This is a genomic window from Streptomyces sp. NPDC020996 (assembly GCF_040641355.1).
Taxonomy (GTDB): Bacteria; Actinomycetota; Actinomycetes; order Streptomycetales; family Streptomycetaceae; genus Streptomyces.
The window spans coordinates 56230-105877 of the sequence record NZ_JBFADM010000013.1; the positions used below are offsets into that span (position 1 = coordinate 56230).

50 protein-coding genes and 1 pseudogene are annotated in these 49648 nt (G+C 73.3%); 17 read left to right on the forward strand and 34 right to left on the reverse strand.

Annotated features, from left to right (window positions below; all coding sequences use genetic code 11):
* Positions 1 to 109 precede the first annotated feature (109 nt).
* Complete coding sequence (locus AB0G63_RS12395; protein WP_360748664.1) at positions 110 to 817, forward strand: DUF2238 domain-containing protein; 708 nt, start codon at positions 110 to 112, stop codon at positions 815 to 817.
* On the opposite strand, the gene AB0G63_RS12400 is transcribed toward AB0G63_RS12395, so the two are convergent.
* On the reverse strand, positions 738 to 1241 hold the full coding sequence (locus AB0G63_RS12400) for a DUF6328 family protein (protein ID WP_360748402.1): 504 nt from the start codon (positions 1239 to 1241) through the stop codon (positions 738 to 740). The genes AB0G63_RS12395 and AB0G63_RS12400 overlap by 80 nt on opposite strands.
* Positions 1242 to 1396: 155 nt before the next feature.
* On the opposite strand from AB0G63_RS12400, the gene AB0G63_RS12405 reads away from it, so the two are divergent.
* Positions 1397 to 1747 (forward strand): hypothetical protein, encoded by a 351-nt coding sequence (locus tag AB0G63_RS12405; protein WP_360748405.1) that lies wholly within the window; start codon positions 1397 to 1399, stop codon positions 1745 to 1747.
* A gap of 50 nt (positions 1748 to 1797) precedes the next feature.
* On the opposite strand, the gene AB0G63_RS12410 is transcribed toward AB0G63_RS12405, so the two are convergent.
* On the reverse strand, positions 1798 to 2781 hold the full coding sequence (locus AB0G63_RS12410) for an aldo/keto reductase (protein WP_360748408.1): 984 nt from the start codon (positions 2779 to 2781) through the stop codon (positions 1798 to 1800).
* Positions 2782 to 2893: 112 nt separating this feature from the next.
* On the opposite strand from AB0G63_RS12410, the gene AB0G63_RS12415 reads away from it, so the two are divergent.
* On the forward strand, positions 2894 to 3739 hold the full coding sequence (locus AB0G63_RS12415) for an alpha/beta hydrolase (protein WP_360748411.1): 846 nt from the start codon (positions 2894 to 2896) through the stop codon (positions 3737 to 3739).
* Here AB0G63_RS12415 and AB0G63_RS12420 read toward each other — a convergent pair.
* The 6 genes from AB0G63_RS12420 to AB0G63_RS12445 all read right to left on the reverse strand — a co-directional run bounded on the left by AB0G63_RS12420 (position 3708) and on the right by AB0G63_RS12445 (position 9200).
* Entirely contained in the window at positions 3708 to 4313 is a 606-nt protein-coding gene (locus AB0G63_RS12420) for a TetR family transcriptional regulator (protein WP_360748414.1), read from the reverse strand. The two genes, AB0G63_RS12415 and AB0G63_RS12420, sit on opposite strands and share 32 nt — an antisense overlap.
* On the reverse strand, positions 4310 to 5782 hold the full coding sequence (locus AB0G63_RS12425; RefSeq protein ID WP_360748417.1) for an MFS transporter: 1473 nt from the start codon (positions 5780 to 5782) through the stop codon (positions 4310 to 4312). Before AB0G63_RS12425 ends, AB0G63_RS12420 begins: the two co-directional genes overlap by 4 nt.
* 79 nt (positions 5783 to 5861) lie before the next feature.
* Positions 5862 to 7085 carry an FAD-dependent monooxygenase gene (locus tag AB0G63_RS12430; protein ID WP_360748420.1) on the reverse strand — a complete coding sequence of 408 codons (1224 nt, stop codon included), beginning with the start codon at positions 7083 to 7085 and terminating at the stop codon, positions 5862 to 5864.
* Between the two features lie 228 nt (positions 7086 to 7313).
* Positions 7314 to 7670 (reverse strand): helix-turn-helix transcriptional regulator, encoded by a 357-nt coding sequence (locus AB0G63_RS12435; protein WP_360748422.1) that lies wholly within the window; start codon positions 7668 to 7670, stop codon positions 7314 to 7316.
* A gap of 517 nt (positions 7671 to 8187) precedes the next feature.
* Positions 8188 to 8520, reverse strand: coding sequence for an AzlD domain-containing protein (locus tag AB0G63_RS12440; protein WP_360748425.1), 333 nt, complete (start codon positions 8518 to 8520; stop codon positions 8188 to 8190).
* Entirely contained in the window at positions 8517 to 9200 is a 684-nt protein-coding gene (locus tag AB0G63_RS12445; RefSeq protein WP_360748428.1) for an AzlC family ABC transporter permease, read from the reverse strand. Before AB0G63_RS12445 ends, AB0G63_RS12440 begins: the two co-directional genes overlap by 4 nt.
* A 67-nt stretch (positions 9201 to 9267) precedes the next feature.
* Between AB0G63_RS12445 and AB0G63_RS12450 the strand changes: the two genes are divergently transcribed.
* A complete protein-coding gene (locus AB0G63_RS12450) occupies positions 9268 to 9837 on the forward strand; it encodes an XRE family transcriptional regulator (protein ID WP_360748431.1) in 570 nt (189 codons plus the stop codon).
* A gap of 93 nt (positions 9838 to 9930) precedes the next feature.
* Here AB0G63_RS12450 and fabG read toward each other — a convergent pair whose 3' ends face one another.
* The 9 genes from fabG to AB0G63_RS12495 all read right to left on the reverse strand — a co-directional run bounded on the left by fabG (position 9931) and on the right by AB0G63_RS12495 (position 19524).
* Positions 9931 to 10650, reverse strand: a complete 720-nt coding sequence (gene fabG / locus AB0G63_RS12455; RefSeq protein WP_360748434.1) for a 3-oxoacyl-[acyl-carrier-protein] reductase — start codon at positions 10648 to 10650, stop codon at positions 9931 to 9933.
* A gap of 49 nt (positions 10651 to 10699) precedes the next feature.
* Positions 10700 to 11782, reverse strand: a complete 1083-nt coding sequence (locus tag AB0G63_RS12460) for a branched-chain amino acid aminotransferase (RefSeq protein WP_360748437.1) — start codon at positions 11780 to 11782, stop codon at positions 10700 to 10702.
* A 39-nt stretch (positions 11783 to 11821) separates the two neighbouring features.
* Positions 11822 to 13417, reverse strand: coding sequence for an acyl-CoA carboxylase subunit beta (locus AB0G63_RS12465; RefSeq protein WP_360748440.1), 1596 nt, complete (start codon positions 13415 to 13417; stop codon positions 11822 to 11824).
* A 134-nt stretch (positions 13418 to 13551) separates the two neighbouring features.
* Positions 13552 to 14430 (reverse strand): fumarylacetoacetate hydrolase family protein, encoded by an 879-nt coding sequence (locus AB0G63_RS12470; protein WP_360748443.1) that lies wholly within the window; start codon positions 14428 to 14430, stop codon positions 13552 to 13554.
* A gap of 1 nt (position 14431) precedes the next feature.
* Positions 14432 to 14854 carry a thioesterase family protein gene (locus AB0G63_RS12475; RefSeq protein WP_360748446.1) on the reverse strand — a complete coding sequence of 141 codons (423 nt, stop codon included), beginning with the start codon at positions 14852 to 14854 and terminating at the stop codon, positions 14432 to 14434.
* A 5-nt stretch (positions 14855 to 14859) separates the two neighbouring features.
* A complete protein-coding gene (locus AB0G63_RS12480) occupies positions 14860 to 16701 on the reverse strand; it encodes an acyl-CoA dehydrogenase (protein WP_360748449.1) in 1842 nt (613 codons plus the stop codon).
* Between the two features lie 61 nt (positions 16702 to 16762).
* A complete protein-coding gene (locus AB0G63_RS12485) occupies positions 16763 to 17986 on the reverse strand; it encodes a beta-ketoacyl-ACP synthase II (RefSeq protein ID WP_360748452.1) in 1224 nt (407 codons plus the stop codon).
* Positions 17983 to 18225 (reverse strand): acyl carrier protein, encoded by a 243-nt coding sequence (locus AB0G63_RS12490; protein ID WP_360748455.1) that lies wholly within the window; start codon positions 18223 to 18225, stop codon positions 17983 to 17985. The genes AB0G63_RS12485 and AB0G63_RS12490 overlap by 4 nt, the downstream gene beginning before the upstream one ends.
* A 279-nt stretch (positions 18226 to 18504) precedes the next feature.
* Positions 18505 to 19524 (reverse strand): beta-ketoacyl-ACP synthase III, encoded by a 1020-nt coding sequence (locus tag AB0G63_RS12495; RefSeq protein ID WP_360748458.1) that lies wholly within the window; start codon positions 19522 to 19524, stop codon positions 18505 to 18507.
* A gap of 161 nt (positions 19525 to 19685) precedes the next feature.
* On the opposite strand from AB0G63_RS12495, the gene AB0G63_RS12500 reads away from it, so the two are divergent.
* Positions 19686 to 21065 carry an FAD-linked oxidase C-terminal domain-containing protein gene (locus AB0G63_RS12500; protein ID WP_360748461.1) on the forward strand — a complete coding sequence of 460 codons (1380 nt, stop codon included), beginning with the start codon at positions 19686 to 19688 and terminating at the stop codon, positions 21063 to 21065.
* Positions 21066 to 21406: 341 nt separating this feature from the next.
* Here AB0G63_RS12500 and AB0G63_RS12505 read toward each other — a convergent pair whose 3' ends face one another.
* Together AB0G63_RS12505 and AB0G63_RS12510 are read right to left on the reverse strand one after the other, a co-directional pair.
* A complete protein-coding gene (locus tag AB0G63_RS12505; protein WP_360748464.1) occupies positions 21407 to 22105 on the reverse strand; it encodes a ribonuclease H in 699 nt (232 codons plus the stop codon).
* Between the two features lie 52 nt (positions 22106 to 22157).
* Positions 22158 to 22955 carry a VOC family protein gene (locus AB0G63_RS12510; protein ID WP_360748467.1) on the reverse strand — a complete coding sequence of 266 codons (798 nt, stop codon included), beginning with the start codon at positions 22953 to 22955 and terminating at the stop codon, positions 22158 to 22160.
* Between the two features lie 164 nt (positions 22956 to 23119).
* On the opposite strand from AB0G63_RS12510, the gene AB0G63_RS12515 reads away from it, so the two are divergent.
* Positions 23120 to 24127, forward strand: a complete 1008-nt coding sequence (locus AB0G63_RS12515; RefSeq protein ID WP_360748667.1) for a zinc-binding alcohol dehydrogenase family protein — start codon at positions 23120 to 23122, stop codon at positions 24125 to 24127.
* Between the two features lie 90 nt (positions 24128 to 24217).
* Here the strand turns inward: AB0G63_RS12515 and AB0G63_RS12520 are convergent, their stop codons facing one another.
* Positions 24218 to 24700: a VOC family protein gene (locus AB0G63_RS12520; RefSeq protein ID WP_360748470.1), complete on the reverse strand. Its 483-nt coding sequence runs from the start codon at positions 24698 to 24700 to the stop codon at positions 24218 to 24220.
* 170 nt (positions 24701 to 24870) lie between these two features.
* Between AB0G63_RS12520 and AB0G63_RS12525 the strand changes: the two genes are divergently transcribed.
* The 3 genes from AB0G63_RS12525 (at position 24871) to AB0G63_RS12535 (ending at position 27556) form a co-directional block, all read left to right on the forward strand.
* Positions 24871 to 26076: an epoxide hydrolase family protein gene (locus AB0G63_RS12525; RefSeq protein WP_360748473.1), complete on the forward strand. Its 1206-nt coding sequence runs from the start codon at positions 24871 to 24873 to the stop codon at positions 26074 to 26076.
* A gap of 221 nt (positions 26077 to 26297) precedes the next feature.
* Entirely contained in the window at positions 26298 to 26951 is a 654-nt protein-coding gene (locus tag AB0G63_RS12530) for an ATP-dependent Clp protease proteolytic subunit (protein WP_360748476.1), read from the forward strand.
* Positions 26952 to 26953: 2 nt separating this feature from the next.
* Positions 26954 to 27556, forward strand: a complete 603-nt coding sequence (locus tag AB0G63_RS12535) for an ATP-dependent Clp protease proteolytic subunit (protein ID WP_360748479.1) — start codon at positions 26954 to 26956, stop codon at positions 27554 to 27556.
* Positions 27557 to 27568: 12 nt separating this feature from the next.
* Here the strand turns inward: AB0G63_RS12535 and AB0G63_RS12540 are convergent, their stop codons facing one another.
* Positions 27569 to 28027: a helix-turn-helix transcriptional regulator gene (locus AB0G63_RS12540; RefSeq protein WP_360748482.1), complete on the reverse strand. Its 459-nt coding sequence runs from the start codon at positions 28025 to 28027 to the stop codon at positions 27569 to 27571.
* Between the two features lie 278 nt (positions 28028 to 28305).
* Between AB0G63_RS12540 and AB0G63_RS12545 the strand changes: the two genes are divergently transcribed.
* Positions 28306 to 29193 carry an RNA polymerase sigma factor SigF gene (locus AB0G63_RS12545; RefSeq protein ID WP_360748485.1) on the forward strand — a complete coding sequence of 296 codons (888 nt, stop codon included), beginning with the start codon at positions 28306 to 28308 and terminating at the stop codon, positions 29191 to 29193.
* Positions 29194 to 29236: 43 nt separating this feature from the next.
* Here the strand turns inward: AB0G63_RS12545 and AB0G63_RS12550 are convergent, their stop codons facing one another.
* Positions 29237 to 29692 carry an ATP-binding protein gene (locus tag AB0G63_RS12550; protein ID WP_360748488.1) on the reverse strand — a complete coding sequence of 152 codons (456 nt, stop codon included), beginning with the start codon at positions 29690 to 29692 and terminating at the stop codon, positions 29237 to 29239.
* Positions 29693 to 29999: 307 nt separating this feature from the next.
* On the opposite strand from AB0G63_RS12550, the gene AB0G63_RS12555 reads away from it, so the two are divergent.
* Positions 30000 to 30434 carry a nuclear transport factor 2 family protein gene (locus AB0G63_RS12555; protein WP_360748491.1) on the forward strand — a complete coding sequence of 145 codons (435 nt, stop codon included), beginning with the start codon at positions 30000 to 30002 and terminating at the stop codon, positions 30432 to 30434.
* A 399-nt stretch (positions 30435 to 30833) separates the two neighbouring features.
* Here the strand turns inward: AB0G63_RS12555 and AB0G63_RS12560 are convergent, their stop codons facing one another.
* A complete protein-coding gene (locus tag AB0G63_RS12560) occupies positions 30834 to 31244 on the reverse strand; it encodes a hypothetical protein (protein ID WP_360748494.1) in 411 nt (136 codons plus the stop codon).
* Positions 31245 to 31631: 387 nt separating this feature from the next.
* Between AB0G63_RS12560 and AB0G63_RS12565 the strand changes: the two genes are divergently transcribed.
* Entirely contained in the window at positions 31632 to 32015 is a 384-nt protein-coding gene (locus AB0G63_RS12565) for a nuclear transport factor 2 family protein (RefSeq protein ID WP_360748497.1), read from the forward strand.
* 229 nt (positions 32016 to 32244) lie between these two features.
* Here the strand turns inward: AB0G63_RS12565 and mgrA are convergent, their stop codons facing one another.
* On the reverse strand, positions 32245 to 33237 hold the full coding sequence (gene mgrA, locus AB0G63_RS12570) for an L-glyceraldehyde 3-phosphate reductase (RefSeq protein WP_360748500.1): 993 nt from the start codon (positions 33235 to 33237) through the stop codon (positions 32245 to 32247).
* 210 nt (positions 33238 to 33447) lie between these two features.
* Between mgrA and AB0G63_RS12575 the strand changes: the two genes are divergently transcribed.
* A complete protein-coding gene (locus AB0G63_RS12575; RefSeq protein WP_360748503.1) occupies positions 33448 to 34332 on the forward strand; it encodes a LysR substrate-binding domain-containing protein in 885 nt (294 codons plus the stop codon).
* Positions 34333 to 34357: 25 nt separating this feature from the next.
* Positions 34358 to 34873 (forward strand): DinB family protein, encoded by a 516-nt coding sequence (locus tag AB0G63_RS12580; protein WP_360748506.1) that lies wholly within the window; start codon positions 34358 to 34360, stop codon positions 34871 to 34873.
* On the opposite strand, the gene AB0G63_RS12585 is transcribed toward AB0G63_RS12580, so the two are convergent.
* The 9 genes from AB0G63_RS12585 to AB0G63_RS12625 form a co-directional block, all read right to left on the reverse strand.
* Positions 34837 to 35934, reverse strand: a complete 1098-nt coding sequence (locus AB0G63_RS12585) for an adenosine deaminase (RefSeq protein WP_360748509.1) — start codon at positions 35932 to 35934, stop codon at positions 34837 to 34839. The two genes, AB0G63_RS12580 and AB0G63_RS12585, sit on opposite strands and share 37 nt — an antisense overlap.
* A gap of 35 nt (positions 35935 to 35969) precedes the next feature.
* On the reverse strand, positions 35970 to 36374 hold the full coding sequence (locus AB0G63_RS12590; protein WP_360748511.1) for a VOC family protein: 405 nt from the start codon (positions 36372 to 36374) through the stop codon (positions 35970 to 35972).
* Positions 36375 to 36633: 259 nt separating this feature from the next.
* A complete protein-coding gene (locus AB0G63_RS12595) occupies positions 36634 to 37548 on the reverse strand; it encodes an aldo/keto reductase (protein ID WP_360748514.1) in 915 nt (304 codons plus the stop codon).
* 189 nt (positions 37549 to 37737) lie between these two features.
* Positions 37738 to 39060, reverse strand: coding sequence for an aldehyde dehydrogenase family protein (locus AB0G63_RS12600; protein WP_360748517.1), 1323 nt, complete (start codon positions 39058 to 39060; stop codon positions 37738 to 37740).
* A gap of 152 nt (positions 39061 to 39212) precedes the next feature.
* On the reverse strand, positions 39213 to 39563 hold the full coding sequence (locus AB0G63_RS12605) for a YciI family protein (protein ID WP_360748520.1): 351 nt from the start codon (positions 39561 to 39563) through the stop codon (positions 39213 to 39215).
* Positions 39564 to 40045: 482 nt separating this feature from the next.
* Positions 40046 to 40210: a hypothetical protein gene (locus AB0G63_RS12610; RefSeq protein ID WP_324787249.1), complete on the reverse strand. Its 165-nt coding sequence runs from the start codon at positions 40208 to 40210 to the stop codon at positions 40046 to 40048.
* 117 nt (positions 40211 to 40327) lie between these two features.
* The gene (locus AB0G63_RS12615) at positions 40328 to 41113 is read right to left on the reverse strand and encodes a SigB/SigF/SigG family RNA polymerase sigma factor (protein WP_360748523.1); all 786 of its coding nucleotides are present in this window, start codon (positions 41111 to 41113) and stop codon (positions 40328 to 40330) included.
* A gap of 3 nt (positions 41114 to 41116) precedes the next feature.
* Positions 41117 to 43300, reverse strand: a complete 2184-nt coding sequence (locus AB0G63_RS12620) for an MMPL family transporter (RefSeq protein ID WP_360748526.1) — start codon at positions 43298 to 43300, stop codon at positions 41117 to 41119.
* A gap of 185 nt (positions 43301 to 43485) precedes the next feature.
* A complete protein-coding gene (locus tag AB0G63_RS12625; RefSeq protein WP_360748529.1) occupies positions 43486 to 43992 on the reverse strand; it encodes a helix-turn-helix domain-containing protein in 507 nt (168 codons plus the stop codon).
* A 117-nt stretch (positions 43993 to 44109) separates the two neighbouring features.
* Here AB0G63_RS12625 and AB0G63_RS12630 point away from each other — a divergent pair, with 117 nt between their 5' ends.
* From AB0G63_RS12630 to AB0G63_RS12640, 3 genes and pseudogenes are all read left to right on the forward strand, one after another.
* Entirely contained in the window at positions 44110 to 45639 is a 1530-nt protein-coding gene (locus AB0G63_RS12630) for an SDR family oxidoreductase (RefSeq protein WP_360748669.1), read from the forward strand.
* Between the two features lie 76 nt (positions 45640 to 45715).
* A complete protein-coding gene (locus AB0G63_RS12635; RefSeq protein WP_360748532.1) occupies positions 45716 to 47089 on the forward strand; it encodes a deoxyribodipyrimidine photo-lyase in 1374 nt (457 codons plus the stop codon).
* A 185-nt stretch (positions 47090 to 47274) separates the two neighbouring features.
* A pseudogene (locus AB0G63_RS12640) lies at positions 47275 to 47517 on the forward strand (mycothiol maleylpyruvate isomerase); the annotation flags it as partial.
* 435 nt (positions 47518 to 47952) lie between these two features.
* Here AB0G63_RS12640 and AB0G63_RS12645 read toward each other — a convergent pair.
* On the reverse strand, positions 47953 to 49203 hold the full coding sequence (locus AB0G63_RS12645) for an NAD(P)/FAD-dependent oxidoreductase (protein WP_360748535.1): 1251 nt from the start codon (positions 49201 to 49203) through the stop codon (positions 47953 to 47955).
* Positions 49204 to 49648 lie beyond the last annotated feature (445 nt).

A 49648-nucleotide genomic window follows, 5' to 3' on the forward strand; every position in this document is an offset into this window, starting at 1 on the left:
GTTCGCAGGGGGCAGCGACGCAGGCGCGCTGAGTAGCCGTACTCATGCCTCGTCGCGGCCCGCGCGGCCACGATGGGGGCTCAACGAGGAGGAGCCCCCCATGACCACCATGACCGCCGCACGTCCCGCCCCGCCCCGGCGGCGGCTGCCCGCGCTGCTCGCCGCCGTCGTCGTCGCGGGCTTGGCCGTCTCCGCCTGGGCCCCGCACGACCGCACCACCTGGTTCCTGGAGACGGTGTGGGTGCTGATCGGGCTGCCGCTGGCGGTGCTGACCCGGCGGCGCTTCCCGCTGACGGACCTGCTGTGCTGCCTGCTGGCCGCGCACGCGCTCGTCCTGGCCGTGGGCGGGCACTACACCTACGCCCAGGTGCCCGCCGGCGACTGGGTGCGGGACACCTTCGGGCTGGACCGCAATCCCTACGACCGCTTCGGGCACCTCATGCAGGGCTTCGTGCCGGCGGTGCTGGTGCGGGAGCTGCTCAGCCGCACCTCGCCGCTGCGCGGCAGCCGCTGGCTGGCGCCGCTGACCGTGTGCGCCTGCCTCGCCTTCAGCGCGGTGTTCGAGATGCTGGAGTGGCTGGCCGCCGTGGTCGGCGGCCAGGCGGCGGACGCCTTCCTCGCCACGCAGGGCGATGTGTGGGACACCCAGTGGGACATGTTCTGCGCGCTGGTCGGCGCGACCCTGTCGGTGCTGCTGCTCGGCCGCCTGCACGACCGGCAGCTGGCGGCGCCGGGCCTCACCTCGTCGTATGGCGGTGCCGGGTCCACAGCGGCACCCCGAACCAGCACAGCAGGTACCACGCGACGACGCCGGTGACGATCCAGGACACGGCCCCGTTGTGGGTCGCCACCCGCAGGATGAGCACGAGCGAGCTGGTCATGGTGGCCAGCAGCAGCACCAGGCCGACGAACGTCATCCGGGAGGCCCACTCCACCGCCTGCGGTTTGATCCGCCGCCCGGACACCAGGCGGTGCAGCGACACCGGCCCGATCAGCGCCCCGGTGGTGGCGGCGCCGAGGACGACGGTGACGATGTAGATGGTCTTGTCGGTCTGTTCCAGCTGACCGTACTTCGGTGTGAACACGACGGTCAGCAGGAAACCGAACAGGATCTGCACCCCGGTCTGGGCGACCCTGACCTCCTGGATGAGCTCGGTCCACTTCCGGTCGGCCCGCTCCTCCTCGGTCTCGTGCCGTCCCCAGTCGTTCACCGGGTCCGCACCGTGTTCCCTGTCCGCCAACGTTCCTCCCGGCTCTCCCGGCCGATGTCGCCTCTCCGGGCCGTGTTCCCGGTTCGGCCGGGTTGACCGGTCCGGACGGCGGGCTGTTTGGCCGGTCACCGGACGGCTACACGAAGCGCATGGCTCACGACGACCAGCCGAGGAGTGCGTCGACGATGTCCGCTACCGAGCTCACCCTCACCCTCAGCGGCGGCAGCGCCGCCGACGCGCGGGCCGTGGTACGGGCCCTGGAACCCGCCTTCGGTTCGGCGCGGGAACTGCCCGCCGACGAACGGGCCACGATCCACACGGCGACGTTCGAACACGATGCCGCCGGCCCGTCGCGGGACGGCGGAGCGGGCGGCGGCGCCGGTCGTCTGTCCGGGGCGGTGACGGTCACCGTGCAGGGCGCCCCCGAGGCGGTGGCGAAGGCGCGCGAGGCGTTGAACCACGCCTTCACCGCGCAGGACCAGGGGTCGGTCTCCGGCGACCAGGAGCAGGAGTGGCAGCTGCTCCTGGAGCCGTGAGCGTGCCGGAGCCGTGAGCGTGCCGGAGCCGTGAGCGTGCCCGCGCGGTCCTACCAGCGGTGTTCGACCTGGTCCTTGATCCGGCGGTCGTAGAGGTCGCGGATCGCGTCGAGGGTCTCGGCGCCGAGCTCGGGCAGGGCGGCGGCGGCCGCGTTGGCGCGGGCCTGCTCCGGTGAGCGGGCGCCGGGGATCACGGTGGTCACGCCGGGCTGCTGGACGATCCAGCGCAGGGCGAGCTGGGCCGGGGTGTGTCCCTCGGGCGCGAGGGCGGCGAACTCGGCGGCCGCCTCGACGCCGGTGTCGTAGTCGACGCCGGAGAACGTCTCGCCGACGTCGAAGGACTCGCCGTGGCGGTTGTAGGTGCGGTGGTCGTCCGCGGCGAAGACGGTGTCCTTGGTGTACTTGCCCGACAGCAGGCCGGAGGCCAGCGGCACGCGCGCGATGATGCCGACGCCCGCCTCCCGCGCCGCGGGCAGCACCTCGCGCAGCGGCTTCATGCGGAACGGGTTGAGGATGATCTGCACGCTCGCCACGTTCGGGCGGGCGATCGCGGTCAGCGCCTCCGCGCAGGTCTCCACGCTGACGCCGTAGGCGGCGACGCGCTCCTCCTCGACCAGGGTGTCGAGGGCGTCGAAGACCTCGTCGGTGGAGTAGACGGGGGTGGGCGGGCAGTGCAGTTGCACGAGGTCGATGCGGTCGACGCCGAGGTTGCGCCGGGAACGGTCGTTCCAGGCGCGGAAGTTGTCCAGTACGTAGTTCTCCGGGAGCTGCTCGACGCGGCGGCCCATCTTGGTGGCCACCAGCACGCGCAGGTCCGGCCTGCCGCGCAGGAAGGCGGCGATGGTCTGCTCGCTGCGCCCGTCGCCGTACACGTCGGCGGTGTCGAAGAAGGTCACCCCCGACTCGGCCGCCGCCTCCAGCACCGCGTGGGCGTCCTTGTCGTCGACCTCGCCCCAGTCGGCGCCCAGCTGCCATGTCCCGAGCCCGACGACGGACGCGTGCCGGCCGGACCTGTCGAATACGCGCTCTTCCATGCCGCCAGTCTGTCATCCGCCGCACCCGCCCCCGGAACCGGCCGCTCGGGTTCCGCGCACCGCCCGCGAAGAGCGGTTGCCCCAGCCCGGCGCCGCTGCGAGGGTCGCGCGCATGCCTGCCTTCACCGCGTACGACGGGACCGAACTCGCCCACCACGTCAACGGCGAGGGGCCGCCGGTGGTCTGCCTGCCGGGCGGGCCGATGCAGGCGTCCGCCTACCTGGGCGGCCTCGGCGGTCTGTCCGCGCACCGGCGGCCGGTCCTCCTCGATCTGCGCGGCACCGGCGAGTCCGCGGCTCCGGAGGACCCCGCGACCTACCGCTGCGACCGTCTGGTGGATGACGTGGAGGCCCTGCGGGAGCACCTCGGGCTCGACCGCCTCGATTTGCTCGGGCACTCCGCGGGCACCAACCTCGCGGTGCTGTACGCGGTCCGCCAACCGAAGCGGGTCCGCCGGCTCGCCCTGATCGCGCCGAGCCTCACGGCCGTCGGGGTCCCCGTCGCCGGGGACGTCCGGCGCGCGACGGCCCGACTGCGCCGGGACGAGCCGTGGTTCCCCACCGCGTTCGCGGCGCTGCGGGACATCACCGACGGGCGGGCGACGGCCGCGAGCTGGGATGCCATCGCGCCGTTCCTGTACGGCCGTTGGGACGAGGCGGCCCGCGCCCACCAGGCCGCCGGCGCCGGACGGCGCAACACGGAGGCGGCCGCCGCGTTCGCCGCCGAGGGGGCCTTCGACCCGGACGCCACCCGCGCGGCCCTCGCCGGCCTCGACGCCCCGGTGTTCGTGCTCTCCGGCGAGTACGACCTGAACTCGCCGCCCGCCGCAGTGGCCGGCATGGCCGCGCTGTTCCCGCGCGCCGAGCACGTCCGGCAGCCGGGGGCCGGGCACTTCCCGTGGCTCGACGACCCCGAGTGGTTCACGGTCAGGACGGCTGAGTTCCCGCGCCGGGCGTGAGGTGGGCCTGGAGTGCGGGCGCGTAGCGGTCCACGACGTCGTCCACCGGCGCCCCGCGCGCGTGGGCGCCGCGGGCGATGCCGTACATCACGCCCAGGCCGAGGAGCATGCCGACGGCGAGTTCCGCGCGCAGGCCCGCGTCGGGGCCGGTGAGGCGGGCGGCGAGGCGCTCGGTGACCTGGGTGCGGAAGTTGGCGCGCAGGATGTCGCCCTGTTCGCCGTGCAGCGGGGCGAACACGATCCGCAGCAGCGGGTCGGCGCCCTGCTGTGACTGGCTGGCCAGGACCTGGTGGACCATGTGCCGGCCGAGCACGTCCAGCGGCGCGTCGAGCAGCGCGTCGGCGTCCGCCTCGAAGGACATCACCCGGGCGAACAGGGCGTCCTTGTTGCCGAAGTACTTCAGGACCAACGGCGGGCTGACTCCGGCCCGTTCGGCCACGGCCTTGAGGGTGATGTCGGCGTGGGCGTGCCGGGCCAGCAGGTGGCGGGCGGCCTTGAGGATGGCCGCCTTCGTCGCCTCGGCGTCCCGTCGGGCGGATGCGGGCAGGGGGGATGGAGTGCTCACGGCACTCATGTTCCCTCCAGCGCCTCGTCGCGGGTGTCCCGGACGCCGCTGCGGGCCCGGCGGGTGTCCTCGGGCCCGCCGTCGCGGGGGATGGACAGGGCCGCGGCGCACGCTGCCAGCGCGACGGCGCCGGCGATCGCGAAGGCGATCAGGTACCCGTGCAGGGTCGGCACGGGGGCACCGCCGACCGGGCTGGTGTGGTGCACCAGCACCGCGGCGACCGCGGCGCTGGAGGTGGCCTGGCCGATGGTGCGCATCAGCACGTTGACGCCGTTGGCGGAGGCGGTCTGCCCGGCCGGGACGGCGTGCAGGATCAGGGTGGGCAGGGCGGAGTAGGCGAGGGTGGTGCCGGTCGCCACCACGGTCGCCCCCAGGATGATCATCCACAGGTCACGGCTGTCGGCGATCCGTACGGCGTAGCCGCAGGCGATGACCGCCGCGCCGAGGGCGAGCGTGACGCGCGGGCCGCGGACCGCGGAGATCCGGGCCGACAGCGGCGAGAACAGGAGCATGGTGACCCCGCCCGGCAGCAGGCACAGGCCGGTGGCCACGATCGACAGGCCGAGCCCGTACCCGGTGGCCTTCGGCGCCTGCACCAGCTGGGCCGTCACCAGGGAGTTGGCGTAGAACGCGAACCCGGTGAGCAGGGCCGCCACGTGTGACAGGCCCACCCGTGGCCGGGTGACCAGCCGCAGGTCGACCAGCGGCCGTTCGGTGCGCAGCTGCTGCACCCACCACAGCGCCAGGACGGCGGCGGCGACGGCGAACAGGCCGAGGACCCGTGCGCTGCTCCAGCCCCACTGCCCGCCCTGGGACACCCCCAGCAGCAGGCACACCAGTCCGGCCGCCAGCCCCAGCGCGCCCAGGACGTCGAACCGGCCGGGCCGGCGCACCGGGGATTCGCGGACCGCCCACCACACGGCCGTCACGCCCAGCGCGCCGAGGGCGGCGGTCAGCCAGAACATGGTGTGCCAGTCGGCGTACTGGACCACCAGCGCGGCCAGCGGCAGGCCCAGGGCGGCGCCGATGCCGACGGTGGAGCTCATCAGCGCCACCGCGGAGCCGCGTCGTTCGGGCGGCAGTTCGTCGCGCAGGATGCTGATCGACAGCGGCACCACGGAGGCGGCGGCGCCCTGCAGGGCGCGGGCCGTGATGAGCACGGCGATGTCGGAGGACAGGGCGCACATCACCGCGCCGGCCGTCATCAGCGTCAGCGCCGCCATCAGCACCCGGCGCTTGCCGTACATGTCCCCCGCCCGGCCGAGCACCGGCGTGAGGACGGCGCCCGACAGGAGCGTGGCGGTGACCGTCCAGGAGACCGCGCCCGCCGACGCCCCGGTCAGCCGCGGCAGGTCGGGCAGCAACGGGACGACCACGGTCTGCATGACCGCCATGAGGATGCCGCCGAACGCCAGCGCGGGGATGGTGAACCGCTTCCGCAGGCCGTCCGGGCGCGGTATCGGGGCGGGTTGCTCCATGAGGACTCCAGCGGGCGGAAAACGAGAAAACAGGTGAATGACCATTCACCATAGCGGGTGAATGGTCATTCACCCAGCCCTATCCGCGGGAGGCCAGCGTCCGCGCGTGCACGGTGCGCGCGATCCTCGGGCCCAGCCAGCGCTTGAGGCGGCGCAGCGCCTCCGACTGACCGACGGCGTGGTCGATCCGGTAGTACAGCTGCGGCGGGACGTACGGCAGCAGCGGCGAGTGGCGCTGGCCGAGCAGCGCGAACATCCGCTCCGGGGGCAGGTGGATGTAGCGCTGCAGGTTCTCGTACCACTGGGCGCTGTAGCGGGCCGCGCTCTGCACGGGCAGGAGGGCCTTCTTGCGTTCGCGCTCGTAGCGGGCGAGGGCGTACGGCAGCGGGGCGGGCTCGCGCAGTGCGCCGGCCAGCGCGATGGCGTCCTCCAGGGCGAGGGTGGTGCCGGCGCCGATGGAGTAGTGCGTGGTGTGCGCGGCGTCGCCGACGAGCACGAGGTTGCCGCGGTGCCAGGTGCGGTTGGTGAGGGTGCGGAAGGTGAGCCACTGGGCGCCGGAGCCGGCCCCGGCGGAGGTGCGGCCGATGAGCGGGTGGCCGTCCAGGATGCCGGCGAACAGCTTCTCCAGCAGCGTCAGCCGCTCCGCCTCGCTCCCCCGGTCGAGACCGAGTCCGGTGCGGGTCTCGGGCGCGCACTCGATGACGCAGGTGCTGCGGTCGGCGCCGTAGGGATAGCCGTAGCACCAGATCCAGCCGTGGCCGGTCTCCACGAAGGCGAAGGTGAAGGAGTCGAAGACCTTGGTGGTGCCGAGCCAGATGTAGGTGTTGCGCCCGTTCTTGATCCGCGTGCCGAAGCACCCGGCGTGCCGGGTGCGCAGGGCGCTGCCGACGCCGTCGCCCGCGACGACGAGGTCGGCGTCCGGCAGGCCGCCCGGGGCGATCTCGCGCTCGAACTCCAGGCGCACGCCGAGGGAGCGGGCCCGGTCGGCGAGGATCTCCAGGAAGCGGTGGCGGCCGATGCCATGGCCCTCGTCGCCGGGGCGGCGGGTCGTCAGGTCGCCCACGTGGGCGACCCCTTGGTTCCAGCGGACCGAGTTCTCGCGCACGGCGCGCGCCGACTCGGGGTCGTGCTCGTGGAGCCGGTCGAGCAGTTCCCGCCAGTAGGTCACGCCCCAGCCGTAGGTCGAGCCCTCCGGATCGCGTTCGTGGACGGTGATGTCGTGGGACGGGTCCTGCCGCTTCAGCAGGATCGAGAGATACAGGCCCGCGGGCCCGCCTCCGACACAGGCGACCTTCACACACACCCCTTCAAATTACCCAAAACGGACAATTGACGACGCAGGGTAGCAGGGTGGGCATGGCTACTCGGGGGTTCACCCCGCAGGCCGCGGGCACCTGCGGGGACGACCGGCTGGACGGAGCAAGGCCGGGACCGGCCGCGGCGCGAGCGCGGGACACCCTACGCGCGCCGCCCGAATCGCGTGGCGGGCGAGGACGTACCAGCCCTCACGCGTACGCGCGCGGCGAATTGGTCACCGTGACGCGTCACGGCCTCCCCCGGCGATCTCCCAGGCGAAGCCGGCGATTCCGGCCTGGAGCCGTGACTCCACACCTAACTTGGACAGTATCTGGGCGACATGGGCCTTGGTCGTGCGTTCGGTAATGCCGAGCCGGGTCGCGATGCTCCTGTTCGACGCCCCTTTCCCCAGGAGCCGGAAGACATCGAGTTCACGCTCGGACAACAGCGGCACGCGTGCCATTGCGTCCCGGACGCCGTCGTCCCAGACATCGTCGTGGAGCAGGGTCAGCCGTGGCTCGGTGACGATGGACTGCTGATCGTCGGCCAGGCGGGCACGGGGTCTCGGACTCTCCGTCTTCGTGATGTTCATGCCGGTCTGTCAGCGCTCCTTGGGCGTGTGTCCGTGGGGGTGCCGCGGATGCGGCGTCGACGTGTGCCACGATCCGGTCCACGGTGGTGCGCGCTGAGACTGCTGCGAAACCCCTTCGGCCGCCGGCGCGAACCGACCGGATCGAACGCCGCTCAGGATCGCTCCGGACAGTCGGCTACATCGTCCTGCACGCATCTCAGTAGATCCTTTACGGACATCCGAGGGAGAGTGTTCCGAGAATGGGGCAGCCATCCTGAACTACTACGTACTACAGGTACGAGGCGCACACGGGCTGGACAATTTCCGCGCTGTTGTCCACTTCTCGCAGAGGGTACTCGACCGCTTTCGGAGCGAACAACAGTGCGTCCACACTGCGAGAAGGCCATGGGATGAGAACGCGTCAAACTCGGCGCGCAGGTTTGTTCTGATCTTTCTTTCGAATCGGCCGGCTCAAAGGGAACGCCCGCCGGGGAACCCGGCGGGCGTGAGGGTGGGCGTCGTGGAGGATTCGGTCGGGTCAGGGAATTCCAGCCAGTCGCAGCAGCGCGGCGGTGCCCGCCGCCGTCAGCACGACGACGAGGAACGGCGCCTTGCGCAGGGCGAGCACTCCACCCACCAGGACCCCGATAGGCCGCGCGGCACCGGCGAAGGCGTGCCCCTCGGTCAGCGCCGAAGTGGCCGTCAGCGCGGCGAGCAGGACCACCGCCGAGACCTCCAGCACCTTTTCGGCCCGCTTCGGGAAGGTGACCTTGGCGCGCAGGGCCGGGCCCGACAGGCGCAGCAGGAAGGTTCCGGCGGCCAGGCCCAGCATTGCCGCCAGTGTCGGCAGCACCGGGACGGACCCGCTCATCGCACGGCTCCTTCCCGGGACCTGGCGGTGCACAGCGGCAGCGCGGCCAGGGCGATCAGCACCGGCAGTCCGACCGGTACGAACGCGGTGACGGCCAGCGCCAGCGCGGCACCGGCCAGCGCGGTCCGCCGGACCGCCCGCTCCTTCATCGCGGGCAGGATCAGCGCCAGGATGACCGCGGGGAACATGGCGTCCAGGCCCAGCGCCCCGGTGTCCCTGACGACCGTGCCGAGCAACGCCCCCAGCGCGGCGCCGGCGGGCCAGCAGACGAGAATGCCCAGGCCGCAGGCCCAGTACGCGGCCCGCTTGCGGTGCATTCCCTCCTGGGAGAGGGCGAAGACGACCGTCTCGTCGTTCATCAGATGGGTGCCGAGCAGTCCGCGCCAGCCGCGCCCGAGCACGTCGGGCACCGCGAGCCCGAAGGGCAGGTGACGGGCGTTGACCAGGAGCCCGGCGAGCAGCGCGGCGATCGGACTGCCGCCGGCGGCGACGATCCCGATGAACAGGAACTCGGAGGACGCGGCCAGGACGAGCGCGCCCATCAGCACCGGGAACCACCAGGCGAATCCGGACGTGGTCGCGACGGCGCCGTAGGAGACGCCGATGACCCCGACGGCCAGGCAGACCAGCGCGATGTCGCGTAGCGGCCCGGAGCCGAGGGTTTTCCATAACGAACGCATGGCTTTTATACTGAACACACCTGTACATGTTCGTCAAGGCGAACGACTGGCCACTGGAGCGAACGCCATGCCCGACGCCGATCCCGCGCTCAAGCCCCCGCTCGACGTGATCGCAGCATCGCTGCGCGCCGAACGCTCCCGGACGCAGCTGTCGTTGACGGAGGTGGCCCGCCGGGCCGGAATCGCCAAGTCCACCCTGTCCCAGCTCGAGTCCGGCACCGGAAACCCCAGCCTGGAGACGCTGTGGGCACTCTGCGTGGTGCTGGAGATCCCCTTCTCCCGGCTCCTGGCCATGCCCCGTCCGCACGTGCAGGTGATCCGCGCCGGGGAGGGGCCGGCCGTCGGAGCCGCCGAGAGCCACTACCGAGCCACCCTCCTCGCCTCCTGCCCGCCCGGGGCCCGGCGCGACGTCTACAGCATCGACGCCGAGCCCGGCCCGCAGCGCTCCTCCGCCCCGCACCTGCCCGGCGTGGTGGAGCACGTCGTGATCAGCGCGGGCCGGGCCCTGGTGGGGACCGCCGAGGAGCCGGTGGAACTGCACCCGGGCGACTACATCTGCTACCCGGCCGACGTTCCCCACGTCTTCCAGGCGCTGGAGCCCGCCACCCGCGCCGTGCTCGTCTCGGAGCACCGCTGAGCGCGAAGCCCGCGCGCACGCGACGCGCCTCGTCTCCGCGCACCACCGAGCACCGACCCCCGCACACACGACGCGCCCGGCTCCGGTGCCGCCTCAGTGGCCCATGCCCAGCCCGCCGTCCACCGGCAGGACGGCTCCGGTGATGTAGGCGGCGTCCTCGGACGCGAGGAACCGCACCGCCGCCGCCACCTCGTCCGCCTGCGCGCCGCGCCCCAGCGGCACCCTGCCCAGCATGGCCGAGCGCTGCCGGTCGTGGAGAGCGGCGGTCATGTCCGTCTCGACGAATCCCGGCGCCACCACGTTGCAGGTGATCCCCCGCGGACCGAGTTCGCGGGCCACGGACCGGGCGAAGCCGACCAGGCCCGCCTTGGAGGCGGCGTAGTTGGCCTGCCCGGCCGCGCCGAGCAGGCCGACCGTCGAGGAGATCACCACGATCCGCCCCCACCGCGCGTCGACCATCTCCTCGACGGCCCGCTTGACCACCCGGAAGACGCCCGTCAGGTTCGTGTCCAGCACGTCCGTGAAGTCCTTCTCCGCCATCCGCAGCACCAGCCGGTCGCGGGTGATGCCGGCGTTCGCCACCAGCACCTCCACCGGGCCGTGCGCCGCCTCCACCTCCTTGTACGCCCGCTCCACCTGCTCGGCGTCGGTGACGTCGCAGGTGACGGCCAGACAGCCGAGGCGGACCGCCGTGCGGGGCGGCTCGCCCGACCGGAGGGTCAGCGCGACCCTGTCACCCGCCTGCGCGAAGGCACGGGCGACGGCCAGGCCGATCCCACGGTTGCCTCCCGTCACAAGGACCGAACGACTCATGATTCCCCCACACCCCTCACTGTGTGACCCGGACCGGCCGGCCCGTCCGTCAGGCGATCTTGTGGACCCAGTTGAACGGGTCCGGCCTCGTTCCGGCCTGAATACCCGTCAGCTCGTCGCGCAGCCGCGCGGTGACCGGACCGGGCTCCCCGCCCCCGATCGTCCAGTCGCCGTCCGCGCTCCTGACGAACCCCACCGGCGTGATCATCGATGAGGTGCCGCAGGAGAACACCTCGGTGAGCGCGCCCGACTCCGCGTCGGCCCGCCACTGCTCCACGCTGATCCGCCCCTCCTCGGCCGGGAAGCCGAGTTCGGCCGCCAGCGCCAGCACCGAGTCCCGGGTGACGCCCGCCAGCAGCGTCCCCGACAGCTCCGGCGTGACCAGCCGCGTGCCATGGACGAAGAACAGATTGCTGGTGCCCATCTCGTCCACCCAGCGGCGTTCCACGGCGTCCAGCCACACCACCTGGTCGCAGCCCTTCTCCCGGGCCTGCTCCTGGGCCACCAGCGTGCCCGCGTAGTTGCCGCCGCACTTGGCCTCGCCGGTGCCGCCGGGAGCCGCCCGGGTGTAGTCCCGCGACAGCCACACCGTCAGCGGCTTGGCATCGGCCCGGAAGTAGGACGCCGCGGGCGAGGCGATCACCATGAACCGGAAGGCGGCGGACGGCCCGTAGAAACCGATCGTGTGCTGCGTGGCGATCATGAAAGGCCGCAGGTACAGGCTGTGCCCGGGCCGGTCCGGGACCCAGTCCCGGTCGGCGCCGACCAGCAGCTCCAGCGCCTCCACGAACGTCTCCTCGGGGAGTTGCGGCATCGCCATCCGCGCACAGGAGCGGTTGAAACGGGCCGCGTTGGCGTACGGGCGGAAGGTCACCACCGTGCCGTCGGGGCGCCGGTAGGCCTTCATGCCCTCGAACACCTCCTGGCCGTAGTGGAAGACCTGGGCCGACGGATCCAGCGTCAGCGGCCCGTACGGATGCAGTCGGGCGTCGTGCCAGCCACGCTCCCGGTCCCAGTCGATGCTGATCATGTGGTCGGTGAACACCTCGCCGAAGGCGGGCGCCTCCAGCAGCGCCGCCCGCTGCGCGGCGGGCAGGCGGACGGCCGGTTCGGTGGTGAACGCAAGGGTCATGGATACGCTCCGGAACAGAGGGCTGGGTGGGCTTGCGGGTCACATGGGGTTGTTGGCGTGCTTGCGCGAGGGTTGCTCCGCGTGCTTGGTCCGCAGCGCCCGGAAGGCGCGGATCAGCACCGCCCGGGTCTCGGCGGGGTCGATCACGTCGTCGACCAGGCCACGCTCGGCCGCGTAGTACGGGTGCATCAGCTCCGACCGGTACTCCTTGACCTTGCGGGTCCGTTCGGCCTCCGGGTCGGCGGCCTCCGCGATCTGCTTGCGGAAGATGACGTTCGAGGCGCCTTCCGCGCCCATCACCGCGATCTCGTTGGTCGGCCAGGCGTAGGACAGGTCGGTGCCGATCGAGCGGGAGTCCATCACGATGTACGCCCCGCCGTACGCCTTGCGCAGGATGAGCTGGACGCGCGGCACGGTGGCCTCGCAGTAGGCGTACAGCAGTTTCGCTCCGTGCCGGATCACCCCGCCGTGTTCCTGGTCCACTCCAGGCAGGAATCCCGGCACGTCCACCAGCGACAGCAGGGGGATGTTGAAGGCGTCGCACATCCGCACGAAGCGGGCGGCCTTCTCGCTGGCCTTGATGTCCAGCACCCCGGCCAGGGCGACCGGCTGGTTCGCCACGATGCCGATCACCTCGCCGCCGAGCCGGGCCAGCCCGCACAGCACGTTGGGCGCCCACCACTCGTGGACCTCCAGGAAGTCGGCGTGGTCGACGATCTCCTCGATCACCCGCCGCATGTCGTACGGCAGCCTGCCCTCGGCCGGAACCAGCCCGAGCAGCGCCTCGCCGCACCGGTCGGCCGGGTCGGTGCAGGGCACGCCGGGCGGGTTCTGCCGGTTGTTGGACGGCAGCAGGGACAGCAGGTACCGCACCTCGCTCAGGCAGGTCCGCTCGTCCTCGTACACGAAGTGCGCCACTCCCGACTGCCTCGCGTGTGCGTCGGCCCCGCCGAGCCGCTCCTGGGTGACATCCTCTCCGGTGACCGCCTTCACCACGTCCGGTCCGGTGACGAACATCTGCGAGATGCCGCGCACCATGAAGACGAAGTCGGTCAGTGCGGGAGAGTACGCCGCACCGCCCGCGCACGGCCCGAGAATCACCGAGATCTGCGGGATCACCCCCGAGGCCCGCACATGGCGCCGGAAGATCCCGCCGTAGCCGGCGAGGGCCGAGACACCCTCCTGGATGCGGGCGCCGGCCCCGTCGTTGAGCGACACCAGCGGCGCACCGGCCGCGACGGCCATGTCCATGATCTTGTGGATCTTCTCGGCGTGCGCCTCGCCCAGCGCCCCGCCGAAGATGCGGAAGTCGTGCGCGTAGACGAACACGGTACGGCCCTCGACCGTGCCCCAGCCGCTGATCACGCCGTCCGTGTACGGTCGGCGCTCCTCGATCCCGAAGCCCACCGCCCGGTGCCGGCGCAACTGCTCGACCTCGGCGAACGATCCCTCGTCCAGGAGCAGTTCGATGCGCTCACGCGCGGTGAGCTTGCCCTTGGCGTGCTGCGCCCGGGTCGCGCGGTCGCCCGGCCCGCAGCAGGCCAGTTCCTTGTTCGCGTGCAGTTCCGCCACCAGCGCCCGGGTGTCGGCGGACCGGCACGGGGCCTGGCCGGTGCGTTCCTCCTGGACGGTCATCTGTTCTCGCTCTCCTTCCCGGGCCGGTACGACAACCGCTGCGGCTGCGGCGGTGGCTGTGGTTTCGGCTGCGGCTGCGGCTGCGGCTGCGGCGGAAGACGGCCGCAACGACGTGTGCGGACGCGCCCCGCCGCTCACCGCCGGCTCTCCGCCAGGACCGTCGCGCGGCAGCGCTGCCGCTGCGCGCCCAGCCCGGCCACCTCCGCCTCCACCACGTCACCGGGCCGCAGGAACGGCTGGTCGGGGCGGCCGAGCGCGACCCCGCCGGGCGTCCCGGTCAGCACCACGTCACCGGGGTGCAGCACCATGAACTGGCTCAGGTACCAGACCAGATGGTCCACCCCGAAGACCATGTCGGCGGTGGACCCGTCCTGCATCAGCCGCCCGTTGACCCGGCAGGTCAGCCGCAAACGCTGCGGGTCGCCGGCCTCGTCCGGGGTGACCAGGAAGGGGCCGAGCGGACTGAAGGACTCGAACGACTTGCCCTTCACCCACTGCCCGCCGCGCTCCAGCAGCCAGCTGCGCTCGGACACGTCGTCGGCCGTGGCGAATCCCGCGATGTGCGCCTGCGCGGCGGCGCGGTCCGGCAGGTACTGGGCACGCCGCCCGATCACCACCGCCAGTTCGACCTCCCAGTCGGTCTTCTCCCCGCCCGGCGGTATCAGCAGGTCGTCGTGCGGCCCGACCAGGGTGGAGGGCGCCTTGCTGGAGACGACCGGCTCCGGGGACAGCGCCATGCCCGCTTCGGCGGCGTGCGCGCGGTAGTTGAGCCCGATCGACAGCAGATGCCCGCCCGGACGGACGGGCGGCCCGATCCGCTCGGCCGCCGGGTCGACCGCCGGCAGCCCCGCCGCCTCCCGCGTCAGCCGTGCCGCGAGCTCCCGCAGCGCGTCCGGGTCCAGGGCCGTGCCCGTCCAGTCCGGCACCCACGCCGACACGTCGCGTACGACACCGCCGGGGCCGACAGCGCACGGCCGCTCCCCGCCCGGCGGCCCGATCCGCAGCAGCCGCATGTCAGCGCGCCCCCAGGGGGTCTTCGACGTACTTCTCGAAGAAGCGGGTCTCCTCGTCGGTCAGCCTGCGGGGCCGGCCCGTCCGGTAGTCGAACGGCGCCATCACGGTCGAGGCCGTGGCGTACACGGTGTCGCCGTCCTTCACCACGTAGTCGACGGCGACCGTCGCCGACTGCAGGTCGGAGACCCACATCTCGATCTCGACCGGCGCGTGCCGGTGCACCAGCTGCCGCCGGTAACGGATCCGGTGCTCCACCACCACCGAGCCGTCCCGGAAGAACGCGTCACCCTCGGTCGGCGCCATCCGGAAGATGAAGTCGACCCGGGCCTCCTCCAGGTAGCGAAGGTAGGCGACGTTGTTGACGATCCCGTAGACGTCCATGTCGGCCCAGCGGATCGGGCAGAGGTAACTGTGCCGCGCCATCGCGCTCAGCCCCCTTCGGCCGGGCGGGCGGCGGCCGGCCCGAACGCGCCGGTCCGCTGCTGGAAGGCGGTCACGTAGTCGGCCGCGGCGATCGGCGCCCGCAGCAGTTCCGGGGACAGGTTGAACCCGTCGATCAACGTCTCGGCGTACGGCGCGATCCGCGCGCACAGCGCGTCCGCCTCCTGCGGCAGCCGCTCCACCTGATCGGCCGTCAGCGTGCCGCGCGCCAGGAACCAGCCCGCGTCCCGCCGGATCTCGGTCAGCCCGTACAGCGCGGCCAGCAGTCCGAGCGCCGTGCGCGCCGTGTCGTCCCGCGCCGTGTCCACCGCGGCCGTCAGGCACTCCAGCGCGGTGCGCACTCCACGGGCCCGGGCCATCTCCAGGCCGCCGTTGACGGTGTCGTTCCACGCCTCGAAGTACGTCCGGTCCCGGGAGTCGTCCGCCATGGCCGCCCGGGCCGCCCGCAGCAGCTCCCGCTCCCGGTGACGCAGCGCCGCCAGCAGGAATTCCGGGTCCGCGAGGCTGCGGCCCCGTGGATCGGGGGCCGCAGCCGGCTCCTCCGAGTCGTCGCCCTCCGCGATGATCTGCCCGGCCGTGGTGGCCAGCAGCACCTGGTTGTCGCCCTCCGCGGTGACCAGGCCCTGCAGCAGCGAACCGTAGTCGGCGATCCGGTTGACGCTGAAGATGCCCTGGGCCCCGCAGCGTTCCCGGCAGACGGCGATGACCTCGGTCATCTCCCATGTGGACAGCGCCTTGGTGATCGAGACCAGATGGTTCAGCCCGGCGGGCGCCCCTTCCCGCGGCGCCGCCGTGAACTCCCGCTTGGCGTGGTTGAGCAGCAGGGTCATCGCGTACGTCTTGGCCAGCGCGGTGAACAGGGCGAGCTGGTGGCTGCGGTACTCGATGACCGGCAGGTCGTTGCGGCCCGGTGCGTTCGTGAGCCGCTGCGCCGCGTACCGCAGGGCGATGTACACGGCGGCGCGGCCCGCGCCGGTCGCCGCGCTGGAGACGCACAGCCGCCCCGGCAGGATCCGGTTCATGGCGCGCAGGAACCGCTTGCGCCGGTTGCCGGGGGCCGGGCGGAAGACGCCCTTCTCGTCGAACCGGCCCATGTCGCCGTGCAGCAGGTTGCGGCGCGGCACGCGCACGTGGTCGAACCAGGTCAGGCCGTTGTCGAGGCCCTGAACGGGCTTCTCCGGGCACGGTGCCGCGTGCACCCCTTCGCACAGCCGCTCGCCGTCGCTGATCCGCACCAGGAACGGGAACACGCCGTGGTCGGTGCCGTCCGCCTTCAGCCGGGCCATCACCACGGCCAGCTTGGGGATGTCCTGGAACCCGCTGTACGACATGTACTTCTGGGCGAGCGCGTCGGGCGTGTTGAGCACGAACGTCTCGGTGTCGGCGTCGTACACGGCCTCGGTGCGCAGGGCGGCGACGTTGTTGCCGTAGCCCAGTTCGGTGGCCATGTACGGGCTGAACGAGTCCAGCCGGTCCAGTTCGTCGAAGAGGTCCTTCAGGTCGTCCCGCGCGCCGTGCTCCACGACCGTGCCGAAGGCGAGGTTGTAGTGCACCATCAGCAGCGAGAACACCGAGACGTCCAGGAGCGAGGGCCACTCGGCCAGGGCGAACAGCCGCCAGGGGTCCGCGAGGATCTCGCGGGGGCGCTCCAGCGCGGCATGCACGGCCCTCGACCGCTCGTAGGCCAGCTTCCCGGCCTCGGTCATGGTCAGCCCCTGGCGGGGGTCGAACACGGGGTCCAGCAGCAGTTCGTGGAGGTCCTGGTGGGTCTGCTCGTACCTGCCGTCGAACAGGAGCCGGGACAGGTCGGCGCGGGCCGACGAGGTCATCTGTGAGTCCTTTCCTGCGGGGCGGTTCGTGGGGTCCGGCGCGGGAGGCGGGCGGCTGCGGTCAGGCGGACGCGATCAGCAGCGCGGCGTTCTGGCCGCCGAACCCGAAGGAGTTGCTCAGGGCCACGTCCACGCGCCCGCTGCGTGCCGTGCCGTGCACGACGTCCACCTCGATCCTCGGGTCGACCTCGGTGGTGCTCGCCGTCGGCGGGACGACTCCGTGGTGCACGGTGAGCGCCGCGAACGCGGCCTCGATGGACCCGGCCGCGCCCAGGGGGTGCCCGGTGACTCCCTTGGTGGAACTGACCTGTGCGTGCGCGCCGACGACCCGGCGGATCACTCCGGCCTCGACGACGTCGTTGAGCGGCGTGGAGGTTCCGTGGGCGTTGACGTACTCCACGTCCCGGCCGGTGAGACCGGCGTCCTTCAGCGCCGCTCGGACGGCGAGTTCGGCGCCCCGGCCCTCGGGGTGCGGAGAGGTCACGTGGTGCGCGTCCGCGGAGGCGCCGTAGCCGATCACCCGGGCCAGCGGCCGTATGCCGCGGGCCCGCGCGTGCTCCTCGGACTCCAGCACGACCACGCCGGCGCCCTCACCGAGCACGAACCCGTCGCGGCTCGCGTCGAACGGGCGGGAGGCTGTCCGCGGGTCGTCCAGCCGCCGTGACAGCGCCCGCATCCTGGCGAACGAGGACACGTACAGCGGAGTGACCGGCGCCTCGGCGCCGCCCGCCACGACGATGTCCGCCAGTCCCGACCGGATCAGCTCCCGGCCGAGGCCGATCGCGCTGGCCCCGGCGGCGCACGCGGTGCACGGCGCCATGCAGGGCCCGTTGGCGCCGATGTCGATCGCCACCTGGCCCGCCGCCATGTTCAGCAGACCCATCGGCAGTGTCATCGAGGAGACCTCCGACGGGCCCTCCTCGATCAGGACGCGGTGCTGCTCCTCCAGGGTCGCGGTGCCGCCGGCACCCGAGCCGAGGATGACGGCCACCCGTGCGCTGTCCGCCCAGGCACCGGGCCGCAGCCCGGCGTGGTCCAGGGCTTCCCGCGCCGCGGCGACGGCGAACTGGGAGTATCGGTCCCACTGCCAGGCTCCCCGCAGGCCGAGTGCGGCCGGGTCGAAGCCGGGCACCCGGCACGCCATGGTCACGGGCAGGCCGTCCAGATCGGCGTGGTGGGCGGCCGTGGGGCTGCCCACCGTCACGCGGTGCCAGTTCTCCTTGGTCCCGATGCCGGCCGGCGTGACCAGCCCGATCCCGGTGATGGCGGCGGCGAAGCCGGTCATCGGACGGTGGCGGTCTTCTGCTCGACCGCGGCGACGACGTCGGCGACGACGGCCATCTCGGACAGCTCCTCATCGGGGATCGCCACGCCCAGCCGCTTCTTCAGGGCGGTGGCCAGCTCTATCTGCGACAGCGAGTCCAGTCCGAGGTCGTCGAAGGTGGCCTCGGGCACCACCGTCTCGGGGTCGAGGCCGAAGCGGGCGACGAGGACCTCGACGACGGATTCGAATGCGGAGCTCATGTGGTTCCTCCTGGCATGGGAAGGGGCGAACGGGAAGGGACGAAGACGACGGAGGTACGGAGCGGTATGGAGCGGTATAGAGCGGTATGCAGCGGTATGCAGTGGTGTGGAATGGCGTGGAGTGGTACGAAGACGACGGCACAGCGCGGCACCGGAGAACGGCCGCACTCCGTCGGCGGTGAAGGCCGAGCGGTGGACCCGGCGGTGGGACCGAGCCTGAACCCGGGGGTCAGGGCCGAGCACTGACTCGGTGGTGAACCCGGCGGTGCGGGACGCCCGTCAGCCGACCGGCTCGGCCTTGATGTCGGGCCAGACCAGCGTGGCCGAGCCCCAGGACAGGCCGGCGCCGAACGCGGACAGCAGGACGCGCTGCCCTGCGCGCAGGTCGCCGCGGGCGGCGTAGTCGTTCAGCAGCAGCGGCACCGACGCGGCCAGCGTGTTGCCGACCTGGTCGATGTTGACCGCGACCCGCTCGTCCGGCACGCCCATCTCCTCCGCGACCGCCCGCACGATGCGGATGTTGGCCTGGTGACCGGCGAACCAGTCGACGTCCGCCACCGCCCAGGCGGCGCGTTTGAGGGCGGTCAGCGCCGACTGCGTCATCCGCTCGACGGCCTGCGTGTAGAGCGGACGGCCCTGCATCCGCAGGTACCAGTCGTCCGTCGGCACCGTGCCGTGCCCGAGCCCGCCGTCGGCGGAACGCTGCCGTGCGCCGCCGGCCGGGATGGCGAGCAGGTCGGCGAGCGCCCCGTCGCTGCCCAGGTCGAACGGGCCCAGCGCGCCGGGCTCGTCCGCCTCGCCGCGGCGCAGCACCACCGCGCCGGCTCCGTCGCCGAAGATCGGCGCGGTGGTCCGGTCCCGCTGGTTCACGAGCGTGGTGAACGCCTCCGCCCCGATGAACAGGACGGTGTCGGCGGTGCCGGACGCGATGAGACCGCCCGCGGTGGCGAGCCCGTAAAGGAACCCGCTGCACGCCGAGGTCAGGTCGAACGCGGCGACGGTGTCCAGGCCCAGCCGGGAGGCGACCTCCGGCGCCACCGCCGGGCAGAGCCGCTCGGGCGAGGTGGTCGCCACGACGACGGCGTCCACGGCGCTCACCCCTGCCGAGCGCAGGGCCCGGGCGCCGGCCTCCACGGCCAGGTCACCCGTCGACCGACCGTCGGCGACCACCCGGCGCTCCCGGATCCCGGTCCTGGTGCGGATCCAGTCGTCGGTGGTGTCCAGTGTGCGTGCGAGGTCGTCGTTCGTGACCGCCTTGGGCGGGAGGAAGCCCCCGATTCCCATGAGTACCGCCGCCATCGACTCACCCTCCTCATGGCCGCTCACACGGCCTGACCTGGCCTGGCATCAGGCTTGCCGATGGCCGGACAGGCGGGCAATTGGCCCTTGGTACACCCACGGCGAGGCGTGTACCAAGGGCCAATTGACCCCCTCCCGCGCCGGTTGCGACTCTCCATGAGATGACCTTGAAACCCACTGCTCTCGCAGCGCTCCTGCCGGCCGGACGGGTGATCGACGACCCGGCACGGCTTGCCGCCTTCGCGCACGACGAGGCCGCCGGCGCGCCCTACGCCCTCCCGGCGGCCGTGGTACAGCCCCGCGACACGGCCGAGGTCGCGGCCGTCGTGGCGTACTGTGCCGAACGCGGCGTGCCCGTGGTGGCCCGCGGCGCGGGAACCGGTCTGTCCGGCGGCGCCAACGCGACCGCCGGCTGCGTGGTGGTCTCCTTCGCCGGGATGAACCGCATCCTGCGTATCGACCCGGACGAGCGCCTCGCCGTGGTGCAGCCCGGTGTCGTGAACGACGACCTCCGGGCGGCCTGCGCCGCCAAGGGCCTGTGGTACCCGCCGGACCCGGCCAGCGCCCCGTGGTCGACCATCGGCGGGAACGTCGCCACCAACGCGGGCGGGGTGTGCTGTGTGAAGTACGGGGTGACCCGCGACTACGTGCTGGGGGTGGAGGCGGTCACCGGCCGTGGCGAGGTGGTCCGGCTGGGCCGCCGGACCGCCAAGAGCTCCGCCGGCTTCGAACTGGCCGGGCTGCTGGTGGGTTCGGAGGGCACCTTGGGGCTGGTCACCGAGGTCACCCTCCGGCTGCGCGGCGAGCGTGCCCAGGAGCACGCGGTGGTGGGGTTCTTCGACGATCTGCCGGGCGCGGGCCGGGCCGTCGCCCGTGTGGTGGCCTCCGGCGTGGTGCCCAGTGCCCTCGAACTCGTCGACCGCTACTGCCTGCGCGCCGTCGACGAGTGGAAGAACATGGGGCTCACGGACGGCGGCAACGTGCTGCTGCTCGCCCGGTGCGACGCGCCCGGAGCGGCCGGCGCCGAGGAGGCCGACACGGTGCTGGCCTGCTTCGAGGCCGCCGGCGCCGCCTGGAGTGCCCGCTCCGCCGACCCGGCCGAGGCGGACGCCCTGTTCGCCGCCCGCCGACTGGTCTACCCCGCGCTGGAGCGTCTGGGCCTGGTGCTCAGCGAGGACATCTGTGTCCCGCGCACCCTCGTCGCCGACATGCTGGCCCGCATCGAGCGCACCGCCGAGCGGCACGGCGTCCGCATCGCCGGACTCGCCCACGCCGGGGACGGCAATCTGCATCCGATGCTGGTCGTGCCGCGCGGCGACGAGCGTGCGCTGGCCCGGGGCAGGGAGGTACTGGAGGAGGTCGTCGACCAGGCCCTCGAACTGGGCGGTACGGTGACCGGCGAGCACGGTGTGGGCCTGCTGAAGATGCGCGGCCTGACCAGGGAACTCGGCCCGGCCGTGCTGGAGCTGCACCGGGGCATCAAGCAGGTGTGGGATCCGGCGGGGATCCTCAATCCGGGGAAGGTCTTCACCGACGCCTGAGAACTCCTGCCGGAACGATCTCAGGCGCCGTCGGCGGACGAGCGCGTGGCCTGGGATGCGGCTTGGCCTGGGATGCGGCTTGGTCCGGGATGCGGCTTGATCCGAGGTGCGGCTTGCGGCCGGCGTGGGTTTCACGCCGGGAGCCTGGTCCCGGCCGACACTGCGGCCGGGACAACGGCCGGGACCGGGCGGCGGGTCCCGGCCGTTGTCGTAGCCACGGCCGGCCGGCGCCGACGACGTACCGTGTCGGCGGTCACGCGAGCACCGGCGAGGTCGTGCCGATGGTCACGCGAGCACCGGTGAGGATCGGGCCGGCGGGCAAGCGAGCACCGGCGCGGTACTCAGCCGGCCTCCGCCGTGCGGCATTCCGGGTGGCCCCAGCCCTGGGGGTTCTTGGCGATGGGCTCGCCGGCCGCGTAGGAGCGGCCGCACGGGCAGCGGCCGGGGAACTTCGCCTTGATGGTGCGCGACGAGGCGCCCCCGCTCCGCTTGGCGGCCGCGGGCCGGCGGCGCGGGGCCTTGGGCTGCGGGGCGCCGGACGAGGGCGGCGGCGCGGGCGAGCCGAGCGCGCTGCCCGCCGCCGCCTGCGCGGTCGCCGCCTGGCTCGCGGCCCGGTCCGCGAAGTCGTTGAGCGGATCGCCGTCTACCTGGTGGGCGGGCACGTAACGGAAGTCGACGGAACGGCCGTCGAGCAGTTCGTCGATGCGCACGACCAGGTCCTGGTTGGCGACCGGCTTTCCGGCGGCCGTCTTCCAGCCGTTGCGCTTCCAGCCGGGCAGCCAGGTGGTGACGGCCTTCATCGCGTACTGCGAGTCCATCCGGACCTCGAGCTCCACACCCGGGTCGGTCGCCGCCAGCAGCCGTTCCAGGGCGGTGAGTTCGGCGACGTTGTTGGTGGCCCTGCCCAGCGGGCCGGCCTCCCAGCGCACCGGGGTCCCCCCGTCGTCGGAGACCACCCACGCCCAGCCCGCCGGACCCGGATTTCCCTTCGAAGCCCCGTCGCACGCGGCCACCACACGTTCACGCATGGCCTCGATCATGCCACGGCCGGACCCGGCCCCCGACCGGCCCCGGGGCTCCCCGGGAAGGACCTCAGGAGACGTCCTTCAGCCGCGGCGGTTCGCCCTCGGCCCGGGTGACGTCGATCACCGAGAACTGCGCGCCCTGCGGGTCGCCGAGCGCCGCGAACCGGCCGTAGGGGCTGTCCATCGGCCCGAACCTCAGCACACCGCCGAGCTTGGTCGCCTTGGCGACGGCGTCGTCGCAGTCGGGGACGACGAAGTAGACGTTGATGTAGGACGGCACCTCGGGCGGGAAGTCGTCCGTCATCCTCATCCGGCCCAGGACGGTGTCGTCGCCGAGGTTGAACAGGCGGAAGTCGACCGCGTCGTCCTCCATCTGCTGGGCGCGGTAGGAGAAGACCGCCGTGAAGAACGCGTCCGTGCGCTCGGGGGCCCGGGTGAACACCTCGGCCCAGCCGTAGGCGCCCGGCACGGCGGTCGCCTCGAAGCCCTCGTGGACGCCCGGCTGCCAGACGCCGAACACCGCGCCGCCGGGCTCGCGGGCCAGGCACATGGTGCCGAAGTCACCGACCCGCATCGGCTCCATCAGGACCTCGCCGCCGTTGTCGCGGATGCGCGCGGCGGTCGCGGCCGCGTCCCGCGACGCGAAGTACAGGCACCACTGCGACTGGCCGTCCTGGCCGGGCATCGGCGGGACGACGGCGGCCGCCGCCTTGCCGTCCGCGTAGGCCTGGGTGTAGTTGCCGTACTCCGACGACGTCTCGCCGAAGGTCCAGCCGAGGACTTCGCCGTAGAAGCGCTTCGCGCCCTCGATGTCGCCGAACATCGCATCGGCCCAGCAGGGGGTTCCCTCAGGTCGTACGGCCATGATCGTGGCCCTCTCCCGAATCGGCGGTCGGTCCGTCCACTCACGCTAGCCATCCCCGCACCGGACCGCGCGCCGAACGGTTCGGCCCCCTCCAGACTGGAAAGGAGCCGGACGGCCGGGGCCGGTCTTCGACGGGACGAGGTGCGGACATGGCGGACGGGACGATGCGCGCGTGGTCGGTGGTCACGCCCGGGCCCGTGGAGTCGGGGGGCCTGCGGCTGGTCGAGAAGCCGGTCCCGGTCCCCGCGGACGGCGAACTGCTGGTGCACGTGCGCGCGTGCGGGGTGTGCCGGACCGACCTGCACGTCACGGAGGGCGATCTGGCGGTGCGCCGGGCGGGCGTGACGCCGGGGCACGAGGTCGTCGGCGTGGTCGCCGGGACCGGGGCCGCGGTGGAGGGCTTCGCCGCCGGCGACCGGGTGGGCGTGGCGTGGCTGCGGTGGACGGACGGGACCTGCGGGTACTGCGCGCGCGGGGCGGAGAACCTGTGCCCGGCGTCGCGGTACACCGGCTGGGACGCCGACGGCGGCTACGCCGAGTACACGACCGTGCCGGCCGCCTTCGCCTACCGCCTGCCCGGCACGCTCGACGACGTGGCCGCCGCGCCGCTGCTGTGCGCCGGCATCATCGGCTACCGCGCGCTGCGCCGGGCCGCGCTGCCGCCGGGCGGACGCCTCGGCCTGTACGGGTTCGGGGGCAGCGCCCACCTGACCGCGCAGCTGGCGCTCGCCGAGGGCGCCACCGTGCACGTCCTCACCCGCGGGGCGGCCGCGCGGCGGCTGGCGCTGGACCTGGGCGCCGCGTCCGCGCGGGACGCGTACGAGACGCCGCCCGAGCCGCTGGACAGCGCGATCCTGTTCGCCCCGGTGGGCGACCTGGTCCCGGTCGCGCTGCGCGCCCTCGACCGCGGCGGCACCCTGGCCGTCGCCGGCATCCACCTCAGCGACACCCCGCCGCTGCACTACGAGACCGAGCTGTTCTACGAGAAGCAGGTGCGCAGCGTCACCTGCAACACCCGCGCGGACGGACGCGAGTTCCTGGCCGGAGCCGCCCGGCACGGCGTGCGCGCCACCACGCACACGTATCCGCTGTCGAAGGCCGACGAGGCGCTGGGGGACCTGAAGGCCGGCCGGTTCGACGGGGCGGCGGTCCTGCTGAACGACCTGTCCTGAACGCCCCGCAGCGCACGACCGCCCCGACTCGCCCGTCCCTGCCCTGCCCTGCCTGGTCGGCTGGCCGAGTGACCGGCCGGCCTGCCACGGTCACTCGCCCGCGTGCGCCTTCTCCAGGGCGGCGACGTCGAACTTGCTCATCGACATGAACGCCTCGGTCGTGCGGGCGGCCTTCTCCGGGTCCGGGTCGCTCACCATCTCGACGAGCCCTGTCGGCACGACCTGCCAGGACAGGCCGTACCTGTCCTTCAGCCAGCCGCACGGGCCGGGCTCGCCGCCGCCCTCGGTGAGCTTGGTCCAGTAGTAGTCGATCTCCTCCTGGCCGTCGCAGAAGATCTGGAACGAGACCGACTCGTTGAACCTGAATTCCGGGCCGCCGTTCAGCGCGACGAACTTCTGGCCGTTGGCCGTGAACTCCACGGTCATGACCGAGCCGGCCTGGCCCGGTCCCGCATCCGAGTAGTGGCTGACGCGCCCGATGCCGGAGTTCTTGAAGATCGAGACGTAGTAGTGCGCGGCCTCCTCCGCCTGGCCGTCGAACCAGAGACAGGTGACGAAACCCTCGGTGCTCATGGCTACCTCCTGGAGCGTGGAACGCGGTCACCTGTATCGACCGCCCCACGCCAAGAAACTCATCGGTGCGGCAGCGCCCCGAAGGGGCACGGGTACCGCGCGCCCAGCCACGACGGCGCGGCAGCCGTTCCACGACACAGCACCCCAGCGGAGCGCTTACGCTTCCGGATATGACACCCGCACCTGCCGACAGTATCCGTCCGTTCCGTCTGGACGTCCCGCAGAGCGACCTCGACGACCTCCATGAACGCCTGGACCGCACCCGCCGGCCGGACGCCCTGCCCGGCACCGGATGGGCGTACGGCGTACCGGCGGACTACCTCGACGAACTGCTGCACCACTGGCGGCACGGCTACGACTGGCGGGCCGCGGAAGCGCGGCTGAACGAGTGGCCGCAGTTCACGACGACGATCGACGGCTCCACCGTCCACTTCGCCCACGTCCGCTCCCCCGAGCCGAACGCCACCCCGCTGATCGTCACGCACGGCTGGCCGGGCTCGATCGTGGAGTTCCTGGACGTCGTGGGACCGCTCGCCGACCCGGCCGCGCACGGCGGCGACCCGGCGGACGCGTTCCACGTCGTCGTACCGAGCATTCCGGGCTTCGGGCTGTCCGGTCCGCCGGCCGACACCGGCTGGGAGGCGGGCCGGGTCGCCGACGCGTGGGCCGAGCTGATGCGGCGGCTGGGCTACGAGCGGTTCGGCGCGCAGGGCGGCGACTGGGGCGCGGCGATCTCGCGGGAGCTGGGCCGGGCCCATCCGGAGCGGGTGATCGGCGTGCACCTCAACCTGCTGCCGGGCGCCCACCAGGCGACGGAGCCGACGCCGGAGGAACTGGACGCGCTCGGCGCCGAGGAGCGGGAGCGGACGCTGCTGTCGTGGCGCCGGTGGAGCGAGTGGTCGCGCGAGGGCACCGGGTACGCGGTCCTGCAGTCGACGCGGCCGCAGACCCTGGCGTACGCGCTCACCGACTCGCCGGCCGGACAACTGGCCTGGATCGTCGAGAAGTTCCGGGAGTGGACGGACTCGGAGCGGTTGCCGGAGGAGGCGGTGGACCGGGACCGGATGCTGACCAACGTGATGCTGTACTGGCTGACCGGGACCGCCGGTTCCGCGGCCCGCATCTACTACGAGCGCGCGCACGCCACGGGCCGCGCCGCCCGGCCCGCCGAGCCCTCGACCGTGCCGACGGCGCTGGCCCTCTTCCCGGCCGAGCCGCAGATCCCGCTGCGGCACAAGGCGGAGCGCACCGAGAACCTCGTGCGGTGGACGGAGTTCGACCGGGGCGGGCACTTCGCGGCGATGGAGGAGCCGGACCTGCTGGTCGCGGACGTGCGGGCGTTCTTCCGGCAGTTGCGCCAGAAGGAACTCGACTGACAGCCCCTCACGTCGGGCCCGACCGACGGGCCCGACTGGCGGGCCCGTCTGACGGACCCGGCTGACGGACCCGGCTGACGGACCCGGCTGACGGACCCGGCTGACGGCTTCGCCCGCGGCGAATCTGCTGCGGGCAGAGAAATCCGCAGGTGAAGGGCGTCCGGGCGGAGAGTGGAGGGCGCGGCGCCACCGGCCGCACCACGACTCGACAAGGAGCGCCCATGTCTCCACTCACCGCCGGCCCAGGTCCGGCCCTGCTGCCCCGGGCCGAGGACGGCGACACCCCGCCCACACGTTTCGACGACCACCTCGCCGCCCAACTCCTCGCACAGCGCATCGTGTTCCTCGGCACCGAGGTCAACGAGGTCTCCGCGAACCGGATCTGCGCCCAGCTGCTCCTGCTGTCGGCGGAGGACCCGCGCACCGACATCAGCCTGTACGTCAACAGCCCCGGCGGGTCCGTGCATGCGGGCCTGGCCATCTACGACACGATGCGGCTGATCCCGAACGACGTCTCCACGCTCGCGATGGGGTTCGCCGCCAGCATGGGACAGTTCCTGCTCAGCGTCGGGGCGGCCGGGAAGCGGTACGCGCTGCCGAACGCGCGGATCATGATGCATCAGCCGTCCGCGGGCATCGGCGGCACCACCGCGGACATCGAGATCCAGGCGGAGAACCTGGAGTTCACCAAGCGGACCATCGAGCGGATCACCGCCGAGCACACCGGCCAGAGCCCGGAGACCATCTCCCGGGACGGCGACCGCGACCGCTGGTTCACGGCCGAGGAGGCCAGGGAGTACGGGATGGTCGACCGGGTGGTGGAGTCCCTCGCGGACGTCCGCCCGGCCGCGACGAGGCGACGGATGGGGCTGTGACCATGGGGAGTTACACGATTCCGAACGTCGTCGAGCGCACCCCGCAGGGCGAGCGGTCCTACGACGTGTTCAGCCGGCTGCTGTCGGAGCGGATCATCTTCCTCGGCACCGAGATCGACGACGGCGTCGCCAACGTCGTCATCGCGCAGTTGCTCCATCTGGAGTCGGCGGCGCCGGACAGCGAGATCGCGATCTACCTCAACTCCCCCGGCGGATCGTTCACCTCGCTGATGGCGATCTACGACACGATGACGTTCGTGCAGGCGCCGATCTCGACGTTCTGCGTCGGGCAGGCGGCCTCCACCGCGGCCGTCCTGCTGGCCGGCGGGGATCCCGGGCGTCGGTTCGTGCTGGAGCACGCCCGTGTGCTGCTCGGGCAGCCGGCCAGCGCGGGACGGCAGGGCACGGTCTCCGACCTCTCCCTCCAGGCCAAGGAGATGGTCCGCATCCGCGCGCAGGTCGAGGATGTGCTGTCGCGGCACACCGGCCACGACATCGCGACACTGCGCGCGGACATGGACCGCGACAAGGTGTTCACCGCGCGGGAGGCGGTGGCCTACGGCCTGGCCGACGAGGTGCTCGGCCGGCGGCTCGGCACGGTGTGACCGGTCCGCCGCTCAGGCTGCCAGGCACAGCCCGTCGTACGGCGTCCTCGAAGCCCGCGGGCCGCTGTGCCGTTGCCGGGTGAGTTCCCCCTGCGCCAGCGACAGCAGGTCGCCGAGGCCCAGGCCGAGGGCGCGGGCGGCGGCCGCGAGGACTTCCGAGGAGGCTTCCTTGCGGCCCCGCTCGACCTCCGAGAGGTAGGGCATGGAGATGCGGGCGGCGTCGGCCACGTCCTTGAGCGTGCGTTCCTGCGCCAGCCGTTCCCGGCGCAGGACGTCACCGACCAGGTCGCGCCAGAGCGGCTCCTGGGGCTGTTCCCCCTTCCGGGCCCCGTCGGGGGCGTCCGCGGGCCGCGGGGCCGGCGGAAGCGAAGAACGCGACGGATGCGATGAATGCGAAGGACGCAGCTGACGCGAGGGACGCGACGGACGCAGCGGAATGACATGGGCTTCGTTCGGCCTCTGGTTGCTCACCTGCCCAGCCTAGGAACGCCGGCCGCCGTGGGAAGGGTCCGGCGTTCCGCCCTGCGAGAAGCGCGCGGACCGGCCTCCGGCGCCGGACGGCGATCCGCGCCTCTCCCGGACTCTGTGAAAGGCTGGTCCGGAGGTACCCGAGAGGCGGTGGCGGCGCTGGTTTTCCGCCGACGCGGCACGCGGGGGGCATGGTCCGTCATGCACGGGGTACGCGCAACCGGGAAGGACCCGAGCCAGACAGCACAAGACGTCGGACCGAGACTTTCGTGGGAGAGGGAATGAAAACCGCCGTGAATCGGTCGAAGGCAGAGGTCGCGACCAGGACCGCCGCGGCCGGCACGGGCGACGAGGCACTGCCGGGCATCGCGGATCCGCGGGCCGTCGCCCCGCGCGACGCACGGGAGCTGTCCCGCCAGTTCTTCCGGCGCCTCTCGGAACTCGAGGAGGGCACGCACGAGTACCAGTACGCGCGCAACACCCTCATCGAGATGAACATGTCGCTGGTGCGGTTCGCCGCCGGACGTTTCCGCGGGCGCGGCGACGACATGGAGGACATCGTCCAGACCGGGATGATCGGCCTCATCAAGGCGATCGACCGGTTCGAACTTTCGCGCGAGGTCGAGTTCACCTCCTTCGCGCTGCCGTACATCGTCGGCGAGATCAAGCGCTTCTTCCGTGACACCACGTGGGCCGTGCACGTGCCGCGGCGGCTGCAGGAGCTGCGGGTGGAGCTGGCCAAGGCACGCGAGGAGCTCGCCAGCCGGCTGGACCGGGAGCCGACCGTCGCCGAGCTGGCCACGCTCATGAACATCTCCGAGCGCGAGGTCGTCGAGGCCCAGATCGCCTCCAACGGATACAACTCCGCGTCGCTGGACGCCGCGCTCACCGGCGACGGACCGGAGGGCGGCGAGGCGGTCCTGGCCGACTTCATCGGCGTCGAGGAGGACGGGCTGCGGCTCGTCGAGGACTTCCACTCGCTCGCTCCGCTCATGGCCGAGCTGGGCGAACGGGACCGGCAGATCCTGCACATGCGGTTCGTGGAGGAGGCCACCCAGGCGGAGATCGGCAAGCGGCTGGGCTGCTCCCAGATGCACGTGTCCCGCCTGATCAAGCGGATCATCGCGCGGCTGCGCGAGGGCATGCTGGGCGAACTCGGCTGCGCGTGAGGCCGCGTGCTCGGCTGCGCGTGAGGGCACGCGGCCTTCGCGGTCAGTCGCCGCGCAGGCGTACGACGGCGCACACCCGCTTGCCCACCGGAACCCGCTCGACGGTGACCCGCTCCGCGACGACGTGCACGATCTCCAGGCCGTGCCGGCCGACGCGCTGCGGGTCACGGGGGAAACGGCGCGGCAGGGCGGCGCTGCTGTCGTAGACGCACACGGTCACGGTGGCGTCCGTGCCTTCCAGCTCCAGGATGTACGGCCCGTTGCTGTGCCGGTCGGCGTTGGTGACCAGCTCGCTCACGACCAGGAGGATCTCGTCCTCGGCGCGGCTGCCGATCTCGGCGCACCATTCGGTTCTCAGCCGGGCGACGAAGTGCGCGGCGAAGGACCGCGCCTCGGCGATGCACCCCGGTTCACCGCTGTAGTGCGCCGCCCGCCGAAGCGGCTCCACGGGCACGTCGAAACCTGTCGGAACCACTGCCCCGCCCACTTGGTCGATCATGCGTTTCTCTCTCGAAGCCGGACTGGCCGGACGTCTGCTGCACCACTGCTCGTACCCCGCCCCGGGCCGCACAGTCCCCTGCCCCGGCCGGAAAGGGCGGAAAAGGCGCCTGGCCGACGCGGTGCCCGGCGCCTGCGGTGCACTGTACGCGGAGACGGCACACGGACACGGGCGCCGAGCCCGACTCGCAAGACGACGAGGGGCACGCGGCGAGGGGAGACGACCGGAGCGCGGCGCGGCCGACGCGGACGGCCCTTCGGGTGGATTTGGACGTACAGGCAGATTCGGGCGTACAGGAGGACAGAACATGGCACTGGCACTCGAGGACCGCCTGGCCGTCATCGAACTGATCGCGCTGCACGGTCATCTGGTCGACGAGGGCGAGCTGGGCCGGTGCGGGGAGGTGTTCACCCCGGACGTCGTCTACGACCTGGCCGGCTTCGGACAGGGCCGGCTCACCGGACTCGCCGCCCTGCGCGACGCGGCACTGGCGCTGGGGGCGGCGAACCCCGTGGCGCACCATGTCACCAACGTCGTCGTCGAGGACGTCACCGACGGCCGGGTCCGGGTCCGCTCCAAGGGGCTGGGCATCATGGCGGACGGCTCGTGCGGCTCCGTGACCTACGAGGACGTCGTGGTCCGCGTCGACGCCGGCTGGCGGATCTGCCACCGCAAGGTCGTGCCGCGCCGGGAGCCGCTGAACGGCCTGTACCGGGAAGAAGCCCCGGCCCGCCGCCCGTGACCGGCGCCGCCGCGCCGCCATGACCCCCGCCCGCGCCCGGGAGGGCGTGGGCGTGCCTGGCCGGTTGGGGCCGGGGCCTCCCAGGCGGGCATGCCGTGCCGGGAGGGCCGGCGCGGGCGGGCCGTCATCCGGGTCGCCGGTCAGCCCGCCGGGCACCGTCCGCGGGCCGTCCCGACGGACGGCGACGGACGGTGTCGGCCCTCGCGCCGAGCGCGCACCGCGAGGGTGCCGGGCCGGCCCGGCTGTGGTGAGGCCGACGTCGCCGAGCGGATCACGTCCGGCGCGGTGGTCACGGTCCGGGTCCGTCGCCGCGGAGCCCGTCCCGGTCTGCGGGACCCGTACGGGCGCGGTCGGCGTGACCGGCCGGGTGCGCGTCCGGCGCGCTGCGTCCGGGCTGCCTCAGCCGACGGGCATGACCAGCGCCGGAACGATCCGCTGCATGCGCAGCGCGTCGACGGACTCCGCGAGCAGTTCGTACTCGGTGGTGTCGTCGCAGACAGCGATCCGCACCAGTCGGCCCATGGCCAGTTCATCGGCGACGAGTTCCTGCCGGTCCGGATCGCCGCACCAGGCGCGCAGCACGGCCGGCACGTCGGGCACGGTGTCCGCGACCGGGACGAGCGAGCCGGACGGGAAGTGTCCGGCCTCGGGCAGCGGGTCGAGGCGGTCGGCGATCCAGTTGGCGCGGTCGCGCAGCCACCACAGGGCGAGGGCGAGGGTGGGGGCGCGATAGGTTCCGAGGGGTACTCCGATGCGCTGCCCTCCGCAGGTGCCGTACGCGGTGACATGGCACAGGAATTCGTCGTGCACGGTCGCTCCCCCGTCGCGGCGTTCGCCTGCCGGTCGGCCTCGCTTTCGGTGCGGGTCGTGTGCGTTAAGTGATCAGGGCTTCGCTCTGTGAAGTCTCTCACAGTCGAGTATGTTCACTGTCGGAACACTGTCACCACGACTTTTTGGCCAGTCTCTCGGCATATTCACCGCGTCCGTTGGCCGAAATCCGGCAGGCGGGCCCATCGGCGGAGGAACAGCCGAGGGACAGCCGAGGGACAGCCGAGCGCCACCGGGGAGTGCGGGCCATTACCCGAGGGGTAATCGACGGTGCCGGCCGCCGCGGGCATGGTTGCGGTACCGGGTCACCGCGAGGCGGGATCCGGGATTCCGAGCAGCGACCACCGTTCTGATGGAGGCCGATCAGCCATGTCCGCGAACACCGACCGTTACGAAAACGCCGTCGCCCGCTACCTCGAGGCCTGGAACGCGCGTGAGCCGGAGGCGCGGGCGAAGGCGGTCGCCGCCGCCTGGTCCGCGGACGGCGCCTACACCGACCCGCTGGCCGACGTCAGCGGCCACGAGCAGATCGCGGCCGTGATCGCGGCGGCCCACGAGCAGTTCCCGGGCTTCGTCTTCCGGCTGACGGGCTCGGTGGACGGCCATCACGACACGGCGCGCTTCGCCTGGGAACTGGTGAGCGAGGCGGACGGCTCCGCACCGGTCGCCGGATCCGACGTCGTCACCCTGGACGCCGACGACCGCATCCGCGACGTGCTGGGCTTTCTCGACCGGGTGCCCGCCGGGGCCTGAGGGGCCGCCCCGGCAACGCCGTCCGCCGCTCCCGCCGCGCACGCTCCACCGAGCGGACGCCCACCGGGAGCGGCGGACGGATAAGGCCACGCGGGGAAGACCGAACGGGGACGGCCGGGCTGCGACCCGGTCCGGGCTCCGGACCGGACCGACCAGCCCGGAGCCCGGACCGGACCGGGCTGCACAGCCGACGTCCGCCGTCCGCCCCGAAGGACGGCGCCCCCTGGGCTCAGCCCTTCACGATCGCGTCGATGCGGGCCAGTTCGTCCTCGTCGAAGTCCAGGTTGGCGATGGTCGCGACGTTGTCCTCGATCTGCCGGGGGCTGCTCGCGCCGACGAGGGCGGAGGTCACCCGGCCGCCGCGCAGGACCCAGGCCAGGGCGAGCTGGGCCAGGGACTGGCCGCGGGACTTGGCGATCTCGTCGAGGGCGCGGAGCTTGCCGACCAGTTCGCCGGTGACCGCGTCCGTGTTCAGGAAGGGGCTGTCGCTCGCCGCCCGCGAGTCCTCGGGTATGCCGTCGAGGTAGCGGGAGGTGAGCAGGCCCTGCTCCAGCGGGGAGAAGACGATCGAGCCGACCTGGAGTTCGTCCAGCGCGTCCAGCAGGCCTTCCTCCTCGGGCCGCCGGTCCAGCATGGAGTAGCGCGGCTGGTGGATCAGGAGCGGGGTGCCCAGCTCGCCGAGGATGCGGGCGGCCTCACGGGTCTGCTCCGCCGAGTAGTTGGAGACGCCGACGTACAGCGCCTTGCCCTGCTGCACCGCCGAGTGCAGGGCGCCCATCGTCTCCTCCAGGGGAGTGTCCGGGTCGGGGCGGTGCGAGTAGAAGATGTCGACGTAGTCCAGGCCCATCCGTTGCAGGCTCCGGTCGAGCGAGGACAGCAGGTACTTGCGGGAGCCCCACTCGCCGTACGGGCCGGGCCACATCAGGTAGCCGGCCTTGGTGGAGATCACCAGCTCGTCCCGGTAGCCGGCGAAGTCCGTCTTCAGCGCCTCGCCGAGCGCGGACTCGGCCGCACCCGGCGGCGGCCCGTAGTTGTTCGCGAGGTCGAAGTGGGTGACGCCGAGGTCGAAGGCGCGGCGCAGGATGGCCCGCTGGGTCTCGACCGGGCGGTCGGGGCCGAAGTTGTGCCACAGGCCGAGCGAGAGCGCGGGAAGCTTCAGTCCGCTGCGTCCGGTGCGCCGGTAGGGCATCTGCGCGTAGCGGTCGGGGTGTGCGGTGTACAACGCGACTCCATGGGGATCGGCACACGGGATTACCGGTTCCGGGGAACCGGTCCCACTCTGTCGTGGCCCGAGGCCGGCGGTCCAACAGGCAAGTCAGATGGGATTCAGCGGGGCGGCTTCTCAATCGCGCCCCGGCGGCCGCGAGCGTGGAGGTCCGGCCGGACGTCCGCTGCCTACCATGGGCGGACGATCGACACGAGAGAAGGCCCGATGGAACTGCGTCACCTCCAGCACTTCGTCGCGGTCGCAGAGGACCAGCACTTCACCCGGGCCGCCGAACGGCTGATGGTGTCCCAGTCGGGCCTGTCGGCGTCGATACGGGCGCTGGAGCGGGAGTTGCAGACGCCGCTGTTCGTGCGGACGACGCGGCGGGTGACCCTCACCCAGGCGGGGCGGGCACTGCTGGGCGAGGCGGAGCGGATCCTGGCGCAGGTGCGGGCGGCGCACGAGGCGGTCGCGGCCGTGCAGGGCGTGCTGCGGGGGACGCTGTCGCTGGGCACCGAGCAGTGCATCGCCGGGTTGCACGTCGCGGGTCTGCTCGCCGCGTTCCGGCGACGCCACCCGGACGTGGAGATACGGCTGCGGCAGGCGGGGTCGGGCGCGCTGGCGGAGGAGGTCGCGGCGGGCCGGCTGGACCTGGCGTTCGCCTACCGCACCCAGGCGGACAGCGATCAGCTCAGGTCGGTGTCGCTGGCGAGCGAGCCGATGACGGTGCTGTGTCACGCCTCGCACCCGCTCTCCGTCGCCGGCGCCACCGTCGCCCCGGCCGACCTCGCCGACGAGGTCTTCGTCGACTTCCAGCCGGACTTCGGGCCCCGCCGCGCCACCGACGCCGCCTTCGCCGGGGCGGGGGTGCGTCGCACGGTCGCGCTCGAGGTCAACGACGTGCACAGTCTCCTGGACCTGGTCGGCGAGAACCTCGGCATCGCCGTCGTACCGCGTCACTTCCGGTACAAGCGGGCGTCGCTGACCGCCCTGGACCTGAAGGACGGCGGCGAGCCGGTGTACGAGAGCGCCGCCCTGCTGCCGCCCCCGCAGGCCACCAGCCCCGCGGCCCGCGCGCTGATGGCGCTGCTGGAATCGGGGGGCGCGTAGGCGGCGGCTGGGGGATGGTGGAGGTATGCATGCGAAGGACATCCTCATCGACGGGTACGGCCGCATCCGGGAAGAAGTCCACGCCGTCGTCGAGGGCCTCGGCCCCGACGCCCTCAACGCCCGCCCCTCAGACGACGCCAACTCGATCGCCTGGCTGGTGTGGCACCTCACCCGCGTCCAGGACGACCACGTCGCCGACGCCTTCGGTCTCGACCAGGCCTGGTCGGCGCGGGACTGGCACAAGCGCTTCGGGCTCGGCCTGCCCCGCCACGACACCGGCTACGGACACAGCCCCGCGGAGGTCGCCGAGGTGCGGGTCGACTCCGGCGACCTGCTGACCGGGTACTACGACGCGGTGCACGAGCAGACCCTCCAGGCCCTGCGCTCCCTCGCCGCCAAGGACCTGGAGCGGATCGTGGACGAGCGCTGGGACCCGCCGGTCAGCCTGGGCGTGCGGCTGGTCAGCGTGCTGTCGGACGACCTGCAGCACGTCGGGCAGGCCGCCTACGTACGGGGGCTGCTGGGGAGCACCGCCGCGTAGCCCGGCAGGACGACGTCCTCGATGAGGGCGTTGCGCTCGTCGAACGGGACGAAGGCGCTCTTGAGGGCGTTCAGCGTGACCGTGCGCAGGTCCCGCACCGTCCAGCCGGCCTGCTCGACGAGCAGGGACATCTCGCGGGTCATCGTCGTACCGGACACCAGACGGTTGTCGGTGTTGAGGGTGACGCGGAAGCCGAGGTCCTTCAGCGCGGTGATCGGGTGCTCGGCGATCGAGGTGGCCGCGCCCGTCTGGAGGTTGGAGGTCGGGCACATCTCCAGGGCGATCCGGCGGTCGCGGACCCAGCCGGCGAGACGGCCGAGCTTGCCGGCCGCGAGGTCGGGGATGTCCTCGGTGATGCGCACGCCGTGGCCGATGCGCTGGGCGCCGCACACCTGTACGGCCTGGTGGACGCTGGGCAGGCCGTACGCCTCGCCGGCGTGGATGGTGAAGGGGACATTCTCGCGGCGCAGGTACTCGAAGGCGTCGAGGTGGTCGGCGGGCGGGAAGCCGTCCTCGGCGCCGGCGATGTCGAAGCCGACGACGCCGGCGTCCCGGAAGGCGACCGCGAGGTCGGCGGTCTCGCGGGTGCGGTCGAACATGCGCATCCCGCACAGCAGCGTGCGCACGAGCACGGGGCTACCGGCCGCGGCCGCCTTCGCCATGCCGGCCGCGAGCCCTTCCTGGACGGTCTCGACGACCTCCGGCAGCGTAAGCCCGCGCCGCACCATCAGCTCCGGGGCATAGCGCACCTCGCCGTAGACGACGCCGTCGGCGGCGAGGTCGAGCACGTACTCCTCGGCGGCGCGCAGCAGGCCCTCGCGGGTCTGCAGCACGGCGAGGGTGTGCTCGAAGGTGGCTATGTAGCGCACCAGGTCGCCGGAGCCGGCGGCCTCGACGAACCAGGCGGCGAGTTCGTCCGGGTCGGTGGTGGGCAGGGTGTGGCCGGCCTCGGCCGCGAGTTCGACCACGGTGGCGGGGCGCAGGCCGCCGTCGAGGTGGTCGTGCAGGACGGCCTTGGGCAGGCGGCGGAGGGTGTCGGCGTCGATGCGCGGCGCGGTCATGGGCGGGCTTTCCTCGGCGGGGGTGGTGCGGACGGTCAGTGGGTGGCGGGGGCGGCGGGCTGGAGCAGGTCCCAGCGGTTGCCGTACAGGTCCTGGAAGACGGCGACCGAGCCGTACGGCTCGTGCCGGGGCTCCTCCAGGAAGGCGACGCCCGCCGCGAGCATCCGGGCGTGGTCGCGGGCGAAGTCGTCGGTGTGCAGGAAGAAGCCGACGCGCCCGCCGGTCTGGTCGCCGATCCGGGCGCGCTGTGCCTCGTCCTTGGCGCGGGCGAGCAGCAGGCCGGTCCCGCCGGATCCGGTGCCGGGTTCGACGACGACCCAGCGGGAGCCGTCGGGGCGCGGGCTGTCCTCGGCGAGCCGGAATCCGAGGGCCTCGGTGTAGAAGCGGATCGCCTCGTCGTAGTCGTCGACGACGAGGGTGACCAGGGCGACGCGTCTCATCGTGGCCTTTCGGTGCGGGCGGTCGACGCGAGAGGTTATACGTAGAACGTCGCGGGCGCCAGTCCCGGCCGGACGGGCGCGAGAGAGTGCCGGCGGATTGCTTCGGGCGCCGGCGTGGTGTCGGGCGCCGGCGTGGTGTCGGGCGGCCTGCCGGCGTCGTGTCAGTCGTGCCAGCTGTCCGGCCGGGGTCTTGTCAGCCCGGGTCAGCTGTCCGGCCGGGGTCGTGTCAGCCCGGGTCAGCTGTCCGCGCGGTGGCGTGTCAGCCGGCCGGCCGGCGCAGGGCGTCGAGACGGCGCAGCTCGTCGTCGGTCAGGCGCAGGGCGCCCGCCGCGACGTTCTCGGCGAGGTGGCCGGGGTTACCGGTGCCGGGGATGGCGAGCACGTGCGGGCCCTGGTGCAGCGTCCAGGCGATGCGGATCTGGGCGGGGGTCGCGTCGTGGGCACGGGCCACGGCGAGCACCTCGTCGTGGTCGGCGCCCGCGTCGGCGTCGGCGGCCTGCGGGCCGCGCCGTCCGGCGACCGCGTAGAACGGCACGAAGGCGATGCCCTGTTCGCCGCAGACGCGCAGGAGTTCGTCGGTCGCGGGGTCCGGGGAGTCCAGCGCGTAACGGTTCTGCACGGCCACCACGGGGGCGATGGCCAGCGCCTCGGCGAGGTGCCGGGGCTCGACGTCGGAGACGCCGAGGTGCCGGATCAGGCCCTTGTCGCGCAGTTCGGCGAGCGCCCCGAAGTGCTCGGCGACGGAGTCCTGGCGCATGCGCCGCAGGTAGACCAGGTCCAGGTGGTCACGGCCGAGCTGGCGGAGGTTCTCCTCGACGTGGCCGCGCAGCTGGTCGGGCCGGGCGGAGGTGCCCCACTCCCCGTGGTAGTCGCGGAAGGGCCCGACCTTGGCGGCTATGAGCAGGCCGTCCGGGTACGGGGACAGGGCACTGTTGATGATCTCGTTGGCGGAGCGCAGCCGGGAGAAGTAGAAGGCGGCGGTGTCGATGTGGTCGACGCCGAGTTCGACCGCCCTGCGCAGCACGGCGATCGCGCGCTCGCGGTCGCTGGGCGTCCCGAGGTGGAAGGCGGCGCTGCCGGTCAGCCGCATCGCGCCGAAGCCGACGCGGGCCACGGTGAGGTCGCCGAGAGTCCAGGTGCCCGCCGCGTCCGCGGTGATCATTTCGGAGGTCATCGGCGGAGTCTCGCACGACTCCCTTGGTTCCACTGGGCGTTCACGGCCGACCCCGGCGTGGCCGACGCTGATGCGGCCGGCCGGCCGGGGTGGGGGTGGGGCACGCTCGACCGCCCCGACCGGCAACGACGACCGGCAACCGGCGGCCGGCGACCGGCGAGGGATCCCGCCTGTCGCCGACGTCCGGGGTCAGCGCAGCGGCTTGTCGAGGACCGCCTTGCGGTGACTGAACGTCTCGATCGAGTAGGGGCCGTGGTAGCTCCCCATGCCGCTCTCCCCCACTCCGCCGAACGGCAGGTCGGAGACAGTGAGATGGGCCAGCGGCAGGCCGTATCCGAGGCCGCCCGAGGAGGTCTCCGCGGCGATCCGGGCGCGGGTGCCCTCGGACTCCGAGAAGACGTACAGGGCGAGGGGCTTGTCCCGGTCGTTGACGAAGTCGATCGCCTCGTCCAGGCCGGAGACGGTCACGATGGGCAGGATGGGGCCGAAGATCTCCTCCCGCATCACCGGCGCGTCGGGGTCGACGTCGGCCAGGACGGTCGGCGCGATGAACTTCTGCGCCCGGTCGCTGTCCCCGCCCACGACCACGCGGCCGGAGCCGAGCAGACCGGTGAGCCGGTCGAAGTGCCGCTCGTTGACGATGCGGCCGTACTCGCCACAGGTCCGCGGGTCGCTGCCGTACAGGGCCTCGACGGCACGGGCCAGAGCGGGTTCCAGGGCGGCGGCGGTGGCCGGGTCGGTCAGCACGTAGTCGGGCGCGACGCAGGTCTGTCCGGCGTTGAGGAACTTGCCGCGCGCCAGCCGGTCGGCGACCACGTCGAGGTCGACGCCGCGGTCGACGAACGCCGGGGACTTGCCGCCGAGTTCGAGGGTGACCGGGGTGAGGTGCTCGGCCGCGGCGCGCATGACGATGCGGCCCACGGCGCCGTTGCCGGTGTAGAAGACGTGGTCGAAGCGCTGCGCGAGCAGGGCGGTGGTCTCGGGGACCCCGCCCTCGACGACGGCGACCGCGTCGGTGTCGAGGTACTCCGGCAGCAGGCGGGCCAGGGCGGCGGAGGTGGCCGGGGCCAGCTCGCTGGGCTTGGCGACCACCGCGTTGCCGGCGGCGAGCGCGCCGACCAGCGGAGCGAGCAGGAGCTGGGCGGGATAGTTCCAGGGGGCGATGACGAGGACGACGCCGAGGGGGTCGTACTGCGTCCACGCGCGGGCGTCGGCCCCGAGGTGCGCCGGGTCCGGGGCGGGCTCCGGACGCAGCCAGTCGGCCAGGTGGCCGAGGGTGTGGTCGATCTCGCGGACGGTGAAGCCGATCTCGGTGCGGTGGGCTTCGGTGGCGCTCTTGCCCAGGTCGGCGTGGAGGGCGGCGGCCAGGTCGGGCCCCTTCTCGGTGAGCAGCGCGCGCAGGCGGCGCAGCTGGTCGGTGCGCCAGGCGAGGGGCTTGGTGCGGCCGGTGCGGAAGGTGGCCCGCAGCCGGGCCACGATGTCGGCGGGCTGCTCGGGGCTGGGGTGGTTCACGGGTGCCTCGCTGCTGGGGCGGGCCTCGCGGCTCGCCGATGCGGTCTGAACGGTCCGGTCGACCCGGAGGTCGATGCATACACCAACATTTCATACACCAAAATAAATTCCGGTGCTGTGACGCAGATCCGCGACGCTGTCCCTGCCCGGCGTCAGGCCTCGTCCATGAAGGCGCGCACCTCGATCGGCAGCGTCGTGGCCCACACCGCCCGGCGTCCCCAGCGCAGGGCCGCGTCCAGGTCGGGCGCCTGGATCAGACAGATGCCGCCCAGGCACTCCTTGCCCTGGGCGTAGGGCCCGTCGGTGGCCAGCACCTCCCCGTCGTGGGGCCGCAGCATGGTCGCGCTCTCCGGGTCGTGCAGTCCTCCGGCGAAGACCCACGCGCCGGCCTCGCGCAGTTCCCGGTGGAACACCTCGAGGTTGTGGCCGATCTCGGCGAGCGCCTCCGCCGAGGGCGGCTCCGCCTCGCTCGGCTGGACCACGCTGAGCAGGTAGTACGTCATGGCGTCCTCCAGGGGGCCGGGTGTCCTCGTGTCACCTTCCGCACGAACGGCACACCCCCGATTCCACACCGTGCACGGCGGCCTCGCGAGAATTCCCCGTTGTACGGCGGGGCGCCCGCGGCCGGCGCGGTGGCGCGGGAGGTGACGGGGATCCCGGCCGGGGCGCGCTGCTCGGCGCGGTTCGTGCGCGCCGGCCGGCCGTCCCCTCCCGCGCGAGCGGATCGAGGAGCGGCTGGTGCCGCGGGCGCGGACGTACGGCCTGACGCGCGCGGCCACGACCCCCGCGTACGGCCTGACACGACCCGCGCGTGGCCTGATGCGCGCGGCCTCGACCCGTGGCGGTCTTGGCGGGCGGCGGTCGCCCCGCTGGATTCGCTGCGCCGCACCGCGGAGGAACCGCGCACGAGGCGTTGGGGCCCGGGGGCGGGAGCCTGGGGGCCGGGGGCGGCGGCGCGGCCCGAGGCGGTGCGAAGGGCGGCCGGTCAGTCCTCGTCGCCGGCGACGACCACGAGGAAGGCGTCCGATTCGAGGTCCATCACGACCTCGGCGGGCTCCCCCGCGGCACGGCGCTGCGCGGCGTACTCCTCCGCCGGCCACGATCCGCGCGGAGCTCCTGCGGGGAAACGCTCCAACACCTTCCCGCTCATAGCGGCAGCCACCTCCTGCGTCGGCCTGGGCATCCTCACGACGTCTGTCGTGCTCTTCCTCGTGCCCGCAAACAGCGCGGACATGTGCGCCCCGGCGGCCGGGCCCGGCGGTTTCACTCAACCGCGGCCGTCGAGCCGACTGCGCAGCCGGGCCAGGGTGCGGCTCAGGAGGCGGGAGACGTGCATCTGGGAGATGCCCAGTTCGGCGCCGATCTCGCTCTGGGTCATGTCGCACCGGAACCGCATGTCCAGGATCCGGCGCTCACGGGCGGGCAGCGCCGCGATCAGCGGACCGAGGGTGGCCACGTCCTCGGCCCTGGCGAGGGCGGGGTCGTCCGCGCCGAGCAGGTCGCCGAGGACCTCGCCCTCACCCGGTTCCGCGGGCGCGTCCAGGGAGACGGCGTCGTGCCCTCCCGCCGCCTGGAGGCCCTCCAGCACCTGCTCCTGCGACAGTCCGGTGCGCCGGGCGAGCTCACCGACGGTGGGCGAGCGTCCCTCCTCCTGTTCGAACTCGGCGCGGGCCTCCAGCAGGACGGCGCGGTACTCCTTGAGCTGCCGGGGCACGCGCACCGCCCAGGTGGTGTCGCGGAAGAACCGCTTGATCTCCCCGAACACGGTGGGCACGGCGAAGACCTCGAAGTCGTTGCCCCGGGTCGGGTCGAACCGGTCGATGGCCTTGATCAGCCCGATCGTGCCGGCCTGGAGCACGTCGTCGTACATCTCCGGACGCGGCCGGAAGTGGCGCCCCGCGTACCGCACGAGCCCCATGTTGAGCTCGACGAGCGTGTTGCGGACGTACATGTACGCGGGGGTGCCCTCGTCCAGCGAGCGCAGCCGCTCGAACAGCGGCCGGGACAGGGCGCGGGCGTCGGCGGGGCCGGTCACGACGGGCTGCAAGGACACGGTTCACTCCTCGGTCGGGATCCTGGCCGACGTGGGCGTCACCTTTCCTTCCGTCGCGTCGGCGGTCACGGATGCGGTCTCCCGCGACCCGTCGGCCCGGCCTGCCGGGGTGCGGCTCTCCCGCCACAGCCGTCCCGGCCACCACACGACGGGGCCGAGGTCGCGGGCGAGGGCGGGCACCAGCAGCGAGCGCACGACCAGGGTGTCGAGGAGCACGCCGAAGGCGACGATGAACGCGATCTGCACCAGGAACGCCAGCGGGATCACCCCGAGGGCGGCGAAGGTCGCGGCGAGCACCACGCCCGCCGAGGTGATCACGCCTCCGGTGCCGACCAGCCCGCGCAGGATGCCCTGGCGCACCCCGTGCCGCAGCGACTCCTCGCGCACCCGGGACATGAGGAAGATGTTGTAGTCGACGCCGAGGGCGACGAGGAACACGAAGCCGTACAGCGGGACCGAGGGATCGGTGCCGGTGAAGCCGAGGGCGTGCCGGAAGACCAGGGCCGAGACGCCGAGCGTGGCGAGGAAGTTCAGCGCGACGGTGGCCACGAGCAGCGCGGGCAGCAGCAGCGAGCGCAGCAGCAGGGCCAGGATGGCGAGGATCACGGCCAGGACGACGGGCACGATGAGGGTGCGGTCCCGCTCGGCGGTGCGCAGGGTGTCGTACTGCTGCGCGGTGTAGCCGCCGACGAGGGCGTCGGCGCCCGGCACCGCGTGCAGGGCACCGCGGAGCCGGGCCACGGTGTCCTTGGCGGCGTCGCTGTCGGCGGCTGCCTTCAGGGTGACGTCGACGCGTACCCGCCCGTCGACGACCAGCGGGGAGCCGCCGGGCCGGCCGGAGGCGGAGACGCCGGCCGCCGAGGCGACGCCGTCGGTGCGCAGGGCGGCCGCGACGACGCGGTCGAGGCGGTCGGCGTTCGCGATGACGACGGCGGGGTTGCCGGAGCCGCCCGGGAAGTGCCGGGAGAGGGTCCGCTGGGCGGCCACCGAGGGCGCGTCGTCGACGAAGGTCTCGTCGAGGGGTACGCCCTTGGAGGTGAGGGCGGGGGCGAAGGCGGCGCAGGCGATCAGCACGGCGAGAGAGACGGCCCAGACCTTCCGGGGCGCACGGTCGACGAGGCCGGCCACGCGCCGCCACACGCCCCGGCCCCCGCGCTCCTCGTCCCCGGCGTGCGGGGCGGCCGGCCAGTACGCGGCGCGGCCCAGCAGGACGAGCGCGGCGGGCAGGAAGGTCAGCGAGCTCACCAGCGCGCAGGCGATGCCGATCGCGCCGACCGGGCCGAGCGCCCGGTTGTTCGTCAGGTCGCTCGTCAGCAGGGCGAGCAGCCCCAGCGCGACGGTCGCGGCGCTGGCCACGACGGCGCCCCAGGACCGCCCCAGAGCGGCCCGCACGGCCGCGAACCGGTCGGTGCGCGCGGCCAGCTCCTCCCGGAAGCGGGCCGTCAGCAGCAGCGCGTAGTCGGTCGCCGCGCCGATGACGAGGATGGAGAGGATGCCCTGGACCTGCCCGTCGACCCGGACGACGCCGTGGTCGGCGAGGACGTACACGACGGCGCAGGCCAGGCCCAGCGCGAAGACCGCGCCGATGATGATCACCAGGGGCAGCAGCACGCTGCGGTAGACCAGCAGCAGGATCACCAGGACCGTCACCAGCGCGACGGCCAGCAGCAGCCCGTCGATCCCGGCGAAGGCGTCGGACAGGTCCGCGCGGGTCGCGGCCGGTCCCGCCAGCTCGACCGTGCTGCCGGGTACGCGTTCGGCGGCGGCGCGGATCCGGTCGAGGACGTCGGGCAGCCGCTCCCCCAGGTCGGGCCTGAGCTGGACCACGCCCTCGACGGCCCGGCCGTCCCGGGAGAGCAGCGCGGGCGAGACCTTCCCGGACACGCCCGGCAGGTCCGTCAGGGAGGCGAGGGCCTGCCCGGCCGCGGCCTGCCTGTCCCGCATCGGGCCGCCGTCCGCGTCGGTCCACACCACGATCGCGGGCAGCGTCTCGTCCTGCCGGAAGGCGCGCTGCTCGGCGACGACCTCGGTGGACTCGGCGCTGCGCGGCAGGAAGGCGGCCTGGTCGTTGGTGGCGACCTCGCCGAGCCGGCCGGCGTACGGGCCGAGCACTCCGCCGACGCCGAGCCAGACGACGAGCAGCAGCAGGGGGACGAGGAAGCGGCCTCGTCGTGCGGTGAGGGACATGGTTCTCCTGGCTTCATGGGACGGTGCCTCGGTCGGGCGCCGCGGCCGGTGTCCGGACCGGTGCCTCGGCAGTACCTCGGCAGGTACCTCGGTACACGTATCTCAATGAGAAACAATCTCAATCATTGAGCTACATGATCGTAGCGACACCTGCTCTTCCGCTGTCCGCGGGTCGGCGGATGCGGTCAGGAGCCGTGGAACCTCAGCAGGGCGAGTTCCTCGTTCATGGCCGCCACGAAGCGCGTGACCACGGCCAGTTCCTCGTCCGTGAAGCGCGCGTGCGCCGCCTGCGCGGCCTGCGCGAGGGGCCGGAAGTACGTGCGCGCGGCGGCCCGCGCGTCGGCCGCGTAGTACAGGTGCACCACTCTGCGGTCCGCGCTCTCCCGCACCCGCCGGATGTGCCCGGCGCGCTCCAGCCGGTCGACGCAGGCGGTGACGGCGCCGGAGCTGAGCCCGAGGTGTTCGCGCAGCCGCCCGGGCGTCATCGGCTCGTCGGCGTCCAGGATCGCCGCGAGCGCCTGGACATCAGTGGCGTGCAGGCCGTGGTCGGCGGCGAAGCCGTGGACCAGACGGTTGATCTCGCCGTTCATCCGCCGCAGGTGCACGGCGAGGGACTGCAGGTCGGTCCCCGCGGGAACTCCGGGTCCGGGCTGCGTCGCCGTCCGCCGCTCCCGGTCGTCTGCTGTGGCCACGGGATCACCCTATAGAAGCACGCGCATCCACTGCCGCCGCGTCCGTGGAAGGGATCACAGGGAGCCATCGAAGCCATGCACGCCATGGACGCCATCGACACGGAGGGCCGGCGACTGATGAACCACGACGAGGGCGGACCCGGGCTGCGCTGCCTGGTGACCGGGGCGACGGGATACATCGGCGGCCGTCTGGTGCCGGAGCTGCTCGCCGAGGGGCACACGGTGCGCTGCCTGGCCCGGTCGCCCGGCAAGCTGCGCGACCACCCGTGGGCGGGCGAGGCGGAGGTGGTGCGCGGCGACGTCACGGACGCCGCGTCCGTCGCCGAGGCGATGCGCGGGATCGACGTCGCCTACTACCTGGTGCACGCCCTGGGCACCGGCGCCACGTTCGAGGAGACCGACCGCCGGGCGGCGCGGATCTTCGGGGAGCAGGCCCGGGCGGCCGGAGTAAGGCGCATCGTCTACCTCGGCGGACTGACCCCCGTGGGCGTGCCCGAGCGGGAACTCTCCCCGCACCTGCGGTCACGGGCCGAGGTGGGCCGGATCCTGCTGGCGTCGGGGGTGCCGACCACCGTGCTGCGCGCGGCGGTGGTCATCGGCTCGGGCTCGGTCTCCTTCGAGATGCTGCGCTACCTCACCGAGCGGCTGCCGGTGATGGTCACCCCCAGCTGGGTGCGCACCCGCATCCAGCCCGTGGCGGTGCGCGACGTGCTGCGCGCCCTGGTCGGCAGCGCGCGCATGCCCGCCGACGTCAACCGCGCCTTCGACATCGGCGGACCGGAGGTGCTGACGTACCGGGACATGATGATGAGGTACGCAGCGGTGGCCGGCCTGCCGCGCCGGATCATCCTGCCCGTGCCGGTCCTCACCCCCCGGCTCTCCAGCCACTGGGTCGGCCTGGTGACGCCGGTGCCGGCGTCCATCGCGCGGCCGCTCACCGAGTCGCTGCGCCACGAGGTGATCTGCCACGAGCACGACATCGCACGGTACGTGCCCGACCCGCCGGGCCATCCGATCGGCTTCGACAAGGCGGTGCGGCTGGCGCTCCAGCGCGTCCGGGACGCCCAGGTGACCACCCGCTGGTCGTCGGCGTCGGTGCCCGGCGCGCCCAGCGACTCGCTGCCCACCGACCCCGACTGGGCGGGCGGCAGCCTGTACACGGACCGGCGCGAGCGGCCCGTGCACGCCTCGCGGGAGGCGCTGTGGCGGGTGATCGAGGGCATCGGCGGGGACAACGGCTGGTACTCCTTCCCGCTCGCCTGGTCGGTACGCGGCCTGCTGGACAGGCTGTTCGGCGGGGTCGGCCTGCGCAGGGGGCGACGCGACGCGGCGCGGCTGCGCGTCGGCGACTCGCTGGACTTCTGGCGGGTGGAGGAGATCGAGCCCGGCCACCTGCTGCGGCTGCGCGCGGAGATGCGGCTGCCGGGGCTGGCCTGGCTGGAGATGCGCGCGGAGACGGACGACGAGGGCCGCACCCGCTACCGGCAGCGGGCCCTGTTCCACCCGCACGGGCTGCTCGGGCACGCCTACTGGTGGAGCGTCTCGCCCTTCCACGCCGTCGTGTTCGGCGGCATGGCCCGCAACATCGCGCGGGCCGCGGCACGGACGCCCGTCCCACCGGCGAGGGAACGCACGTCGGCCCGTTGACGGCCGCATCCGCCGGCTCGCCCCGGCCGGAAACACCTCACCGGCCGCCTCCTTCCCGTCACCCGGAGTACGCACCATGAACGTCTCGGTCGTTCTGTTCACCTCTGACCTGCGCCTGCACGACCATCCCGCGCTGCGGGCCGCGAGCGAGGCCCACCAGGTCGTCCCGCTGTTCGTACGCGACCGGGGTGTGGCGCGGGCCGGCTTCGCCGCGCCCAACCGGCTGGCGTTCCTCGCCGACTGCCTGCGCGACCTCGACGCGGGGCTGCGCGAGCGCGGCGGGCGGCTGGTGGTCCGCTCCGGGGACGTCGTCGAGGAGGTGTGCAAGGTGGCCGCAGAGACGGACGCCGACGAGGTCCACATGGCGGCCGACGTCAGCGGCTACGCGCAGCTGCGCGAGCGGCGGCTGCGGCGCGCCCTGGAGGCGGAGGGCAGGCGGCTGCACGTCCACGACACGGTGACCACGGCCGTCACGCCCGGCGCGGTGACGCCGAGTTCCTCGGACCACTTCGCCGTGTTCACGCCGTACTTCCGGCGGTGGTCCGGGCTGCGGCTGCGCGATCCGCTGGCCGCGCCGCGCGCCGTGCGGGTGCCGGACGGCGTCGGCTCCGAGCCGCTGCCCTCCCGGGCCGGCCTCTCCGGGCTGTCGCCGGCCCTGGCGGCGGGCGGCGAGTCGGAGGGCCGCAGGCGCCTGTCCGCCTGGCTGCGCGGCGGGCTCGCCGACTACGAGGACCGCCAGGACGACCTGGCCGGTGACGCCACCTCCCGGCTCTCGCCGCACCTGCACTTCGGCACGGTCTCCCCCGTCGAGGCCGTCCACCGGGCGCGGAAGGCGGGCGGGCCGGGCGCCGAGGCGTTCGTACGACAGATCGCCTGGCGGGACTTCCACCGCCAGGTGCTGGCGGCCCGGCCCGCCGCGGCCACCGCGGACTACCGCACCAAGCACGACCGCTGGCGCTCGGAGCACGAGGCCGCCGAGGACGTCGCGGCCTGGCGGGAGGGCCGTACCGGCTATCCGCTGATCGACGCGGCGATGCGCCAGCTGCGTCACGAGGGCTGGATGCACAACCGGGGCCGGCTGCTGACCGCGAGCTTCCTGACCAAGACCCTGTACGTCGACTGGCGCGTCGGCGCCCGGCACTTCCTGGACCTGCTGGTCGACGGCGACATCGCCAACAACCAGCTCAACTGGCAGTGGATGGCGGGCACCGGCACCGACACCCGGCCCAACCGCGTCCTCAACCCGGTCACGCAGGCCAAGCGGCACGACCCGGACGGCGCCTACGTCCGCCGGTGGGTTCCCGAACTCGCCGGGCTCGACGGCCCCGCGGTGCACGAGCCGTGGAAACTGCGGGGCCTGGACCGGGCCGCCGTCGCCGACTACCCGGACCCGATCATCGACCTCGCCGACGGCCTGACCCGCTTCCGCCGCGCCCGGGAGCACGAGTGAGGGCCGCGCGGGGACGGGTCCACCCACGCACCGCGTAGGGCCGCGCGCGCCCCCCGACATGCGTGCACCGCGGGTCGCGTGACAAGCGATCCTCGCCGGCTACGCGGTGCTGGGTCCGGGACCGGCGGCCGTGATCCCCGTGGTCTTCAGCGACCACCGGTCATGGCCCGGCCGACTGGCCCGCCTTCTTCGTCGCCGGCGAGCCGGAGACGACCGTGGGGAGACTGCGCGGCGGCCCCGACGCCCCGCCGAGGACGTTGTGCGCGGACGAGGACCGGACCGTGCGGGTCGTCAAGGACGGACAGGTACCACGGGTGACGGGGCCGGCGGCGGGGCTGCTGGGCTGGCTCACCGGCCGGACCGACGGCAGGGCGCTGACCGTCGAACCGCCCGGCACCCTGCCGACGCCCCCGGCCTGGCGCAGCTGACCCGGCCCCTCCCCCGGGGCGGGCGGCCCGCGCCGGGGCCCGGCGCCCGGTCCCGGGCCGACGCCGCGGTTCAGGGCGGCGGCGCGGTCGGCAGCTCGGTGATGGCCTGTACGTCCGGCCGGGCCGCCGCCGGGTAGTCGGTGCCGGGCGCGTCGCGGGCCATGTGATCGTTGTGCGGGGGCCGCGCACGCCGTCGGTGTGCAGGCGGATGACGGCCTCGCCGCAGCGGCGGTCGTCCGGTCCGCTCGCCGGTTCCATGGCGGTGAGCCCGAAGGTGCGGCGCAGCGCGGCGCGGCAGCGGGCCGGCAGGTCGAAGCCGGCTGGCCATGCGTTCGGCGGTGCGGGCGGTGATGTCGAAGTACCGCTCCGGATCCTGCACGCGCCCGGAGGAACCGCCCGGCTGCCGACGGCACGGATCCCGCGGCGACCGCCCCGCTAGCGGCCGGCGTGGCGCAGATCCCGCAGCACCTCGCGGGCCGCGCGGGCGCCGGACGCCAGCGCGCCCTGGACCGAGCCGGTGGCGCGGTGGTCGCCGCAGACGTGACGGGCCGGCGAGACCCGGGTGGTGCGGCTGAGCGGCTGCGGCGGGGGCATCGCGGGCAGCGCGTCCGGGACCGTGCGGGCGGTCAGCAGGTCCCAGCCGCCGGTGGAGGTGGCGTAGGCCTCGGCGAGCGCCTCGCGCACGGACCTCTCCCGTCCCGGGTCGTCCCCGCCGAGGACGGAGGTCGCGACGAGGGCGGAGCCGGCGGGCGCGTAGGGCGGGACGACGTCGCTGAGGACGACGGTGTTGAGGAACCGCCGCCGCTCGTCGACGAGGAGGGTCGGCTCGCCGAGCGGTGAGCGGTCGGTGACGTGGTAGTACGTCGTCACCGTCCGGTAGGCGGGCAGGTCGAGGCCGGGCAGCAGGGCGGCCGCCGGTCCGGGACCGGTCGCCACCACCACGGCCCGCGCGGGCAGTTCGGCGCCGTCGGCCGTGACGGCGCCGTCGTCGGTGAGCGCGGCCACCGGCGTCTCCAGGCGCACGGTGCCGGCGGGCAGCGCGGCCGCGAGCGCGCGGGGCACCGCGCCGATCCCCTCGGCGGGCAGGCACAGGGTGCCGCGCAGCATGCTGCGCCAGACGAGGTGGAAGAACCGGCTGGAGGTCTCCAGTTCGTCCTCCAGGAACACCCCCGACAGGAACGGGCGGAAGAACCGCTCGACGAACTCCTCCGAGAACCCGGCATCCGCCAGGGCCGTGCGGGTGGTGCGGTCCGGCGACCGCTTCACCAACCGGACGGGGGCGAGCAGGTCGCGGGCCGACAGCGCGCCGAGCGCCGCGAGGTCGCGGGGGCCGGCGAGCCGGCCGGGAAGCAGGTCGGACAGGGTGCGGGGACGGCGGGTGGGGTCGTTGAAACGCAGCCTGCCGCGCCCGGTGTGGATCAGGACGCCCGGCGTGAACGGCCGGAGCCGCAGTTCGCGCAGCGACAGCCGGCGGCGGATCTGCGGGTACGACGTGTTGAAGACCTGGAAGCCGCGGTCGACGACGAACCCCTCGACCCGGTCGGAGCGCATCCGCCCGCCCACCGCGTCGGACGCCTCCAGGACGTGGACGTCGAGGCCCGCCGCGAGCAGGTCACGGGCGCAGGCGAGTCCGGCGACGCCTGCGCCGATCACCAGGACGTCGGGGGTGTGGGCGGGCGCGGACACGATGGGACCTCTCGGGCTGTCGGGCCGCCCGGACCTGCCGGGCGACGGCGTTCGTGCGCCGTCACGCACGTGTGTGGATCCCTTCCCGCCGTACGCCGCCCACGGATGCGCCGGACGGGCGGTCTCCGCCACCCCGGCCCGGCCCGGACACCGGGCAGGACGGTCTCCGCACCGGGCTGGGCCGGGACGTCAGGCAGGATCGGCGTACAACCCCAGCCGAGCCCATGCCCCGGCCAAGAGCAGTCTCCGCCCCGAGACGAGCCCAGACGCCGGACAGGGGCACCCTCCGCCCCGAGGCGAGCCCGGACGCCGAGCAAGAGCGGCCTCCACCCCGAACCGAGCCCATGCCACCCGGCCAACAGCAGTCCCCGCCCCCAGACGAGCCCAGACGCCGAGCAGGGGCAACCTCCGCCCCGAACCGGGGCCCGGACGCCGAACACGAGCG

Bases quoted from the DNA above. Each gene is read 5' to 3' on its own strand.
- AB0G63_RS12475 (WP_360748446.1), bottom strand. From the start codon at position 14,854: ATGGCGCGGCACAGTTACCTCTGCCCGATCCGCTGGGCCGACATGGAC.
- AB0G63_RS12525 (WP_360748473.1), top strand. From the start codon at position 24,871: ATGACACCCGCACCTGCCGACAGTATCCGTCCGTTCCGTCTGGACGTC.
- AB0G63_RS12510 (WP_360748467.1), bottom strand. From the start codon at position 22,955: ATGGCCGTACGACCTGAGGGAACCCCCTGCTGGGCCGATGCGATGTTC.
- AB0G63_RS12565 (WP_360748497.1), top strand. From the start codon at position 31,632: ATGTCCGCGAACACCGACCGTTACGAAAACGCCGTCGCCCGCTACCTC.
- AB0G63_RS12395 (WP_360748664.1), top strand. From the start codon at position 110: ATGACCGCCGCACGTCCCGCCCCGCCCCGGCGGCGGCTGCCCGCGCTG.
- AB0G63_RS12490 (WP_360748455.1), bottom strand. From the start codon at position 18,225: ATGAGCTCCGCATTCGAATCCGTCGTCGAGGTCCTCGTCGCCCGCTTC.
- AB0G63_RS12575 (WP_360748503.1), top strand. From the start codon at position 33,448: ATGGAACTGCGTCACCTCCAGCACTTCGTCGCGGTCGCAGAGGACCAG.
- AB0G63_RS12515 (WP_360748667.1), top strand. From the start codon at position 23,120: ATGCGCGCGTGGTCGGTGGTCACGCCCGGGCCCGTGGAGTCGGGGGGC.
- AB0G63_RS12610 (WP_324787249.1), bottom strand. From the start codon at position 40,210: ATGAGCGGGAAGGTGTTGGAGCGTTTCCCCGCAGGAGCTCCGCGCGGA.
- AB0G63_RS12620 (WP_360748526.1), bottom strand. From the start codon at position 43,300: ATGTCCCTCACCGCACGACGAGGCCGCTTCCTCGTCCCCCTGCTGCTG.
- AB0G63_RS12630 (WP_360748669.1), top strand. From the start codon at position 44,110: ATGAACCACGACGAGGGCGGACCCGGGCTGCGCTGCCTGGTGACCGGG.
- AB0G63_RS12435 (WP_360748422.1), bottom strand. From the start codon at position 7,670: ATGAACATCACGAAGACGGAGAGTCCGAGACCCCGTGCCCGCCTGGCC.
- AB0G63_RS12595 (WP_360748514.1), bottom strand. From the start codon at position 37,548: ATGACCTCCGAAATGATCACCGCGGACGCGGCGGGCACCTGGACTCTC.
- AB0G63_RS12460 (WP_360748437.1), bottom strand. From the start codon at position 11,782: ATGACCCTTGCGTTCACCACCGAACCGGCCGTCCGCCTGCCCGCCGCG.
- AB0G63_RS12505 (WP_360748464.1), bottom strand. From the start codon at position 22,105: ATGATCGAGGCCATGCGTGAACGTGTGGTGGCCGCGTGCGACGGGGCT.
- AB0G63_RS12545 (WP_360748485.1), top strand. From the start codon at position 28,306: ATGAAAACCGCCGTGAATCGGTCGAAGGCAGAGGTCGCGACCAGGACC.
- AB0G63_RS12450 (WP_360748431.1), top strand. From the start codon at position 9,268: ATGCCCGACGCCGATCCCGCGCTCAAGCCCCCGCTCGACGTGATCGCA.
- AB0G63_RS12550 (WP_360748488.1), bottom strand. From the start codon at position 29,692: ATGATCGACCAAGTGGGCGGGGCAGTGGTTCCGACAGGTTTCGACGTG.
- AB0G63_RS12530 (WP_360748476.1), top strand. From the start codon at position 26,298: ATGTCTCCACTCACCGCCGGCCCAGGTCCGGCCCTGCTGCCCCGGGCC.
- AB0G63_RS12520 (WP_360748470.1), bottom strand. From the start codon at position 24,700: ATGAGCACCGAGGGTTTCGTCACCTGTCTCTGGTTCGACGGCCAGGCG.
- AB0G63_RS12485 (WP_360748452.1), bottom strand. From the start codon at position 17,986: ATGACCGGCTTCGCCGCCGCCATCACCGGGATCGGGCTGGTCACGCCG.
- AB0G63_RS12495 (WP_360748458.1), bottom strand. From the start codon at position 19,524: ATGGCGGCGGTACTCATGGGAATCGGGGGCTTCCTCCCGCCCAAGGCG.
- AB0G63_RS12535 (WP_360748479.1), top strand. From the start codon at position 26,954: ATGGGGAGTTACACGATTCCGAACGTCGTCGAGCGCACCCCGCAGGGC.
- AB0G63_RS12605 (WP_360748520.1), bottom strand. From the start codon at position 39,563: ATGACGTACTACCTGCTCAGCGTGGTCCAGCCGAGCGAGGCGGAGCCG.
- AB0G63_RS12590 (WP_360748511.1), bottom strand. From the start codon at position 36,374: ATGAGACGCGTCGCCCTGGTCACCCTCGTCGTCGACGACTACGACGAG.
- AB0G63_RS12405 (WP_360748405.1), top strand. From the start codon at position 1,397: ATGTCCGCTACCGAGCTCACCCTCACCCTCAGCGGCGGCAGCGCCGCC.
- AB0G63_RS12585 (WP_360748509.1), bottom strand. From the start codon at position 35,934: ATGACCGCGCCGCGCATCGACGCCGACACCCTCCGCCGCCTGCCCAAG.
- AB0G63_RS12410 (WP_360748408.1), bottom strand. From the start codon at position 2,781: ATGGAAGAGCGCGTATTCGACAGGTCCGGCCGGCACGCGTCCGTCGTC.
- AB0G63_RS12480 (WP_360748449.1), bottom strand. From the start codon at position 16,701: ATGACCTCGTCGGCCCGCGCCGACCTGTCCCGGCTCCTGTTCGACGGC.
- AB0G63_RS12440 (WP_360748425.1), bottom strand. From the start codon at position 8,520: ATGAGCGGGTCCGTCCCGGTGCTGCCGACACTGGCGGCAATGCTGGGC.
- AB0G63_RS12500 (WP_360748461.1), top strand. From the start codon at position 19,686: ATGACCTTGAAACCCACTGCTCTCGCAGCGCTCCTGCCGGCCGGACGG.
- AB0G63_RS12415 (WP_360748411.1), top strand. From the start codon at position 2,894: ATGCCTGCCTTCACCGCGTACGACGGGACCGAACTCGCCCACCACGTC.
- AB0G63_RS12465 (WP_360748440.1), bottom strand. From the start codon at position 13,417: ATGACCGTCCAGGAGGAACGCACCGGCCAGGCCCCGTGCCGGTCCGCC.
- AB0G63_RS12425 (WP_360748417.1), bottom strand. From the start codon at position 5,782: ATGGAGCAACCCGCCCCGATACCGCGCCCGGACGGCCTGCGGAAGCGG.
- AB0G63_RS12445 (WP_360748428.1), bottom strand. From the start codon at position 9,200: ATGCGTTCGTTATGGAAAACCCTCGGCTCCGGGCCGCTACGCGACATC.
- AB0G63_RS12470 (WP_360748443.1), bottom strand. From the start codon at position 14,430: ATGCGGCTGCTGCGGATCGGGCCGCCGGGCGGGGAGCGGCCGTGCGCT.
- AB0G63_RS12420 (WP_360748414.1), bottom strand. From the start codon at position 4,313: ATGAGTGCCGTGAGCACTCCATCCCCCCTGCCCGCATCCGCCCGACGG.
- AB0G63_RS12555 (WP_360748491.1), top strand. From the start codon at position 30,000: ATGGCACTGGCACTCGAGGACCGCCTGGCCGTCATCGAACTGATCGCG.
- AB0G63_RS12580 (WP_360748506.1), top strand. From the start codon at position 34,358: ATGCATGCGAAGGACATCCTCATCGACGGGTACGGCCGCATCCGGGAA.
- AB0G63_RS12635 (WP_360748532.1), top strand. From the start codon at position 45,716: ATGAACGTCTCGGTCGTTCTGTTCACCTCTGACCTGCGCCTGCACGAC.
- fabG (WP_360748434.1), bottom strand. From the start codon at position 10,650: ATGAGTCGTTCGGTCCTTGTGACGGGAGGCAACCGTGGGATCGGCCTG.